Source organism: Streptomyces sp. NPDC006134 (genome assembly GCF_040628835.1).
Lineage (GTDB): Bacteria > Actinomycetota > Actinomycetes > Streptomycetales > Streptomycetaceae > Streptomyces.
The window spans coordinates 1-56791 of record NZ_JBEXTV010000007.1 but is presented as its reverse complement, the minus strand read 5'-3'; the positions used below and the strand labels follow the sequence as shown (position 1 = coordinate 56791).

General features: G+C 72.5%; 46 protein-coding genes and 1 pseudogene. 23 read left to right on the top strand and 24 right to left on the bottom strand.

Annotated elements, in window-relative coordinates:
• Nucleotides 1–69: 69 nt before the first annotated feature.
• The 3 genes from ABZ340_RS06455 to ABZ340_RS06445 are packed head-to-tail and all read right to left on the bottom strand — an operon-like array spanning nucleotide 70 to nucleotide 2697.
• On the bottom strand, nucleotides 70–861 hold the full coding sequence (locus tag ABZ340_RS06455) for an ABC transporter ATP-binding protein (protein ID WP_358780608.1): 792 nt from the start codon (nucleotides 859–861) through the stop codon (nucleotides 70–72).
• Complete coding sequence (cbiQ, locus tag ABZ340_RS06450) at nucleotides 861–1622, bottom strand: cobalt ECF transporter T component CbiQ (RefSeq protein ID WP_358780607.1); 762 nt, start codon at nucleotides 1620–1622, stop codon at nucleotides 861–863. The genes ABZ340_RS06455 and cbiQ overlap by 1 nt, the downstream gene beginning before the upstream one ends.
• 1 nt (nucleotide 1623) lies before the next feature.
• Nucleotides 1624–2697, bottom strand: a complete 1074-nt coding sequence (locus ABZ340_RS06445; RefSeq protein ID WP_358780606.1) for an energy-coupling factor ABC transporter permease — start codon at nucleotides 2695–2697, stop codon at nucleotides 1624–1626.
• Nucleotides 2698–2878: 181 nt separating this feature from the next.
• Between ABZ340_RS06445 and ABZ340_RS06440 the strand changes: the two genes are divergently transcribed.
• Nucleotides 2879–3256 carry an SsgA family sporulation/cell division regulator gene (locus ABZ340_RS06440; RefSeq protein ID WP_358780605.1) on the top strand — a complete coding sequence of 126 codons (378 nt, stop codon included), beginning with the start codon at nucleotides 2879–2881 and terminating at the stop codon, nucleotides 3254–3256.
• A gap of 20 nt (nucleotides 3257–3276) precedes the next feature.
• Here ABZ340_RS06440 and ABZ340_RS06435 read toward each other — a convergent pair whose 3' ends face one another.
• From ABZ340_RS06435 to ABZ340_RS06425, 3 genes are all read right to left on the bottom strand, one after another.
• Nucleotides 3277–4947 carry a penicillin-binding transpeptidase domain-containing protein gene (locus tag ABZ340_RS06435; protein ID WP_358780604.1) on the bottom strand — a complete coding sequence of 557 codons (1671 nt, stop codon included), beginning with the start codon at nucleotides 4945–4947 and terminating at the stop codon, nucleotides 3277–3279.
• A gap of 268 nt (nucleotides 4948–5215) precedes the next feature.
• Nucleotides 5216–6841, bottom strand: coding sequence for a penicillin-binding transpeptidase domain-containing protein (locus tag ABZ340_RS06430; RefSeq protein ID WP_358780603.1), 1626 nt, complete (start codon nucleotides 6839–6841; stop codon nucleotides 5216–5218).
• A gap of 173 nt (nucleotides 6842–7014) precedes the next feature.
• Complete coding sequence (locus ABZ340_RS06425; protein WP_358780602.1) at nucleotides 7015–8763, bottom strand: phospholipid carrier-dependent glycosyltransferase; 1749 nt, start codon at nucleotides 8761–8763, stop codon at nucleotides 7015–7017.
• A gap of 61 nt (nucleotides 8764–8824) precedes the next feature.
• Here ABZ340_RS06425 and rsmI point away from each other — a divergent pair, with 61 nt between their 5' ends.
• The 6 genes and pseudogenes from rsmI to ABZ340_RS06395 all read left to right on the top strand — a co-directional run bounded on the left by rsmI (nucleotide 8825) and on the right by ABZ340_RS06395 (nucleotide 14768).
• Nucleotides 8825–9682, top strand: a complete 858-nt coding sequence (gene rsmI / locus ABZ340_RS06420; protein WP_358780601.1) for a 16S rRNA (cytidine(1402)-2'-O)-methyltransferase — start codon at nucleotides 8825–8827, stop codon at nucleotides 9680–9682.
• Between the two features lie 207 nt (nucleotides 9683–9889).
• Nucleotides 9890–10360 (top strand): hypothetical protein, encoded by a 471-nt coding sequence (locus ABZ340_RS06415; RefSeq protein WP_358780600.1) that lies wholly within the window; start codon nucleotides 9890–9892, stop codon nucleotides 10358–10360.
• A 47-nt stretch (nucleotides 10361–10407) separates the two neighbouring features.
• A complete protein-coding gene (locus ABZ340_RS06410) occupies nucleotides 10408–11286 on the top strand; it encodes a TatD family hydrolase (RefSeq protein WP_358780599.1) in 879 nt (292 codons plus the stop codon).
• Between the two features lie 129 nt (nucleotides 11287–11415).
• A complete protein-coding gene (locus tag ABZ340_RS06405) occupies nucleotides 11416–12774 on the top strand; it encodes a ubiquitin-like domain-containing protein (RefSeq protein ID WP_358780598.1) in 1359 nt (452 codons plus the stop codon).
• Nucleotides 12775–12795: 21 nt separating this feature from the next.
• Nucleotides 12796–13656, top strand: a pseudogene (gene rsmA, locus ABZ340_RS06400) (16S rRNA (adenine(1518)-N(6)/adenine(1519)-N(6))-dimethyltransferase RsmA); the annotation flags it as partial.
• A 218-nt stretch (nucleotides 13657–13874) separates the two neighbouring features.
• Entirely contained in the window at nucleotides 13875–14768 is an 894-nt protein-coding gene (locus ABZ340_RS06395) for a 4-(cytidine 5'-diphospho)-2-C-methyl-D-erythritol kinase (protein WP_358780597.1), read from the top strand.
• A gap of 12 nt (nucleotides 14769–14780) precedes the next feature.
• Here ABZ340_RS06395 and ABZ340_RS06390 read toward each other — a convergent pair whose 3' ends face one another.
• Nucleotides 14781–15377, bottom strand: coding sequence for a Uma2 family endonuclease (locus ABZ340_RS06390; RefSeq protein WP_358780596.1), 597 nt, complete (start codon nucleotides 15375–15377; stop codon nucleotides 14781–14783).
• 157 nt (nucleotides 15378–15534) lie between these two features.
• Here ABZ340_RS06390 and ABZ340_RS06385 point away from each other — a divergent pair, with 157 nt between their 5' ends.
• Entirely contained in the window at nucleotides 15535–17361 is a 1827-nt protein-coding gene (locus tag ABZ340_RS06385; RefSeq protein ID WP_358780595.1) for an ABC-F family ATP-binding cassette domain-containing protein, read from the top strand.
• Nucleotides 17362–17650: 289 nt separating this feature from the next.
• Nucleotides 17651–18322 carry a response regulator transcription factor gene (locus ABZ340_RS06380; RefSeq protein ID WP_358780594.1) on the top strand — a complete coding sequence of 224 codons (672 nt, stop codon included), beginning with the start codon at nucleotides 17651–17653 and terminating at the stop codon, nucleotides 18320–18322.
• A 363-nt stretch (nucleotides 18323–18685) separates the two neighbouring features.
• Here the strand turns inward: ABZ340_RS06380 and ABZ340_RS06375 are convergent, their stop codons facing one another.
• Together ABZ340_RS06375 and ABZ340_RS06370 are read right to left on the bottom strand one after the other, a co-directional pair.
• Nucleotides 18686–19000 (bottom strand): hypothetical protein, encoded by a 315-nt coding sequence (locus ABZ340_RS06375; protein ID WP_358780593.1) that lies wholly within the window; start codon nucleotides 18998–19000, stop codon nucleotides 18686–18688.
• Between the two features lie 21 nt (nucleotides 19001–19021).
• Entirely contained in the window at nucleotides 19022–20701 is a 1680-nt protein-coding gene (locus tag ABZ340_RS06370) for a sodium:solute symporter family protein (protein ID WP_358780592.1), read from the bottom strand.
• A 180-nt stretch (nucleotides 20702–20881) separates the two neighbouring features.
• On the opposite strand from ABZ340_RS06370, the gene galT reads away from it, so the two are divergent.
• Genes galT through galK form a run of 3 tightly spaced genes read left to right on the top strand, consistent with a single transcriptional unit; the run spans nucleotide 20882 to nucleotide 24102 of the window.
• A complete protein-coding gene (gene galT / locus ABZ340_RS06365; protein ID WP_358780591.1) occupies nucleotides 20882–21940 on the top strand; it encodes a galactose-1-phosphate uridylyltransferase in 1059 nt (352 codons plus the stop codon).
• Nucleotides 21940–22902, top strand: coding sequence for a UDP-glucose 4-epimerase GalE (galE, locus tag ABZ340_RS06360; protein ID WP_358780590.1), 963 nt, complete (start codon nucleotides 21940–21942; stop codon nucleotides 22900–22902). Before galT ends, galE begins: the two co-directional genes overlap by 1 nt.
• A gap of 27 nt (nucleotides 22903–22929) precedes the next feature.
• Nucleotides 22930–24102 (top strand): galactokinase, encoded by a 1173-nt coding sequence (gene galK, locus ABZ340_RS06355; RefSeq protein ID WP_358780589.1) that lies wholly within the window; start codon nucleotides 22930–22932, stop codon nucleotides 24100–24102.
• Between the two features lie 15 nt (nucleotides 24103–24117).
• Here the strand turns inward: galK and ABZ340_RS06350 are convergent, their stop codons facing one another.
• Nucleotides 24118–24573, bottom strand: coding sequence for an N-acetyltransferase (locus tag ABZ340_RS06350; RefSeq protein ID WP_358780711.1), 456 nt, complete (start codon nucleotides 24571–24573; stop codon nucleotides 24118–24120).
• A gap of 295 nt (nucleotides 24574–24868) precedes the next feature.
• On the opposite strand from ABZ340_RS06350, the gene ABZ340_RS06345 reads away from it, so the two are divergent.
• Nucleotides 24869–25636, top strand: coding sequence for a response regulator transcription factor (locus ABZ340_RS06345; protein ID WP_358780588.1), 768 nt, complete (start codon nucleotides 24869–24871; stop codon nucleotides 25634–25636).
• Here ABZ340_RS06345 and tamR read toward each other — a convergent pair.
• Complete coding sequence (gene tamR / locus ABZ340_RS06340) at nucleotides 25595–26092, bottom strand: MarR family transcriptional regulator TamR (protein ID WP_029381540.1); 498 nt, start codon at nucleotides 26090–26092, stop codon at nucleotides 25595–25597. The genes ABZ340_RS06345 and tamR overlap by 42 nt on opposite strands.
• A 71-nt stretch (nucleotides 26093–26163) precedes the next feature.
• On the opposite strand from tamR, the gene ABZ340_RS06335 reads away from it, so the two are divergent.
• Together ABZ340_RS06335 and ABZ340_RS06330 are read left to right on the top strand one after the other, a co-directional pair.
• Nucleotides 26164–26979 (top strand): trans-aconitate 2-methyltransferase, encoded by an 816-nt coding sequence (locus ABZ340_RS06335; protein WP_358780587.1) that lies wholly within the window; start codon nucleotides 26164–26166, stop codon nucleotides 26977–26979.
• Nucleotides 26980–26992: 13 nt separating this feature from the next.
• On the top strand, nucleotides 26993–27361 hold the full coding sequence (locus ABZ340_RS06330) for a VOC family protein (protein ID WP_358780586.1): 369 nt from the start codon (nucleotides 26993–26995) through the stop codon (nucleotides 27359–27361).
• An 8-nt stretch (nucleotides 27362–27369) separates the two neighbouring features.
• Here ABZ340_RS06330 and ABZ340_RS06325 read toward each other — a convergent pair whose 3' ends face one another.
• Nucleotides 27370–28044, bottom strand: a complete 675-nt coding sequence (locus ABZ340_RS06325; protein WP_358780585.1) for a TetR/AcrR family transcriptional regulator — start codon at nucleotides 28042–28044, stop codon at nucleotides 27370–27372.
• Entirely contained in the window at nucleotides 28041–29051 is a 1011-nt protein-coding gene (locus ABZ340_RS06320; RefSeq protein WP_358780584.1) for an acyl-CoA desaturase, read from the bottom strand. Before ABZ340_RS06320 ends, ABZ340_RS06325 begins: the two co-directional genes overlap by 4 nt.
• 291 nt (nucleotides 29052–29342) lie before the next feature.
• Here ABZ340_RS06320 and ppc point away from each other — a divergent pair, with 291 nt between their 5' ends.
• A complete protein-coding gene (ppc, locus tag ABZ340_RS06315) occupies nucleotides 29343–32084 on the top strand; it encodes a phosphoenolpyruvate carboxylase (protein WP_358780583.1) in 2742 nt (913 codons plus the stop codon).
• Nucleotides 32085–32169: 85 nt separating this feature from the next.
• Here the strand turns inward: ppc and ABZ340_RS06310 are convergent, their stop codons facing one another.
• From ABZ340_RS06310 to ABZ340_RS06280, 7 genes are all read right to left on the bottom strand, one after another.
• On the bottom strand, nucleotides 32170–32937 hold the full coding sequence (locus ABZ340_RS06310) for an LPXTG cell wall anchor domain-containing protein (protein WP_358780582.1): 768 nt from the start codon (nucleotides 32935–32937) through the stop codon (nucleotides 32170–32172).
• Nucleotides 32938–33073: 136 nt separating this feature from the next.
• A complete protein-coding gene (locus ABZ340_RS06305; RefSeq protein ID WP_358780581.1) occupies nucleotides 33074–33535 on the bottom strand; it encodes a hypothetical protein in 462 nt (153 codons plus the stop codon).
• 54 nt (nucleotides 33536–33589) lie between these two features.
• Entirely contained in the window at nucleotides 33590–34192 is a 603-nt protein-coding gene (gene pth, locus ABZ340_RS06300; protein ID WP_358780580.1) for an aminoacyl-tRNA hydrolase, read from the bottom strand.
• A gap of 94 nt (nucleotides 34193–34286) precedes the next feature.
• A complete protein-coding gene (locus ABZ340_RS06295; protein WP_358780579.1) occupies nucleotides 34287–34874 on the bottom strand; it encodes a 50S ribosomal protein L25/general stress protein Ctc in 588 nt (195 codons plus the stop codon).
• A gap of 368 nt (nucleotides 34875–35242) precedes the next feature.
• Entirely contained in the window at nucleotides 35243–36217 is a 975-nt protein-coding gene (locus ABZ340_RS06290) for a ribose-phosphate diphosphokinase (RefSeq protein ID WP_188181593.1), read from the bottom strand.
• A gap of 144 nt (nucleotides 36218–36361) precedes the next feature.
• Nucleotides 36362–37810, bottom strand: a complete 1449-nt coding sequence (gene glmU / locus ABZ340_RS06285; protein WP_358780578.1) for a bifunctional UDP-N-acetylglucosamine diphosphorylase/glucosamine-1-phosphate N-acetyltransferase GlmU — start codon at nucleotides 37808–37810, stop codon at nucleotides 36362–36364.
• Between the two features lie 212 nt (nucleotides 37811–38022).
• Nucleotides 38023–38880, bottom strand: a complete 858-nt coding sequence (locus tag ABZ340_RS06280) for a hypothetical protein (RefSeq protein WP_358780577.1) — start codon at nucleotides 38878–38880, stop codon at nucleotides 38023–38025.
• 166 nt (nucleotides 38881–39046) lie between these two features.
• Between ABZ340_RS06280 and ABZ340_RS06275 the strand changes: the two genes are divergently transcribed.
• Nucleotides 39047–40357, top strand: coding sequence for a histidine kinase (locus ABZ340_RS06275; protein WP_358780576.1), 1311 nt, complete (start codon nucleotides 39047–39049; stop codon nucleotides 40355–40357).
• Between the two features lie 39 nt (nucleotides 40358–40396).
• On the opposite strand, the gene ABZ340_RS06270 is transcribed toward ABZ340_RS06275, so the two are convergent.
• Both ABZ340_RS06270 and ABZ340_RS06265 read right to left on the bottom strand, forming a co-directional pair.
• A complete protein-coding gene (locus ABZ340_RS06270) occupies nucleotides 40397–40891 on the bottom strand; it encodes an SUKH-3 domain-containing protein (RefSeq protein ID WP_358780575.1) in 495 nt (164 codons plus the stop codon).
• Between the two features lie 104 nt (nucleotides 40892–40995).
• Nucleotides 40996–41520 (bottom strand): YwqJ-related putative deaminase, encoded by a 525-nt coding sequence (locus ABZ340_RS06265; RefSeq protein ID WP_358780574.1) that lies wholly within the window; start codon nucleotides 41518–41520, stop codon nucleotides 40996–40998.
• 358 nt (nucleotides 41521–41878) lie between these two features.
• On the opposite strand from ABZ340_RS06265, the gene ABZ340_RS06260 reads away from it, so the two are divergent.
• From ABZ340_RS06260 to ABZ340_RS06250, 3 genes are all read left to right on the top strand, one after another.
• Nucleotides 41879–43033 carry an SMI1/KNR4 family protein gene (locus ABZ340_RS06260; RefSeq protein ID WP_358780573.1) on the top strand — a complete coding sequence of 385 codons (1155 nt, stop codon included), beginning with the start codon at nucleotides 41879–41881 and terminating at the stop codon, nucleotides 43031–43033.
• Nucleotides 43034–43041: 8 nt separating this feature from the next.
• On the top strand, nucleotides 43042–45678 hold the full coding sequence (locus ABZ340_RS06255; RefSeq protein WP_358780572.1) for an SUKH-4 family immunity protein: 2637 nt from the start codon (nucleotides 43042–43044) through the stop codon (nucleotides 45676–45678).
• 208 nt (nucleotides 45679–45886) lie between these two features.
• Nucleotides 45887–46771: a cellulose-binding protein gene (locus tag ABZ340_RS06250; protein ID WP_358780571.1), complete on the top strand. Its 885-nt coding sequence runs from the start codon at nucleotides 45887–45889 to the stop codon at nucleotides 46769–46771.
• On the opposite strand, the gene ABZ340_RS06245 is transcribed toward ABZ340_RS06250, so the two are convergent.
• Nucleotides 46740–47306: a GNAT family N-acetyltransferase gene (locus tag ABZ340_RS06245; RefSeq protein WP_358780570.1), complete on the bottom strand. Its 567-nt coding sequence runs from the start codon at nucleotides 47304–47306 to the stop codon at nucleotides 46740–46742. The two genes, ABZ340_RS06250 and ABZ340_RS06245, sit on opposite strands and share 32 nt — an antisense overlap.
• Nucleotides 47307–47326: 20 nt before the next feature.
• Nucleotides 47327–48835, bottom strand: a complete 1509-nt coding sequence (locus ABZ340_RS06240; RefSeq protein WP_358780569.1) for an MFS transporter — start codon at nucleotides 48833–48835, stop codon at nucleotides 47327–47329.
• 519 nt (nucleotides 48836–49354) lie between these two features.
• Between ABZ340_RS06240 and ABZ340_RS06235 the strand changes: the two genes are divergently transcribed.
• From ABZ340_RS06235 to mfd, 3 genes are all read left to right on the top strand, one after another.
• On the top strand, nucleotides 49355–50143 hold the full coding sequence (locus tag ABZ340_RS06235) for an ABC transporter ATP-binding protein (protein ID WP_358780568.1): 789 nt from the start codon (nucleotides 49355–49357) through the stop codon (nucleotides 50141–50143).
• Nucleotides 50140–52704 carry an FtsX-like permease family protein gene (locus ABZ340_RS06230; RefSeq protein ID WP_358780567.1) on the top strand — a complete coding sequence of 855 codons (2565 nt, stop codon included), beginning with the start codon at nucleotides 50140–50142 and terminating at the stop codon, nucleotides 52702–52704. The genes ABZ340_RS06235 and ABZ340_RS06230 overlap by 4 nt, the downstream gene beginning before the upstream one ends.
• Before the next feature lie 337 nt (nucleotides 52705–53041).
• Nucleotides 53042–56575, top strand: coding sequence for a transcription-repair coupling factor (gene mfd, locus ABZ340_RS06225; protein WP_358780566.1), 3534 nt, complete (start codon nucleotides 53042–53044; stop codon nucleotides 56573–56575).
• The last annotated feature ends 216 nt before the right edge of the window (nucleotides 56576–56791 follow it).

Genomic DNA, 56791 nt, shown 5'->3' with positions numbered 1-56791 from the left:
TGCATCGCGCACAAGGTACTGGCCGGTAGGGACGTGCTGGTTACCGGGGGGTAGGAATTGGGGGCCGCGTCACGGGCGGCCCGGGGCGGCCGGGCGGACGCCGCCCACGGCCGCCCTCGGGTCGAAGCCGAAGGGCAGCTCCAGCCGGTGGGCCCGCATCAGCTCCTCGTCGGACAGCAGCCCGGCGGTCGGGCCGTCGGCCGCGATCACGCCCTCGCTGAGGACCAGGGAGCGCGGGCACAGCTCCAGGGCGTAGGGCAGGTCGTGCGTGACCATCAGCACGGTCACGTCCAGCGCGCGCAGGATGTCGGCGAGCTCCCGGCGGGAGGCCGGGTCGAGGTTGGAGGACGGCTCGTCCAGGACGAGGATCTCCGGCTCCATCGCCAGCACGGTCGCCACCGCCACCCGGCGGCGCTGCCCGAAGGAGAGGTGGTGCGGCGGGCGGTCCCGGAACCCCCGCATGCCGACCAGGTCCAGCGCCCGGTCCACGCGCTCCTCCAGCTCCGCGCCCTTCAGCCCGGCCGCCGCCGGCCCGAACGCCACGTCCTCCCGCACGGTCGGCATGAAGAGCTGGTCGTCGGGGTCCTGGAAGACGATCCCGACCCGGCGCCGGATCTCGGCCATGTGCTTCCTGCCCACCGGCAGCCCGGCGACCGTCACCGTGCCCGCGCCGCCGGCCAGGATGCCGTTGAGGTGCAGCACGAGGGTCGTCTTCCCGGCGCCGTTGGGGCCGAGCAGGGCGACCCGCTCGCCGCGCGCGATCGAGAAGTCCACGCCGAAGAGGGCCTGGTGCCCGTCGGGGTAGGCGAAGGCGAGGCCCGAGACCTCCAGGGAGGCGGGAACAGCAGGCGTACCGGTCATCACAGGGTCCATCCCAGCAGACAGATCAGGAGCGCGGCCGACGGGAGGGCCAGGGCGTACGACCACTGCGCCCGGGAGGCGGTCACCTCGTCGACGACCGGCATGGCACCGGCGTACCCGCGGCTGACCATCGCCAGGTGCACGCGCTCGCCGCGCTCGTAGGAGCGGATGAACAGGGCGCCCGCGGACTTCGCCAGCACCCCCCAGTGCCGTACGCCCCGCGCCTCGAAGCCGCGCGACTCCCGGGCGATCCGCATGCGCCGCATCTCGTCCGTGATCACGTCCCCGTAGCGGATCATGAAGGAGGCGATCTGCACCAGCAGCGGCGGCAGCTTCAGGCGCTGGAGGCCGAGGAGGAGTTCCCGCAGCTCGGTGGTGGCGGCCAGCAGCACGGAGGCGGCGACGCCGAGCGTGCCCTTGGCCAGCACGTTCCAGGCGCCCCACAGCCCGTTCACGCTCAGGGACAGCCCCAGGACCTCGACGTGCTCGCCCTCGGCCACGAACGGCATCAGCACCGCGAAGGCCACGAACGGCACCTCGATCAGCAGCCGCCCGAGCAGGAAGCCGGCCGGGACGCGGGCCGCGTACGCCACCGCCGCCAGCAGCACGGCGTACCCGCCGAACGCCCACATCGCCTCCCGCGGCGTGGACACCACGACGACCACGAAGGCGAAGACGGCGGCGAGCTTGGTGTGCGGCGGCAGCGCGTGCACGGGCGAGTGCCCCTGCCGGTAGAGCCGGTGCGCGTGACCCGCGCCCATGTCAGGCGCTCGTGTCCGGGTCGGTGCCCGTGCCGATGTGCGTGGGCGACACGTCGTGCGTACGCCGCCTGCGCACCGCCCAGAACACCGCGCTGCCCGCGACGACGGTCACGCCGACGCCGATCACGCCCGCGAGGCCGCCGGAGAGGCGGGCGTCGTCGACGTCCTTCACGCCGTAGTCGGCGAGCGGGGAGCCGGCGGCGGCGTGCTCCTCGGCCTTCTTGTCGATGCCCTGGTCGGCGGCGACCTTCTCCAGGCCGTCGGGGCTGGCGGAGGCATAGAAGCTGACGAACCCGGCCAGGACGAGCGAGGCGACCAGGCCGGTGATCCACAGCTTGCGGTGGGAGCGCGTGGCGGCCGGGACGGTGACCGGCTGCACGGCCGGGGCGTCCACCAGCTCGCCGCCGACCCGCAGCTTCAGCTTCCGCGCCAGGCCGCGGGCGCCGTACACCAGGTCGGGGCGTACGGCGATGACGGCGCCGACGGTGAGCGCGGTGATCGCGGCCTCGCCGACGCCGATGAGGACGTGCACGCCGATCATCGCGGTGGCGACCTTGCCGATCGCGACGTCGGTGGTGCCGCCGATCCAGTACAGCAGCGTGAAGGCGAGGGCGGCGGCCGGGACGGAGACGAGGGCGGCGGCGAAGGAGGCGGCGGTCACCGACCGGCGGGAGCGCGGCAGGACCTTCACCAGTCCCCGGAAGACGGCGTAGGCGACGACGGTCGTCACGAGCGCCATGTCGGTGATGTTCACGCCGAGCGCGGTCAGGCCGCCGTCGGCGAAGAGGACGCCCTGCATGAGCAGGACGACGGAGACGCACAGGACCCCGGTGAAGGGGCCCACGAGTATCGCGGCCAGCGCGCCGCCGAGCAGATGGCCGCTGGTCCCCGCCGCGACGGGGAAGTTCAGCATCTGCACCGCGAAGATGAACGCCGCCACCAGCCCCGCCAGCGGAGCCGTCCGCTCGTCGAGCTCGCGGCGCGCGCCGCGCAGGCTGACCGCGAGGGCGCCGGCGGCGACGACCCCGGTCACGGCGGAGGTCGGGGCGTCGATGAATCCGTCAGGTACGTGCACCGTTCGATGATAGGACGCTGTTGCGAACGGCTTGCAAGAGCGAGCCGTTGCCGTATCTCACATGTGATATGCCAAGGCGCCCAAAGGTGCGCCAAAAGACGCATTTCGGAAAATATGCGACATTGGGGTGGGGGTGAACGCACAGCTTCCACACTGGTGACGCAGCGTAAGGGGCCGTCCGATGACCGTAGTCGAGCAGTACGCACGAGCCCACGTCCTCACCGACGCCGACCTGCCGGACGAGGAGGACGGCGGGGCCGTACCGGTCGTGCTGCGGTACGACCCCGAGGACGATCCCCGGTCGGTGCGCGTCAAGCTGCCCGGACGCGGCCCCCGTGAGTGGACCTTCTCGCGGGCCCTGCTCGAACAGGGCCTGCGGATGCCGGCCGGGACCGGCGAGGTGCGGGTGTGGCCGTGCGGCCGGGTGCAGGCCGTGGTGGAGTTCCACTCCGCGCAGGGCTGCTCGGTGGTCCAGTTCGAGACGAAGACGCTGCTGCGCTTCCTGAACCGGACCTACCAGGCGACGGCGACGGCGGCGGTGGAGCCGGTGGCGCGCTGAGGCCCCGGCGAGGGCCTGCCTCAGCCGCCCTGCCGCAGCAGCTCCGCCACGATCGGCCCGGCCGTGTCACCGCCGTGGCCGCCCGCCTGGACGACGCCCGCCGCGGCCAGGTCGCCCCGGTACGCGGTGAACCAGCCGTTCGGCTTCTCCTGTCCGTCCACCTCCGCCGAGCCGGTCTTCGCGCCGGCGTCCCCGCCCAGCCCGGACATCGCCTGGGCCGCCGTGCCGGAGGCGGCCGTGTACGACATCAGCTCGCGCAGCTGCGCCAGCGTGGCGGCGGACATCGTGCGCGAGGCGGTGGCGAGCCTGCGCCCGTCGACCGAGGGGGAGACCAGGTACGGCTGGTGGAAGGTGCCGGTCTTCACCGTCGCCGCCACCGACGCCATGTTCAGCGGGTTCATCCGCACCCCGCCCTGCCCGATGAGGGAGGCGGCCATCGGGGCGGCGCTCTGCACCGGCACCGAGCCGTCGAAGGTGGGCACCCCGACCGACCAGTTGTTCATCGACAGGCCGAAGACCTGCTGGGCCTGCTTGGTCAGGTCGTCGTTCTTCAGCTTCGGGGCCTGGCTGATGAAGGCGGTGTTGCAGGAGCGCGCGAAACTCGCCCGGAACGTGCCGCCCTTGATCTCGAACTCGTCGTCGTTCTGGAACTTCCAGCCGCCGTAGGAGAAGTACTTCGGGCACGGGTGCTTCTTGTCCACCGACGCCAGGCCCTTCTCGATCAGCAGCGAGGAGGTGACGACCTTCATCGTCGAGCCGGGGGCCAGCGAGCCCTGGAAGGCGGTGTTGAAGCCGTGGCCGCTGTTGGCGACCGCGAGGATCTCGCCGGTCGAGGCGCGCAGCGCGACCACCGAGGCCCGCGCCCGCTTCGCCACCTGTTCCTCGGCGGCTGCCTGCAGGGCCGGGTCGAGCGTGGTCCGCACCGTGCCCGGCGTGCCCTCCCTCAGCTCCAGCAGCGTCTTGTCGGAGAGCTTCTTCTCCTTGGACTCCTTGCCGCGCACCACGCGCAGCTCGACGCCCGCCGTGCCGCCGGCCGTCTTGCCGTACTTCTCGCGCAGCCCGTCCAGGACCGTGCCCAGCGAGGGGTACTTCGCGGCCGTGATCTCCCCGCCGTCGCGGTCCAGGGCCTTCACCGGCGGCGTCCCGGCCTCTCCGGTGACCAGCCGGTCGCCGTCGGCGAGGGCGGGGTGGACGACGGAGGCGTGCCAGTCGACGCGCGGCTCGCCGTCGCCGGCGCGGCGGACCACGGTCAGGGCGCTGTCGTACGCCAGCGGCTTGCCGGTGTCCTCGTACGCCACCGTCGCCTTGACGGAGAAGGGGACCTTGTTCCCGGCCGGGGTGCCCGGGACGAGGGTGAGGTCCTCGATGCGGGCGTCCTTGACGACGCCGGTGAGCAGGGCCTCGGCGGCCTTCGCGTCGTCGGTCGCGGCGGCGGCGTCGGCGACGCGGCCCTGCTGCCAGGCGGTGAGGAAGGCGCGGGCGGCCGTGGAGACCTCGGCGGCCGTCAGCGGACCGGTCTTGGCCTTCTTCTCGGCCGCCGCCGCCCGCGTGGCGTCCCCGGCGGGCGTCCCGCCGTCGTACAGCGCGTAGACGGCCGCCCCGCCGGCGCCGGCGAGGACCGCGGCGATCACTCCGCCGAGCACGGCGGGTCTCGTCTTCCGTCGTTCGGCGACGCGCTTCCTGTTGCCCACTGCTCTTCCGTTTCCTCCGTCGAACCCCAGGGGATCCCCACGGGGTGAACAGCCTTCGGTGTGCCGGACCCGCCCGGCGTCCTGGCACCCGGGCGCGCCTGACGGCTCCGTCGAGCCTCACGCTCGTGGCGGCCCTCACGGTTCCAACGACGGCTCCACCCTAGAGTCCCGTCGGCCCTCCGGCCGGGTCCGGCCGTCCGTCCGGGTCCGGCCCTCCGGCCGGGTCCGGCCGTCCGTCCGGGTTCAGAGCCCCTTCTGTGCGGGGCTCTCAGCCGCCCGCCCGCAGCACGTCCGCCACGATCGGGCCGGCCGCGTCGCCGCCGTGGCCGCCCTCCTCGGTCATGGCCGCCGCCGCGACGTCGTTCCGGAAGCCGGTGAACCAGCTGTTGGACGTGGCCTGCCGGTCCACCTCCGCCGACCCGGTCTTCGCGCCGATGTCCCCGCCGAGTCCCGCCATGGCCTGCTGTGCGGTGCCCTGCGTGGCGGTCAGCCGCATCATCTGCTTGAGCTGGGCGGCGGTGCCCGCCGGCAGGCCCTTGGCAGTGGCGAGCTGCCGCCCGTCGAGGTCGGGGGAGACCAGGTAGGGCTGGCGGAAGGTGCCCGTGATCGCGGTGGCCGTCACCGAGGCCATGTTCAGCGGGTTCATCTGCACCTGTCCCTGGCCGATGGCGTTGGCCGCGCGGTCCGGGCCGCCGGAGGCGGGCACCCGGCCGTCGAAGGAGGCGATGCCGGTCTTCCAGTCGTCGCGGCCCAGCCCGAACCGCTCCTGGGCCTCGGCCGTCAGGGAGGCGTCCGTCAGCGGCTCCTCGTCGACGAGCTTGATGAAGGCGGTGTTGCACGAGCGCAGGAAGCTGCTCGCGAGGGTGGCGTTCTCGTCCGGCGGCATGTTCGTCAGGTTGTGGAAGGTCTGGCTCTGCCAGGTCGCGGTGTCCGGGCAGGGCGCCGGGCCGTTCATCGAGGTCACGCCGTTGTCGATGAGCATGGCCGCCGTGATGATCTTCATGGTGGAGCCGGGGGCGACCTGGCCCTGGAAGGCCGCGTTGAAGCCGTCCGCGCGGTTGTTCGCCACGGCCAGCACCTCGCCGGTGCTCGGCTTCACCGCCACCACCGACGACTCGTCGTACCGCCGCACCGCCCGTTCGGCCGCCTCCTGCACGCGCGCGCTGAGCGTGGTGCGCAGCTTGCCGGGCTCGCCCTCGGCCAGGGTCAGCAGGGGGGTGTCGGCGGCCTCCCGGGCCGTGTGCCGGATCACCAGCTCGACACCGGGCGTGCCGCCCGCCTTGTCGCCGTACTTGGCGCGCAGCGTGTCCAGCACCGGCCCGAGCGAGGGGTACTTCTCCTTCGTCAGCACGCTGCCGTCCCGGCCGACGGCCTCGATCGGCGGGCTCGCCGACTCGCCGGTGACCAGGGTGTCGCCGTCCTGCAGCTCCGGATGGACGACCGACGGCTTCCAGTCGACCAGGGCCCGCCCGGTGGTTTCCCCCCGCACCACGGTCAGGGCGCTCTTGTACGTCAGCGGCTTGGACTTCCCGCCGTACGACACCGTCGCCTTCACGGTGAACGGCACGCTCACACCGCTCGCCGTGCCGGGCGTGATCTTCACGTTGGTGATGTGGGCGTCCTCGCCGTAGGCGGTCAGGAGCTGCCCGGCCGCCACGTCGTTGTTCGTGTGTGACGCCGCCGTGATCGCCTCGCCCCTCTCCCAGGCCGCGAAGAACTTCGCCGCCGTCTCCTTCACCTCGTCCGCGTCCGGCGGGCCGGTCCTGACCTTCGCCGGTTCGTTCGAGGAGATGTCGGTCATCGCCGACACCAGGTTGAAGGCGCCGTACCCGGCCCCGCCCACCATCACGGCCAGCACGCCGCCGACGACGGCGACCTTGACCCCCTTGCCCATCAGGCTGTCCCCTCCCCCTGAGCCTCCCACGTTTTCTGAACGTGTTCAGAAAGCCCGGTAGTCCGAGCACTGTAGGCACAAAGGAGTGACGGGCGGTACGGAAGTTTCCGTTTGTTGGCCGAACGGAGACCAGCGGGCTGAACCGGACCCGGGTCAGACCGGGGCGTACCGGCTCAGACCCAGGTGTCCAGCCACATGCGTGAACGCCAGTCGTCGATCGGGAGAGCGGTGCCGGTGTAGATCGGCCAGAAGTAGATGAAGTTCCAGGCGATCAGCAGCACCAGCACGCCCGTGCCCACGGCCCCCGCCACGCGCCGGGTGTCGCCCGAACCGGGCCGGCCGGCGATCGCACCCAGCAGCATCGCCACCGCCAGGCACAGGAACGGCACGAAGACCACGGCGTAGAAGAGGAAGATCGTGCGCTCCTGGTACAGGAACCACGGCACGTACCCGGCCGCCACCCCGCAGGCGATCGCGCCCGCCCGCCAGTCCCGGCGGAAGGCCCAGCGCCACAGCACGTACAGGAGGGCGAAGCAGGCCACCCACCACAGCAGCGGCGTGCCCAGCGCCAGCACCTCGCGGGCGCACTTCCCGCCCGCGTCGGCCGGGCAGCCGTCCGTACCGGGCGCCGGCGACTCGTAGAAGTAGGAGACCGGACGGCCCAGGACGATCCAGCTCCACGGGTTGGACTGGTAGGGGTGCGGCGACGTGAGGCTGGTGTGGAAGTCGTACACCTGCGTCTCGTAGTGCCACAGGCTCCGCCACCACTCCGGGAACAGCCAGGACCACGAACTGTCCTTGCCCTGGGTGGCCGCCCAGTCGCGGTAGTAGCCGCCGGAGCCGTCGTCGGCGGAGAAGATCCAGCCGGCCCAGGTCCAGATGTAGGTGACGACCGCCACCGGGACCGTGGACAGGAAGGCCCAGCCCACATCGCGCCTGAGAACCGTCAGATACGGCCGGCGGGCCCCCGCCACCCGGCGCGCGCCGACGTCCCACAACACGCTCATCACGCAGAAGGCCGCCATGATGTACAGGCCGTTCCACTTGGTGCCGATGGCCAGGCCCAGCATCAGCCCCGCCGCCCAGCGCCACGGCCGCCACCCGATCCGGGTGGTCTCCGCCACGTGCGCGTCCGGCCGGACCCGGCCGTCGGCGTCCACCGGCAGGGCGGCGGCCAGCTTCTCCCGCGCCTTGTCCCGGTCCACCACCAGGCAGCCGAACGCGGCCAGCACGAAGAACATCAGCACGCTGTCCAGCAGCGCGGTGCGGCTCATCACGAAGTGCAGCCCGTCCACCGCCAGCAGCGCGCCCGCCAGGCAGCCCAGGAAGGTGGAGCGGAACAGGCGGCGGCCGATCCGGCACAGCAGCAGCACCGACACCGTGCCGAGCAGCGCGGGCATGAACCGCCAGCCGAACGGATCGAACCCGAAGACCAGCTCGCCGAGGCCGATGACGTACTTGCCGACCGGCGGGTGCACGACGTACGCCGCGTCCGCCGGGATCGGCACGTCCCCGCCGGAGCCGAGGATCAGGTCGTTGGCGTTCTTGTCCCAGTTGACCTCGAACCCGCGGTGGATCAGCGCCCACGCGTCCTTGGCGTAGTACGTCTCGTCGAATATCACCGCCTTCGGGCTGCCCAGGTTCCAGAACCGGACCACCCCCGCCAGCAGCGTCACCAGCAGCGGCCCGCCCCAGGCCGACCAGCGCGCGAACCGGTCGCCCGCCGGTGCCGGAACGCCGAAGAACGCCCACAGCCGCGCACCGGGCCGCGCGTACGGCGGCACCAGCCGCTCGCGGGCGTCGGCGACCGGCCCCGCCGTGTATCCGAAGCGGCGCAGCCGCTGCTGCCACGAGGACGGCTGCCGGCCGTGCGGCGTCTGGTGGTCCTTCCGGGTGTCCGTGGAGGACGCGGTACTGGTCACCGCGCCATCGTAGGGAACCCGTCTGTGCGAGTCCCGTCCTTGCCCCTGCGAGGATGGAAACGTGACAGTCGCACCCGGAACCCTGGTCCTCGCCGGCACCCCCATCGGGGACATCGCCGACGCCCCGCCCCGGCTCGCCGAGGAGCTGGCCGGCGCCGACGTCGTCGCCGCGGAGGACACCCGGCGGCTGCGCCGCCTCACCCAGGCGCTCGGCGTCGCCCCCAAGGGGCGCGTGGTGTCGTACTTCGAGGGCAACGAGTCCGCCCGCACGCCCGAGCTGGTCGAGGAACTGGTGAACGGCGCGCGCGTGCTGCTGGTGACCGACGCCGGGATGCCCTCCGTGTCCGACCCCGGCTACCGGCTGGTCGCGGCGGCCGTCGAACGCGACGTCCGCGTCACCGCCGTCCCCGGACCGTCCGCCGTGCTCACCGCGCTCGCCCTGTCCGGGCTGCCCGTCGACCGGTTCTGCTTCGAGGGCTTCCTGCCGCGCAAGGCGGGCGAGCGGCTGGCCCGGCTGCGGGAGGTCGCCGGCGAGCGGCGCACCCTCGTCTACTTCGAGGCCCCGCACCGGCTCGACGACACCCTCGCCGCGATGGCCGAGGTGTTCGGCGAGGGCCGCCGTGCGGCCGTGTGCCGGGAGCTGACCAAGACGTACGAGGAGGTCCGGCGGGGACCGCTGGGCGAGCTCGCCGCGTGGGCGGCCCAGGGCGTGCGCGGGGAGATCACCGTCGTCGTCGAGGGGGCGCCGGAGCGGGGGCCCGAGGAGATCGGCGCCGAGGAACTGGTGCGCCGGGTGCGGGTGCGCGAGGAGGCGGGCGAGCGGCGCAAGGAGGCCATCGCCGCGGTGGCCGCCGAGGCCGGCCTGCCCAAGCGGGAGGTGTTCGACGCGGTGGTGGCGGCCAAGCACGCGCAGGGGTGAGCCGTCCCGGCCGGGGCCGGCGGCGCGCGTCCCATGGGAGGGCAAAGGGGCCCGCCATGGGCGGGCAAAGGCGCCGGGGCGCTTGGGCAAGGAACGCCCAAAACGGCACCAATTCTCGGCAGGGCGAGTGCGTTCATGCAGGTGGAGGCGTCCACTGGGGGAAGCGGGGAAGCAAGGCAACCGTCCCCTCCTGGAGCAGGAGCCGGCATGAGCGAGTTCACAGGATCCACCGGTCCGGGCCGCGCGGCCGCCCGCGTCGCGCACGAGGCGTACTCCTTCGCCTGCATGCGCTGCGGGCACGGCTGGGAGCAGTCGTTCGCCATAGAGCACCACACCGACGCCGAGGGCAAGGAATTCGTGCGGTACGTGGCGGACGGCCGCGTCGTGCCCTCCCCGCTGAGCCGGCCCACCTGCGGTCGGTGCGGCAACCACCTCGTGCGCATCATGCGGCCCGGCCGGGTCTCCTCCGCGCGTGAGGCGGCCCACCCGCACCAGGTGCCGGCCGACGGGCCCGTGACGGCCGTCCCCCGGCCGAGGGCCGCCGGGGAGACCGGGCGGCCCGGGGAGACCGGGCGGCCCGGGGAGGCCGGGCGGCCCGGGGAGGCCGGTGAGAAGCACCACCACTGGCACCTCTCCGATCTCCTGAACGCCCTCCACCTGCACCGCAAGGCGGGCTGACCGCTCCGGCACGACCCTCCGGCAGGCCCCTTCCGTAGGATCGGACCATGCCTGCGAACGCCGACAAGACCGAGGCCCCGCCGCTCCCGGAACCCCTCCGGGTGCCGGTCGCCGACTCGCACACCCACCTCGACATGCAGTCCGGCACGGTCGAGGAGGGCCTGGCCAAGGCCGCGTCCGTCGGCGTCACGACGGTCGTCCAGGTCGGCTGCGACGTACGGGGATCACGCTGGGCGGCCGAGACGGCGGCCGCGTACGACACCGTCCACGCGGCCGTCGCCCTCCACCCCAACGAGGCTCCGCGCATCGTGCACGGAGATCCCGACGGCTGGTCCCGGCAGGGCGCCCGCGAGCCCGGCGGGGACGCCGCCCTGGACGAGGCGCTCGCCGAGATCGACCGCCTGGCCGCGCTCCCGCACGTCAAGGCCGTCGGCGAGACGGGCCTGGACTACTTCCGCACCGGCGAGGAGGGCAAGGCGGCCCAGGAGCGGTCCTTCCGCGCCCACATCGAGATCGCCAAGCGGCACGGCAAGGCCCTGGTCATCCACGACCGCGACGCCCACGCCGACGTCCTGCGCATCCTCAAGGAGGAGGGCGCTCCCGAGCGCACCGTCTTCCACTGCTACTCCGGCGACGCGGAGATGGCCGGGATCTGCGCCCGCGCCGGGTACTACATGTCCTTCGCCGGCAACGTCACCTTCAAGAACGCCGGGAACCTGCGCGACGCCCTCGCCGTGGCCCCGCTGGAGCTGGTCCTGGTCGAGACCGACGCGCCGTTCCTGACGCCGGTGCCCTACCGCGGCCGGCCCAACGCCCCGTACCTGATCCCGGTCACCGTGCGGGCCATGGCCGCCGTACGCGGCATCGACGAGGACGCGATGGCGACGGCCCTCGGGGCGAACACGGCCCGCGCCTTCGACTACTGAGCGTTACGGAAAGTAAAAAACAGCAACCGTCCGTAGTAGCGTCGCTTGGGGAAGCGACAGCCGCTCCGCTAGGTTCTGGGGGCCCGATCCGGGCCCTCTGGACCCCTCCGGCCCCTGGAGCGTGTCGGCGTGAGCAACTCTCGGTACGAGACGTACGAGACGTACGAGATCTACGAACCGTACGAGCCGTATGAGATGTACGAGCTGCATGAGACGCATGAGACGCATGAGACGCATGAGTCACACGAGCCGTACGAGGCATGCGAGACGGACGAGTCCTGTGAGACGGGCGAGGCGGCGGTGCCGGTGCCTGTCCCGCGCGCCCGGGCGGGGCGGCGGGCGGCGCACCGGCGCAGGCCGCGCTACCGCAGGCCGCGGTACGCCGAGCGCGCCGACGCCGCCTCTCTGCGCCGCCTGCTGCCGCGGGCGCTGGTCGTGGCGTTCCTCGCCGGCGGCACCACCGCGTTCGTCGCCGAGGACAAGGCGGTCGAGCTGAGCGTCGACGGCGGGCGGCGCACCCTGCACACCTTCGCCGACGACGTGACCGAGCTGCTCGTGGAGGAGGGCGTGCGGGTCGGGGCCCACGACCAGGTCACGCCCGCCCCCGGCACCGTGCTCGGCGACGGCGACGAGATCGCCGTACGGCGCGGGCGCCCCGTCCTGCTCACCCTCGACGGCCACCGGAGCCGGGTGTGGACGACGGCCGACACGGTGGAGGGGGCGCTGCGCAGGCTCGGGGTGCGCGCCGAGGGCGCGTACCTGTCGACCTCGCGCTCCCGGCGCATCGGACGCGAGGGCCTCACGCTGGACGTCCGCACCGAACGCACCGTGACGGTCATGGCGGACGGCCGTGCCCACACCCTGCGCACCAACGCGGCGACCGTCCGCGAGGCCGTCGAGCAGGCCGGTGTCACCCTGCGCGGCCAGGACACCACCTCCGTCCCGGCCGGCAGCTTCCCGCGCGACGGGCAGACCGTCAGCGTGCTGCGGATCACCGAGGGTGAGGAGGTCCACGAGGAGCCGATCCCGTTCCGGGTGCGGCGCACCGAGGACCCGGCCCTCTTCCGCGGCACCGAGGTCGTCGAGCAGGCCGGGCAGCCGGGGCTGCGCCGCACCACGTACGCCGTGCGCACGGTCAACGGGGTCCGGCTCAAGCCGCGCCGGCTGCGCACCGAGGTGGTGCGCGAACCCCGCGCCCGGGTGATCCGCGTCGGCACCCGCCCGCGTCCCGCGTCCGTGCGCGGCGCCGGCCACCTCGACTGGCAGGCGCTGGCCGCCTGCGAGTCCGGCGGCCGGCCCGACGCCGTGGACCCGTCGGGCACGTACGGCGGCCTGTACCAGTTCGACACCCACACCTGGCAGGAGCTCGGCGGACGAGGCCGCCCCCAGGACGCCCCGGCGGCGGAACAGACGTACCGGGCCAAGAAGCTGTACGCGCGGCAGGGGACGAGCCCCTGGCCGCACTGCGGGGCGCGGCTGCGGGGGTGACCCACGGCTACCCTTGAGCCCGTGAGCAGCCCCACCCCGCCCGACGCCCTCCTGGGCCCCGCCGACGTCCGCGAACTCGCGACGGCCCTCGGCGTGCGCCCCACCAAGCAGCGCGGCCAGAACTTCGTGATCGACGCCAACACGGTCCGCCGGATCGTCCGCACCGCCGGCGTGCGCCCCGACGACGTGGTGGTCGAGGTGGGCCCGGGACTCGGCTCGCTCACCCTGGCGCTGCTGGAGGCCGCCGACCGGGTCACCGCCGTCGAGATCGACGACGTCCTCGCCGCGGCCCTGCCCGCCACCATCGCCGCCCGCATGCCCGGACGGGCCGACCGGTTCGCGCTCGTCCACTCCGACGCGATGCAGGTGACCGAGTTGCCGGGGCCCGCCCCGACCGCGCTCGTCGCCAACCTCCCCTACAACGTGGCCGTGCCCGTCCTCCTCCACATGCTCGACACCTTCCCGAGCATCGAGCGCACCCTCGTCATGGTCCAGTCCGAGGTCGCCGACCGCCTCGCGGCCGGCCCCGGCTCCAAGGTGTACGGCGTGCCCAGCGTGAAGGCCAACTGGTACGCCGAGGTCAAGCGCGCCGGGGCCATCGGCCGCAACGTGTTCTGGCCCGCGCCGAACGTCGACAGCGGCCTGGTCTCCCTGGTCCGCCGCACCGAGCCCATCGGGACCACCGCCTCCAAGGCCGAGGTCTTCGCCGTCGTCGACGCCGCGTTCGCGCAGCGCCGCAAGACGCTGCGGGCGGCGCTCGCCGGGTGGGCCGGGTCGGCCGCCGCGGCGGAGGCGGCCCTCGTCGCCGCCGGGGTGTCCCCGCAGGCCCGCGGCGAGTCCCTGACCGTCGAGGAGTTCGCGCGGATCGCCGAGCACAAGTCCGCAGAGAGCGAGTCCACCGAGCACAAGTCCGCAGAGAGCGAGTCCACCGAGAGCGAGTCCACCGAGCACAAGTCCGCAGAGAGCGAGTCCACCGAGAGCGAGTCCACCGAGCACAAGTCCGCAGAGAGCGAGACCGCCGAGAGCGAGTCCACCGAGAGCGAGTCCGCCGAGAGCGAGACCGCGGAGCACAAGGCCGCCGAGCACGAGGAGGCAGGCGCGTGAGCGTCACCGTCCGGGTTCCCGCCAAGGTCAACGTCCAGCTCGCGGTCGGTGCCGCCCGCGCGGACGGCTTCCACGACCTGGCCAACGTCTTCCTCGCCGTCGGCCTGTACGACGAGGTCACCGCGACCCCGGCCGACGGGCTGCGCGTCACCTGCGCCGGGCCGGACGCCGGCCAGGTCCCCCTGGACCGCACCAACCTCGCGGCCCGCGCGGCGGTGCTGCTCGCCGAGCGGTACGGCCGCGAACCCGATGTGCACCTCCACATCGCCAAGGACATCCCCGTCGCCGGCGGCATGGCGGGCGGCAGCGCGGACGGCGCCGCCGCGCTGGTCGCCTGCGACACGCTGTGGGGCACGGGCGCGACCCGCGACGAACTCCTCGGCATCTGCGCCGAACTCGGCAGCGACGTGCCGTTCAGCCTGGTCGGCGGCGCGGCGCTGGGCACCGGGCGCGGCGAGAAGCTGACGGAGCTGGAGGTGGGCGGCACGTTCCACTGGGTGTTCGCCATGGCGCGGGGCGGGCTGTCCACACCGGCCGTCTTCCGTGAGTTCGACCGGCTCGCCGAGGGTCGGGACGTGCCGGAACCGGTGGCCTCCCAGGCCGTCCTCGACGCGCTCGCCGAGGGCGACCCCGGCGCGCTCGCCGTCGCCGTCTCCAACGACCTCCAGCCCGCCGCGCTCTCCCTCTTCCCGGAGCTGGCGGACACCCTGGCCGCGGGCCGCGCCGCGGGCGCCCTGGCCGCGCTGGTCTCGGGCTCCGGACCGACCACGGCGTTCCTCGCCTCCGACGCGGTCTCGGCGGCCGAGGTGGCGTCGGTGCTGCGGGCGTCGGGGACGTGCCGGGAGGTGCGGACGGCGGAGGGGCCGGTGGCGGGGGCGACGGTGGTCTGAGGGGAGCGCTGCTCAGAGCTCGTCGATGGTGGTCAGGTCGATGTCGATGTCGTAGGGCACGCCGACCTTGACGCGGTCGTGGTGGATGCCGGTCAGGGCGTACGTGCCGGTGACCTCGCCGCGTTCGTGGACCTGGACGACGGGGTGGTCGTCCTCGCCCGCCATCTCGACCAGCCAGAAGTGCGGGATGCCCGCGGCGGCGTACTTGTGGGGCTTGGTGTCGCGGTCGCGGGCCTCGGAGTCGGGGGAGACGACCTCGACGGCGAGGAGGACGTCCTTCGCCTCGTAGCGCGTCTGGGCGCGTCCGGTGATCGCGTCGGAGCGGATGACGCTCACATCCGGTTCGGGGCCGTTGCGCTGATCGAGGACGACGGTCATTTCCCGCCGCACCCTCAACCCGGCCGGCGCGGTCCGGCGCAGGCCACTGACCAGCAGGTCGATGACAATGCTGTGGAAATCCCGTTGCGGACTCACGAAAACCAGGCTCCCGTCGATCAGCTCGGTGTGCGGCGGGAGATCCGGCAGTGTGAACAGGTCGTCCACGGTGTAGCCGCCCGGCGGTGGCACCGGCCAGCGCTGGTGGCGGTGCTCTACGGACTCGGCGGTCATGGTTCCTCCCATGGACGGGAATCCTGCGGCCTGCCCCCCACGGTAACGGGGCTTCCGGCACGAGGTCACCGCAAAGAGTGACGGCCCCCGTCCGTGCCGCCCCGCCCCCCGGAGGGCCTACGCTTGAAGGCTGATCGATCCCCCAGGCAGGAGTGAAATGGCCGTCAACCTGGTCAATGTCGAGAACGTCAGCAAGGTGTACGGCACCCGTACCCTCCTCGACGGCATCTCCCTCGGCGTCTCCGAAGGGGACCGCATCGGTGTCGTCGGCCGCAACGGCGACGGCAAGACGACGCTGATCCGGATGCTGGCCAAGCTGGAGGACGCCGACACCGGCCGCGTCACCCACTCCGGCGGGCTGCGCATGGGCGTCCTCACCCAGCACGACTCCCTCGACCCCGCCGCCACCGTCCGCCACGAGGTCATCGGCGACCTGGCCGACCACGAGTGGGCGGGCAACGCCAAGATCCGCGACGTACTGACCGGGCTGTTCGGCGGGCTGGACCTGCCCGGGTTCCCCCAGGGCCTGGACACCGTCATCGGCCCGCTGTCGGGTGGCGAGCGGCGCCGTATCGCGCTCGCCAAGCTGCTCATCGCCGAGCAGGACCTGATCGTCCTGGACGAGCCCACCAACCACCTCGACGTCGAGGGCATCGCCTGGCTCGCCCGGCACCTGCGCGAGCGCCGCTCGGCGCTGGTCTGCGTCACCCACGACCGCTGGTTCCTCGACCAGGTCTGCACCCGCATGTGGGACGTGCAGCGCGGCGTCGTCCACGAGTACGAGGGCGGCTACTCCGACTACGTCTTCGCCCGCGCCGAGCGCGAGCGCATCGCCGCCACCGAGGAGGTCAAGCGGCAGAACCTCGTCCGCAAGGAGCTGGCGTGGCTGCGGCGCGGGGCGCCCGCGCGCACCTCCAAGCCGCGGTTCCGCGTCGAGGCCGCCAACGAGCTGATCAAGGACGTGCCGCCGCCGCGGGACAGCAGCGAGCTGATGAAGTTCGCGTCGTCGCGGCTCGGCAAGACGGTGTTCGACCTGGAGGACGTGACCGTCCAGGCCGGGCCCAAGGTGCTGCTCAAGCACCTGACCTGGCAGCTCGGCCCCGGCGACCGCATCGGCCTGGTCGGCGTCAACGGCGCCGGCAAGACCTCGCTGCTGCGGGCGCTCGCCGAGGCCGCGTACAGCGAGGGGGAGCGGCAGCCCGCGGGCGGGCACATCCGCGTCGGCAAGACGGTGAAGCTGGCGTACCTGTCGCAGGAGGTCGCCGAGCTCGACCCCACCTGGCGGGTGCTGGAGGCCGTGCAGCGGGTGCGCGAGCGCGTCGACCTCGGCAAGGGGCGGGAGATGACCGCCGGGCAGCTGTGCGAGACGTTCGGCTTCACCAAGGAGAAGCAGTGGACGCCGGTCGGCGACCTCTCCGGTGGTGAGCGGCGGCGGCTCCAGCTGCTGCGGCTGCTGATGGACGAGCCCAACGTCCTCTTCCTCGACGAGCCGACCAACGACCTCGACATCGAGACCCTGACCCAGCTGGAGGACCTCCTCGACGGCTGGCCCGGCTCGATGATCGTCATCTCCCACGACCGGTTCTTCATCGAGCGGACGACGGACCGCGTGTTCGCGCTGCTCGGTGACGGCACGCTGCGGATGCTGCCGCGCGGCATCGACGAGTACCTGGAGCGGCGCCGGCGGATGGAGGAGGCGGCCGCCGCCTCCGCCCCGGCCCCGGCTCAGGCCCCGGCCTCGGCCGCCGACAAGGCCGCGCCCGAGAGGAGCGCCGCCGATCTGCGGGCCACGAAGAAGGAGCTCCAGAAGATCGAACGGCAGCTGGACAAGATCTCCGAGAAAGAGTCCACCCTGCACGCGCGGATCGCGGAGAACGCCACGGACTTCGCGAAGGTGGCCGAACTCGACGCCGAGCTGCGGGAGTTGGCCGGGCAGCGTGAGGAACTGGAGCTGCGCTGGCTGGAATTGGCGGAGGACGCCTGACCCGTCGGCCACTGTGGGCCGTATTGCGAGGGATTTCGGCGATCCGGGGCATTCCTTACCCGTAGGGGGAGCGCAACGTCGAACAAGCGTGTAGCTTCCGGGAGATGAGGAGGCGGGGCGGGATCGCGCCGGGAGCCGGGGGGCTTCTGCCCGTGGGGTGTGCGGGCATCCATGGTGGCGGGTGCGCATCCCTAGGGGGGCGTCCGTAGTTGGGCATCCGTGGGGGTGCCGTGTGGTGCCTCGCCGGAGCCATTGGCCGGGAGCCATGGGGGGACTGGGGGGTTGCTCGATGGGAGTGCGGCTCATGGTGGTCGACGACCACCGATTGCACGCCGAGGCGCTGGCCTCGGCGCTGAAGCTGCGGGGGCACCGGGTGCTCGCCGCGGCGGCGCCCGCCGCGGGGGCGGCGGAACTGGTGATCAGCCGGGCGCCGGAAGTGTGCCTGCTGGGGACGGCGACGCCGGCCGAGCCCGGGGTGTTCGACCCGGTGGTGAAGGTCAAGCGGGAGCGTCCGCAGGTGGCGGTGGTCGTCCTGGGGCCGGTGCCGAACCCGCGGGGGATCGCGGCGGCCTTCGCGGCCGGGGCCTCGGGATACGTGCGGCATGACGAGCGCATCGAGGGGGTGGAGCGGGCGATCATGAAGGCGCGGACCGGGGAGGCGGCGGTGGCGCCGCAACTGCTCCAAGGGGCGTTCAGCGAGCTGCTGAACCCGGTGGCGCAGCCGGACGACGAGGGGCAGCGGCTGATGGAGATGCTGACGCCGCGGGAGGTCGAGGTGCTGGTGCGGGTCGCCGACGGCGAGGACACGCGGCTCATCGCGGCCGGCATGGGCATCGCGCCGTCCACGGCCCGGACCCATGTCCAGCGGGTCCTGATGAAGCTGGGCGTCGGCTCCCGCCTGGAGGCCGCGGCGCTGGCGGCGCGCACGGGGCTGCTGGAGCGGGCGGCGTCCGGTCGGTGACGGGTGCCTCCGGCGGTGGGGGCCGGGGGTGCCTGCGGCGCATGTGCGGCTTCGGTGGGGGTGCGTGTAGCGCCTTCCCGGTGGGGGAGGGCCGGGCCGCGGGCGACCGCGGCTCCGTCCCAACGGGGGTGGTGGGTGCGGCCATGCCGCCCAGCCATGGGCGTCCGGTGTCGCCCGGCCGCGGGCAGTCGTGCCTCCCCCAGTGCCTGAACGGCCTGGGAGGTGCCCCCAGGGCGGCACGGGTGGGCGCTGGGGGTACCCCCTGCTCGAAGAGCTTGGGGGAGGCAACCCGGTAGCGCCGGGCCGCGCGACCCACCCCCGACGGTCACCCCGGTGCCGGCGCCAGGTGAACGCCGGATCAGGTCACTCCTGCGACTTCTCCGACGGCACCGCATCCGGCGGCGGCGGAGCCGTCGGGCGGAGTTTCAGCCAGGCCAGGAAGAACACCCCCAGCAGCAGCATCCCCACCCCGGTCCACAGGTTGATGTTCACGCCCTCGGCCTTGTCGATGTCGGCGTCGGACGCCGTGATGCCGGCGATCGTGACGATGACGCCGTAGACGACGAACAGGCCCCCGATGATGCGCCGGATGTCGAACAGCCGCGCGGCGGTCGCCGACTTGGTCTCCAGTTCGGAGACCTCCCGCTGGACGTCCTTCTCGGAGTAGAACTCGGACATGGTCTCTCCATCCTCCCGCGGTCAGAACGAGAACGGGATGTAGCAGGCGGCGGCCAGGACCACCGCGCCCCACCCCAGCAGGGCCGGCTTGCGGTACCAGGCGTCGTCGCCCTGGGCGGGCGGTTCGGACATGCCGGGGGACGTGGTGCCGTAGACCAGGCCCTGGAGCTCGGAGGCCGGCTTCGGCTCGGTGAACAGGGAGACGGCCACCATGACCACCGCGCCGGCGACGAAACCGGCGATCGCGGAGACGAAGTTGGCGCCCTGGTCGGAGGGGATGTCGATGAGGCCCTGCTTGTAGATGACGAAGTAGTTCACCATCGCCGCGGTGGTGCCCGCGACCAGCCCCCAGAAGCCGGACTTCATCGACGCCCGCTTCCAGAACATGCCGATGATGAAGACGACGAACATCGGGACGTTGAAGAAGGAGAACAGCGTCTGGAGGTAGGCCATGATGTTCGAGAAGGACTTCGCCAGGAACGCCGTGCCGATGGAGGCGAGGACGCCGATCGCCGTGATCAGGCGGCCGAACTTCACGTAGTACTCGTCCGGGCGGTTCCGGACCACGTACTTCGCCCAGATGTCGGCGGTGAAGACGGTGTTGAAGGACGACACGTTCGCCGCCATGCCCGCCATGAACGCGGCCATCAGGCCGGTCACCGCGATGCCGAGCACGCCGTTGGGCAGCAGCGCCTCCATCAGGTACGGGATGGCGTCGTTGTACTGGAGGCCGGAGCCGGGCTTGCCGATGTCCGGGACCAGCGCGGCGGCGACCAGGCCCGGGATCATCACCACGAAGACGATGAAGATCTTCGGGAACGCGGCGATCAGCGGGGTGCGCTGCGCGGCGGAGAGGTTCTTCGCGGACAGGGCGCGCTGCACCTCGGCGAAGTTCGTCGTCCAGTAGCCGAAGGAGAGGACGAAGCCGAGGCCCAGGACGATGGTCAGCCAGTTGGCGCCGAGCGGGTTGTCGCTGCCGATGCCGGTGCCGCCCCAGGAGGTCATGAAGTCCCCGCCGTGCCGCGCGGTGAGGGTGTCGGACAGGCCGTCCCAGCCGCCGGCCTTCTTCAGGCCGAGCACGGTGATCGGGATGAGGGCCGCCAGGATCACGAAGAACTGCAGGACCTCGTTGTAGATGGCCGAGGACAGGCCGCCGAGGGTGATGTAGCCGAGGACGAACGCGCCGGCGACGACGATGGCCACCCAGTCCGGCCAGCCCAGCAGCGCCTCGACGACGATCGAGAGGGCGTACAGGTTGACGCCCGCGATGAGGATGGCGGCGAAGGCGAACAGGGCGGAGCTGAGCAGGTGCGCCGCCTTGTCGAAGCGGAGCAGGAGGAACTCGGGGACCGAGCGGACCTTGGAGCCGTAGTAGAACGGCATCATCACCAGGCCCAGGAAGACCATGGCCGGGATGGCGCCGATCCAGTACCAGTGCGTGGTGTAGACGCCGTACTGCGCGCTGTTGGCGGCCATGCCCAGGATCTCGGTGGCGCCCAGGTTGGCGGCGACGAAGGCGAGACCGGTGACCCACGCCGGCAGGGAACGGCCGGACAGGAAGAAGTCGAGGCTGGTCTTGACCGAGCGGCGGGCGGCGAAGCCGATGCCCAGGACGACGACGAAGTAGATCCCGAGGATCGAGTAGTCGAGCCAGTTGGTGGGGAGCCGTAGCTCCGCGGCCAGGTAGGGGGAGGTTTGCATAAGCACTCGCTTCGTTGCGCGAACTTGATCCGGACGGAACCTATGCCTCCGCGTTCAATAAGTGAACACTTTCGATGGTGTTCTTTGTTTGATCGTGATGAGAGCGAAGGGGTGATGAGTTGTGGTGTGTTATGTTTGATTCTGTTGGGTGATTGGGTGTGGGTGCAGAGGAGTCCGGCAGTGAAGAAGACTTCGACCCGGCTGGCCGACGGCCGCGAGCTCATCTACTACGACCTGCGCGACGACACCGTGCGGGACGCGGTGGACCGACGCCCCCTGGAGCGGACCGTCACCACGTCCGAGATCCGGCGGGACGTGCTGCTCGGTGACTCCGTGGCCATCGCCTCGCACCGGCAGGGGCGCACGTACCACCCGCCGGCCGACGAGTGCCCCCTGTGCCCCTCGCAGGGCGAGCGGCTGAGCGAGATCCCGGACTCGTCGTACGACGTGGTGGTCTTCGAGAACCGGTTCCCCTCGCTGGCCGGGGACTCCGGGCGGTGTGAGGTCGTGTGCTTCACCTCCGACCACCAGGCATCCTTCGCCGACCTGAGCGAGGAGCAGGCGCGCCTGGTCCTGGACGCCTGGACGGACCGGACGTCGGAGCTGTCCCATCTGCCCTCCGTTGAACAGGTGTTCTGCTTCGAGAACCGGGGCGCCGAGATCGGCGTGACGCTGGGCCACCCGCACGGGCAGATCTACGCCTACCCCTTCACCACCCCGCGCACCGCGCTGATGCTCCGTTCACTCGCCGCCCACCAGGAGGCGACGGGCGGGGAGAACCTGTTCGACGCCGTCGTGGAGGGGGAACGGGCAGGTGAGAGAGTCGTCCTGGAGGGTGAACACTGGGTCGCCTTCGTGCCGTACGCCGCGCACTGGCCGTACGAGGTGCACCTGTACCCCAAGCGCCGCGTCCCCGACCTGCTGGGGCTGGACGAGGCGGCGCGCGCGGAGTTTCCCCGGGTGTATCTGGAACTGCTGAGGCGCTTCGACCGGATCTTCGGCGAGGGCGAGCCCCCGACGCCGTACATCGCGGCCTGGCACCAGGCCCCGTTCGGGCAGCTGGAGGAGTTCGACGGGGTGAGCCGCGACGACTTCGCGCTCCACCTGGAAATTTTCACCATCCGCCGGACGTCGGGCAAGCTGAAGTTCCTCGCGGGCTCCGAGTCCGGCATGGGCGTGTTCATCAACGACGTGCCGCCGGAGCGCGCGGCCGAGCGACTGCGAGAGGTAGCGAGTTGATGAGTGAGAAGTACCTGGTGACGGGCGGCGCGGGCTATGTCGGCAGCGTCGTCGCCCAGCACCTGCTGGAGGCGGGGCACGAGGTCGTCGTGCTCGACAACCTCTCCACGGGCTTCCGTCAGGGGGTGCCGGCCGGGGCTTCCTTCATCGAAGGCGACATCCGCGACGCCGCCAAGTGGCTGGACGCCTCCTTCGACGGCGTGCTGCACTTCGCCGCGTTCTCGCAGGTCGGCGAGTCGGTGGTGAAGCCGGAGAAGTACTGGGACAACAACGTCGGCGGCACCATGGCCCTGCTGGCGGCCATGCGGACGGCGGGCGTGCGCAAGCTCGTCTTCTCCTCGACCGCGGCGACGTACGGCGAGCCCGAGCAGGTCCCGATCACCGAGTCCGCCCCGACCCGGCCCACCAGCCCCTACGGCGCCTCCAAGCTCGCCGTCGACCACATGATCACCGGCGAGGCGGCGGCGCACGGGCTGGGCGCGGTGTCGCTGCGCTACTTCAACGTGGCCGGCGCCTACGGGGAGTACGGCGAGCGCCACGACCCCGAGTCGCACCTGATCCCGCTCGTCCTCCAGGTCGCCCAGGGCCGGCGCGAGGCCGTCTCGGTCTACGGCGACGACTACCCGACGCCGGACGGCACCTGCGTGCGCGACTACATCCACGTCGCCGACCTGGCCGAGGCCCACCTGCTGGCCCTGAAGGCCGCCACCCCCGGCGAGCACCTGATCTGCAACCTCGGCAACGGCAACGGCTTCTCGGTCCGCGAGGTGATCGAGACCGTCCGCCGGGTCACCGGCCACCCCGTCCCCGAGGTCGCCGCGCCCCGCCGCGGCGGCGATCCGGCGGTCCTGGTGGCGTCGGCCGCGACCGCCCGCGAGAAGCTGGGCTGGAATCCGTCCCGCGCGGACCTCGCGGGGATCGTCGCGGACGCGTGGGAGTTCGCGCAGAAGCGCGCGCAGTAGAACGTCACGAAGGGTCAGGGGTCAGGGATGAGCGAGGCTGTCGCACAGGCTGTCGCCGAGCGGTTCACGGAGCTGTACGGGGCCGGTCCGGAGGGGGTGTGGGCGGCGCCGGGCCGGGTCAACCTCATCGGCGAGCACACCGACTACAACGACGGCTTCGTCATGCCGTTCGCCCTGCCGCACACCGCGGTCGCCGCCGTCTCCCGCCGCGACGACGGCGTCCTGCGCCTGCACTCGGCGGACATCGACGGCGGCGCGGGCGGTGTGACGGAGCTGCGCGTGGCCGACCTCGCGCCCGGGACCGACCGGGGCTGGACGGCGTACCCGGCGGGTGTGGTGTGGGCGCTGCGCGAGGCCGGGCACGAGGTGACCGGCGCCGACATCCACCTGGCCTCCACGGTCCCGGCGGGCGCGGGCCTGTCCTCGTCGGCGGCGCTGGAGGTCGTGGTGGCCCTCGCCCTGAACGACCTGTACGGCCTCGGCCTGCGCGGCTGGCAGCTGGCCCGGCTGTGCCAGCGCGCGGAGAACGTCTACGTCGGCGCCCCCGTCGGCATCATGGACCAGACCGCCGCGGCCTGCTGCGAGGCCGGCCACGCCCTGTTCCTCGACACCCGCGACCTGTCCCAGCGGCAGATCCCCTTCGACCTGGCCGCCGAGGGCATGCGCCTGCTGGTCGTCGACACCCAGGTCAAGCACGCCCACAGCGAGGGCGAGTACGGCAAGCGCCGCGCCGGCTGCGAGAAGGGCGCCGCCCTGCTCGGCGTGGACGCCCTGCGCGACGTGCCCTACGACGGCCTGGACGCGGCGCTGGAGCGGCTGGGCGACGACGAGGAGGTGCGCCGCCTGGTGCGGCACGTCGTCACCGAGGACGAGCGGGTGGAGCGGGTGGTGTCCCTGCTGGAGGCGGGCGACACCGCGGCCATCGGGCCGGTCCTGACCGAGGGGCACGTCTCGCTGCGGGACGACTTCCGCATCTCCTGCCGCGAACTGGACCTGGTCGTCGACACCGCCCTGGCGGCGGGCGCGCTCGGCGCCCGGATGACCGGCGGCGGCTTCGGCGGCTCGGCGATCGTCCTGGCGCGGACCGCCGACGTGGACACCCTCACCAAGGCGGTCCAGGAGGCGTTCGCACAGGCCGGTCTCACCGCGCCGCGCGTGTTCGAGGCGGTGCCGTCGGCGGGGGCGCGGCGGCTGGCCTGAGGCGCCGGACCGCCCTCAGACGAGTGTTTTCGTCAGCGTGTACTCGGTGATCCCCGGCGGGTAGTCGGGGATCACGCCCACCACCTCGTACCCCTGCTTGCGGTAGAAGCCGGGGGCCTGGAAGTCCCAGGTCTCCAGGCGGGCCGCGCGGCAGCCGCGGTCGCTGCGGGCGACGCGTTCCGCCTCGGCGAGCAGGCGAGAGCCGAGGCCCGCACCCCGGTGGGGGGCGTCGACCCACAGGTAGGTCACGTGCAGCCAGCCGGCCCAGGTGTGGCCGACGAGGCCGCCGGCCAGGCCGCCGGTCCCGTCCGACGCCCAGACGTGCAGGGGGGACTCCCGGGCGGCGGGGGTGCCGCGCAGGGCCCGCAGGACGGGGGAGGCCGCGGTGTTCGTCTCCCTCAGGCGGGACCGCAGCAGATCGCGCCGCGCCGTGTCGACTTCTGTCTCAAGACGAAACATGCGGCACACCATAAACGCGCCGGACCGCCAGTTCTGCAAAGAGCCTTCCGCTCCCCGCCCCCGCCCGTACTCTGAGGAACAGCACCGGTGGGGGCCGGTGCCGTTGTCAGGGGGCGAGACGGCCGGGTACGGCGCCCGGGGCGGGGGTAGCGGTGTTACGGACGGCGGCGGCCGTGCGGCCGCGGCGGCCCGTCCCCGGTGCGAACGGTGTTCGGACAGGGGTTCCGGGCGCCGCACCCGCGCCGGTGCCGTCCTGTGACGATCGGGTGGATCCCCCGCTCCCCGGGAGCGTGGGGAAGGGGGTTTCGTGGTGCGCATCCGTGTGCTGGTCGTCGACGACCACCGCATCTTCGCCGAGTCGCTCGCCGCGGCTCTGGCCGCCGAGCCCGACGTCGACGTCTCCGCGGCCGGCAGCGGCCCGGCCGCGCTGCGCTGCCTGGAGCGGGCGGCGGGCGAGGGTCGGCGGTACGACGTGCTGCTCGTCGACGCCGACCTGGGCGCCGGCGCGCCGGGCCCGCGGCCGGCGGTGCCGGTGCGGGGCGGCGGTGAGGACGGGACCGTCGACGGGATCTCCCTCGTCGCCGGGGTGCGCTCCGCGCAGCCCGGGGCGCGGGTCGTCGTGCTCGCCGAGAAGGACGACCCCCGGCGGGCGGCCCTCGCCCTGCAGGCCGGGGCCTCCGGGTGGGTGGCCAAGGACTGTTCCCTGTCCCGGCTGCTCACCGTCATCCGGGGCGTGCTGCGCGAGGAGACGCACCTGCCGCCCGCCCTGCTGACGGGCGTCCTGCGGGAGCTGACCGCCGCCCGCAAGCACCGCACCGAGAGCGAGCGGCTGGTGGAGTCCCTCACCCCCCGGGAGCGGGAGGTGCTGCGGTGCATGGTCGCCGGGCTCGGGCGCAAGGCCGTCGCCGAGCGGCTGTACCTCTCCCCGCACACGGTCCGCACCCACATGCAGAACGTGCTGGGCAAGCTGGGCGTGCACTCCACCCTCGCCGCGGTCGCGCTGGCCCGGCGGGCCGGGGTCGGCCCGGCCGACCTAACCGGGGATGTTGTCGAACGGGGCGGTCAGCTGGCGTAGCAGCCCGGCCAGTTCCATCCGCTGGGCGCGGGAGAGCTCCGCGAGGATCGCGCGCTCCTGGTCCAGCAGACCCGCCAGGGCCTGGTCGGCACGGTCCCGGCCCTCGTCCGTCAGCCGCACCAGGACGCCCCGGCGGTCGCTGGGGTCGGGCAGGCGCTCCACCAGGCCCTTCTTGGCCAGGCGGTCGATGCGGTTGGTCATCGTGCCGGAGGTGACCAGGGTCTGGGTCAGCAACTGCCCGGGCGAGAGCTGGTACGGGGTGCCCGCACGGCGCAGCGCCGTGAGGACGTCGAACTCCCAGGGCTCCAGCTGGTGCTCGGAGAAGGCCAGCCGGCGCGCGCGGTCCAGGTGCCGGGCCAGCCTGCTCACCCGGCTGAGCACCTCGAGCGGTTCCACGTCGAGGTCCGGGCGCTCCCGGCGCCACGCTGCGACCAGCCGATCGACCTCGTCCTCCATACGATCAGTGTAGTGGTTGTGTCGACATGAAGTCTCTTGACGTCAAGATAGATGGCTGGGAAGCTGACGGCATGGCCGATCCTGTGTGGGACCCCGCCCAGTACCTCCGCCACGCCGACCACCGCGCCCGCCCCTTCGCCGACCTCCTGGCCCGCGTCCCGGACCTCCCCGCGCGGGCGCCCCGCATCGCCGACCTCGGCTGCGGCCCCGGCAACGTCACCGCCCTGCTCGCCGCCCGCTGGCCCACCGCCCGCATCACCGGCTACGACAACTCCCCCGAGATGCTCGCCCGGGCCGCCGCGTACGCCGGCCCCACCCCGGGCGGCGGCCGGCTGGACTTCGTCCACGCCGACGTGGGCACCTGGACGCCCGCCGAGCCGTACGACCTGATCGTCTCCAACGCCACCCTCCAGTGGGTGCCGGGCCACGCCGGGCTGTTCCCCGCCTGGATCGACGCCCTCACCCCCGGCGGCACCCTCGCCTTCCAGATGCCCGGCAACTTCGACGCCCCCAGCCACCGCCTGATGCGGGACCTCGCCCACGCCCCGCGCCGGCGCGCCCGCCTCGCCGGCGTCCTGCGCCACGGCGACGCCGTCCTCACCCCGGCCGCCTACCTGGACCACCTCACCGCCCTCGGCTGCACCGCCGACGTGTGGGAGACCACCTACGTCCACCTGCTGACGGGCGAGGACCCCGTACTGGACTGGGTGAAGGGGACCGGACTGCGGCCCGTGCTGACGGCACTGGCCGGCGACCCGGAGGAACGGGACGCCTTCCTCGCCGAGTACCGGGCCGCGCTGCGGGCCGCCTACCCGGCCGGACCGCACGGCACGCCGTTCCCGTTCCGGAGGATCTTCGCCGTCGCGCACAGGGAAGCGTCCCACTGACCGAGGAGACCCGATGATCACCGCCGTCGACCACGTCCAGCTCGCCGCGCCCCCCGGCTCCGAGGACCGGCTGCGCGCCTACTACACCGATGTCCTCGGCATGACGGAGATCTCCAAGCCGCCCGCGCTCGCCGCCCGCGGCGGCTGCTGGTTCCGGGCCGGTGCCGTCCAGCTCCACCTGGGCGTCGAGCACGAGGGATTCCGGCCCGCGAAGAAGGCCCACCCGGGGCTGCGGGTCACCGGCATCGAGGAGTACGCCGGGCGCCTGAGCACCCACGGCGCGCCGGTGACCTGGGACGACACCCTGCCGGGCCACCGGCGCTTCTACTCCGAGGATCCGGTCGGCAACCGGCTGGAGTTCCTGGAGCCCCTCGGGGAGTGAGACCCCGGTCAGGACTTGCGGTGCCCTATCAGCCGCGGCCGGGGCTCCAGCCCGTCCAGCCCGTGCCACGCCAGGTTCACCAGATGGGCCGCCACCTCCGCCTTCTTCGGCTTGCGCACGTCCAGCCACCACTGGCCGGTCAGCGCCACCATCCCCACCAGCGCCTGCGCGTACAGCGGGGCCAGCTTCGGGTCGAAGCCGCGGCTCTTGAACTCCTTGCCGAGGATGTCCTCCACCTGGGTGGCGATGTCCGAGATGAGCGAGGCGAAGGACCCCGTCGACTGGGGGATGGGGGAGTCGCGGACCAGGATGCGGAACCCGTCCGTGTACTCCTCGATGTAGTCCAGCAGCGCGAACGCCGCCTGCTCCAGCAGCTCACGGGGGTGGCCCGCGGTGAGCGAGCCGGTCACCATGTCCAGCAGGCACCGCATCTCGCGGTCCACCACCACCGCGTACAGGCCCTCCTTGCCGCCGAAGTGCTCGTAGACCACCGGCTTGGAGACCCCGGCCTTCGCCGCGATCTCCTCCACCGAGGTGCCCTCGAAACCTTTCGCCGCAAAGAGGGTGCGACCGATCTCCAGCAGCTGCTGGCGGCGCTCGGCACCGGTCATCCGGGTGCGGCGCGTACGCCGCGGCTTGTCGTTGCTGGGGGTGCTGGAGTCGGTCGCCACAGCGACCATCATGCCGCCTTGACGGTTTCCTTCCCGCGCCGGGAGCCGCCTTCCTCGTCGGTGCGGCGGGCGTCGATGCGCGAACGCGACGGCCAGCGCACGTCGTACGCCCAGCCCAGCTGCTCGAACCAGCGGATCAGACGGGCGGAGGAGTCCAGCTGGCCGCGCTCCACACCGTGCCGCGCGGAGGTCGGGTCGGCGTGGTGCAGGTTGTGCCAGGACTCGCCGCACGACAGGATCGCCAGCCACCACACGTTGCCCGAACGGTCACGCGACTTGAACGGCCGCTTGCCGACCGCGTGGCAGATCGAGTTGATCGACCACGTCACGTGGTGCAGCAACGCCACCCGGACGAGCGACCCCCAGAAGAACGCGGTGAACGCCCCCCACCACGACATGGTGACCAGACCGCCGATCAGCGGGGGCAGCAGCAGGGACACCGCCGTCCACAGGGCGAACTGGCGGGAGATCCGCCGCAGCGTCCGGTCCTTGATCAGGTCCGGCGCGTACTTGTCCTGCGGGGTCTGCTCCTCGTCGAACATCCAGCCGATGTGGGCCCACCACAGGCCCTTCATCAGGGCCGGGACCGTCTCGCCGTACCGCCACGGCGAGTGCGGGTCACCCTCGTGGTCGGAGAACTTGTGATGCTTGCGGTGATCGGCGACCCAGCGCACCAGCGGCCCCTCGACCGCCATCGACCCCATGATCGCCAGCGCGATCTTCAGAGGGCGCTTCGCCTTGAAGGAGCCGTGGGTGAAGTGGCGGTGGAAACCGATGGTGATGCCGTGGCAGCCCAGGAAGTAGAAGAACACCAGCAGCCCGAGGTCCAGCCAGCTCACCCCCCACCCCCACGCCAGCGGCACCGCCGCCAGCAGCGCGAGGAACGGGACGGTGATGAACAGCAGCAGCGTGACCTGCTCGATCGTCCGCTTCTGTTCACCGCCCAGCGTGGCGGAGGGCGTGGAGGTGTCGTCGGGCGCTTTCGGCGCCTCTTCGATCACTTCGGAGCTTGTGGTCATACGCGTCCCCTGTGGGGTCGAGGTTGTGGAAGTGCCGCGCGGGGAAACCGTGCCCGTTTCCTACGGTCCCGTAACCTACGGCGTCGTAAGTATGTCAGCGCGACGCCCGGCGGCAAGAGCCCACGAGCCTGCGCGCCCCACTCGACACCTAGACTTGGAACCGGTCGGACAGCGCGGTCCGCTCTGAAGTTTTCTTCCCGGACGTCCGGCCCGTAAGCGGCGCCCGCCGTGCGAGACGTCCGTCCGGGTACCCCTCCCAGACGAGCTTCAACACTGCAAGGAGCCGCACCTGTGAGCAGTGCCGACGACCTGACAACGCGGTCCACGACGACCAGCAGCGAGCTGCGCGCCGACATCCGCCGCCTGGGCGACCTCCTCGGAGAGACCCTCGTACGGCAGGAGGGCCCCGAGCTGCTGGAACTCGTCGAGAAGGTACGCCGCCTCACCCGCGAGGACGGAGAAGCCGCCGCCGAACTGCTGCGCGGCACCGAACTGGAGACCGCGGCCAAGCTGGTCCGCGCCTTCTCCACCTACTTCCACCTCGCCAACGTCACCGAACAGGTCCACCGCGGACGCGAACTGCGCGCCCGGCGCGCCGCCGAGGGCGGCCTGATCGCCCGCACCGCCGACCGGCTCAAGGACGCCGACCCCGAGCACCTGCGCGCCACGGTCGCCAACCTCAACGTCCGCCCCGTCTTCACCGCCCACCCCACCGAGGCCGCCCGCCGCTCCGTCCTCAACAAGCTGCGCCGCATCGCCGCCCTCCTGGACACCCCCGTCCTGGAGTCCGACCGGCGCCGCCTCGACACCCGGCTGGCCGAGAACATCGACCTCATCTGGCAGACCGACGAACTGCGCGTCGTCCGCCCCGAGCCGGCCGACGAGGCCCGCAACGCCATCTACTACCTCGACGAACTCCACGCCGGCGCCGTCGGCGACGTCCTGGAGGACCTCACCGCCGAACTGGAGCGCGTCGGCGTCAAGCTCCCCGACGACACCCGCCCCCTCAGCTTCGGCACCTGGATCGGCGGCGACCGCGACGGCAACCCCAACGTCACCCCCCAGGTCACCTGGGACGTCCTGATCCTCCAGCACGAGCACGGCATCAACGACGCGCTGGAGACCATCGACGAGCTGCGCGGCCTGCTGTCCAACTCCATCCGCTACACCGGCGCCACCGAGGAACTGCTCACCTCCCTCCAGGCCGACCTGGAGCGGCTGCCCGAGATCAGCCCCCGCTACAAGCGCCTCAACGCAGAGGAGCCCTACCGGCTCAAGGCCACCTGCATCCGGCAGAAGCTGGAGAACACCAAGCAGCGCCTGGCCAAGGGCACCCCGCACGAGCCGGGCCGCGACTACCTCGGCACCGCCGAGCTCCTCGCCGACCTGCGCATCATCCAGACCTCCCTGCGCGAGCACCGCGGCGGCCTCTTCGCCGACGGACGCCTCGCCCGCACCATCCGCACCCTGGCCGCCTTCGGCCTCCAGCTCGCCACCATGGACGTCCGCGAACACGCCGACGCCCACCACCACGCCCTCGGCCAGCTCTTCGACCGCCTCGGCGAGGAGTCCTGGCGCTACGCCGACATGCCCCGCGAGTACCGCGCCAAGCTCCTCGCCAAGGAACTGCGCTCCCGCAGGCCCCTGGCGCCGAGCCCGGCACCGGTGGACGCCGCCGGCGAGAAGACCCTCGGCGTCTTCCATACCGTCAAGCGGGCCCTGGAGGTCTTCGGCCCCGAGGTCGTCGAGTCGTACATCATCTCCATGTGCCAGGGCGCCGACGACGTCTTCGCCGCCGCCGTCCTCGCCCGCGAGGCCGGCCTCATCGACCTCCACGCCGGCTGGGCCAAGATCGGCATCGTGCCGCTGCTGGAGACCACCGACGAGCTCAAGGCCGCCGACACCATCCTGGAGGACATGCTCTCCGACCCGTCGTACCGCAGGCTCGTGGCCCTGCGCGGCGACGTCCAGGAGGTCATGCTCGGCTACTCCGACTCCTCCAAGTTCGGCGGCATCACCACCAGCCAGTGGGAGATCCACCGCGCCCAGCGCCGCCTGCGCGACGTCGCCCACCGCTACGGGGTGCGCCTGCGCCTCTTCCACGGCCGCGGCGGCACCGTCGGCCGCGGCGGCGGCCCCACCCACGACGCGATCCTCGCCCAGCCCTGGGGCACCCTGGAGGGCGAGATCAAGGTCACCGAGCAGGGCGAGGTCATCTCCGACAAGTACCTCATCCCCTCCCTCGCCCGGGAGAACCTGGAACTGACGGTCGCCGCCACCCTCCAGGCGTCCGCCCTGCACACCGCGCCCCGCCAGTCCACCGAGGCCCTCGCCCGCTGGGACGCCGCCATGGACGTCGTCTCCGACGCCGCCCACGCCGCCTACCGCCGCCTGGTCGAGGACCCGGACCTGCCGACGTACTTCCTCGCCTCGACGCCCGTGGACCAGCTCGCCGACCTGCACCTGGGCTCGCGGCCCTCCCGCCGCCCCGGCTCCGGCGTCTCGCTCGACGGCCTGCGCGCCATCCCGTGGGTGTTCGGCTGGACCCAGTCCCGGCAGATCGTGCCCGGCTGGTTCGGCGTCGGCTCCGGTCTCAAGGCGCTGCGCGAGGCGGGCCTGGACACCGTGCTGGAGGAGATGTACGGGCAGTGGCACTTCTTCCGCAACTTCATCTCCAACGTCGAGATGACGCTGGCCAAGACCGACCTGCGGATCGCCGCCCACTACGTGGAGACCCTGGTGCCCGAGGAGCTGCGGCACGTCTTCGACACCATCCGCGCCGAACACGAGCTGACCGTGCGCGAGGTCCTCGGCGTCACCGGTGAGGAGGAACTGCTCGACGCCCAGCCCGTGCTCAAGCAGACCTTCGCCATCCGCGACGCCTACCTCGACCCGATCTCCTACCTCCAGGTCGCCCTGCTCAAGCGCCAGCGCGACGCCGCCGCCGCGGGCGAGCAGCCCGACCCGCTGCTCGCGCGGGCCCTGCTGCTCACCGTCAACGGCGTCGCCGCCGGCCTGCGCAACACCGGCTGACCGCGCCCGCGCGCGAAAGGGGGGTGCCCCCGGGCTCCGTACGGGCCCGGGGCACCCCCTTCTCGTGCGCTCGCGCCGTGCGGGGTCAGCCGCGGGCGGCCTTGCGGCGCCGGAACACCAGGTAACCGCCCGCCGCGACCAGCGCCGCCGCCGCGGCCGACAGCAGGCCCACCGGGGCGCCGCTGCCGGTCTCGGCCAGGTCGCCCTCGAGGCCGCCCTGCGGGGACGCGGACGCGGATGCGGACGGTACCGAGGCGGCGGCCGGGGCCGAGGAACCGGAGGAGGACGGGGTGCCGGAGGAGGCCGGGGCGTCGGACGGCACCGGGGTGCCGGACGGGGCAGAGGAATCGGACGGGGCCGGGGACGCCGGCGGTGCGTCCGCGGTGGCCGGCGGGGACGACGGCGGTGCCTCCGGGGTGCCGGGCGCCTCACCGGCCCCCTCCGGCTCCGCGCAGTCCGTCCAGAACACCTTGTGCTTGGCGGAGCCCTTCTCCCCGTCGAAGTTCCAGAACAGCTTGTAGTGCCCGTCGGGCAGCGACAGGTCGTCCGTCCGGCCGTGACCCTCGGCGTCCAGGGTCAGGGAACCGGCCTTGACCGTCTCGCCCTTGACGGCGGCCGTCGGGGCCCAGGCCTCGATGTGCCAGTCGACCCGCTGGCCGCCGTCGAAGCCGAAGGCATCCAGGTAGAACGTGCAGACGTGCGGCTCGTTGCGCCGCAGCTCCTCGCCGGTGGCGGCATCGTGGATCTTGACCGTCCCGTTGTCGCCCGGCGCGGTGGCGTGGGCGGCGGGCGCGAGCAGCAGCGCGGCCGAGGACGCGCAGACGAGAACGCCGGCGCGAGTGAGAATTCGCATGAAGCAGAAATCCATCTTCGAGAAGTGAACGGAAGATGTGGAGGGGGCGGTTCAGCTTCCGGCCCGGACCGGCCACTCGTCAATCACGAACAGGCAACACACAAAACCCTCGCAAACGGCGAGCGCCCCGAACCCCTCACACGGCCGCGAAAGCCGCCGTGACCAGCGCGAAAGCCGACCCCGCCAACACCCACGCCGCCCGGGTCCGCCGCAGACCGCCCGCCACCACGACCGCCGCCAGCAGCAGGGCACCACCCAGCGGCACCCACGCGTACAGCACCCCGGCGGGACCGGACCGCACGGCCTCGTCCCCGCCCGGCTTCAGCACCACCGCGTACCTCTCCCCCTCCGCGACGGCCACCGAATCCTCCAGCACGACCCGCTCCCGCGGCTGCGACCCCACCGACACCGGCGTATAGGGACCCTCACACGTCCCGCCGCCGCACCGCGCCACCTCGACCGCGCCCTGCTCGCGCCCCTTGGTCAGCATCACGTGCTGCGCCGAGCCCCAGGACGCCCACACACCGGCGATCAGGATCAGCACGGTCACCGTGCCCATCGCCGCGACCCGCCCGAAAGAGACCACCGCAGAAGGCATGGCCGCGATCCTTGGCCATACCTGCACACCCGGTCAACCTCGCTGGGGGAAACGTCAGGAGTTGTACGCGCTCTGCGCCCGCTCCAGGCCCTCCGTCACCAGACACTCCACCGCGTCCGCCGCCCGGTCCACGAACCAGTCCAGCTCCTTGCGCTCCGCCGACGAGAAGTCCTTCAGCACGAAATCCGCCACCGGCATCCGCCCCGGCGGACGCCCGATCCCGACCCGCACCCGGTGGTACTCCGCCCCCAGCGCCTTCGTGATCGACTTCAGCCCGTTGTGCCCGTTGTCCCCGCCGCCCAGCTTCAGCCGCAGCACCCCGTAGTCGATGTCCAGCTCGTCGTGCACGGCCACCACATGCGCCGGCGGCACCTTGTAGAAGTCCCGCAGCGCGTTCACCGGACCACCCGACAGGTTCATGTACGACATCGGCTTCGCCAGCACCACCCGCCGACCGGCCGGCCCCGGCGGACCGATCCGGCCCTCGACCACCTGCGCCTGAGCCTTGCCGTGCCGCTTGAACCGCCCCCCCATCCGCTCCGCCAGCAGATCCACCACCATGAAACCGACGTTGTGCCGGTTGGCGGCGTACTCCGGACCGGGATTGCCGAGACCCGCGATCAGCCAGGGAGCACCCGCGTCGGTCGTCACGTCCATGTCTCCTTCATACGCGTCGGCCGCTGTCCCCCACGGGAACAGCGGCCGGCGAAACGATGCCTGCGAGCCTCGGCGGCCCTCAGCGAGCAGCGGCTCAGGCCTCGGCGGCCTCTTCGCCCTCGCCCTCGGCCGGGGCCTCGACCTGACCGGTCACGACCTGGAGAACGGCGGTCTCGCCGTCCACCGCGAGCTTCGTGCCGTTCGGCAGCTTGATGTCCTTGGCGTGGACCGTGTCACCCGCGGTCAGACCCTCGACGGAGACGGTCACCGACTCCGGGATGTGCGTGGCCTCGGCCTCGACCGTCACGGTGTCCAGCAGGTGCTCCAGCAGGTTGCCGCCCGGGGCCAGCTCGCCCTCGGTGTGCACCGGAACCTCGACCGTGACCGTCTCGCCGCGCTGCACCAGCTGCAGGTCGACGTGCTCCAGGAAGCCCTTCAGCGGGTCGCGCTGCACGGCCTTCGGGATCGCCAGCTCGTTCGTCTTGCCGTCGATGTCCAGCGCGATCAGCACGTTCGGCGTACGCAGCGCCAGCAGCAGCTCGTGGCCCGGGAACGTCAGGTGCAGCGGGTCCGAACCGTGCCCGTACAGCACACCCGGAACCTTGTTGTCACGGCGGATACGACGCGCGGCACCCTTGCCGAACTCGGTGCGCGTCTCGGCGGCGATCTTCACCTCGGACATGATCACTCCTCGCAGAAATCAGAAACGGACGTGGTCACCCGGCCACGAACGGCCTGCTACGAAGAGCGCGTCGATTACGGACCGCCGTACGAGCCTCTTCCGAAGCAGTACGGCCTCCCTCGCCGAGCAACTGCAGCAGTCTACTCGGAGAGGAAGGCCGTACCCAAAACGATCAACCGGGCCCCGGAACCCCCAGGGCCCCGGAACCCCCTGGGCCCAGAAACCCCCAGGGCCCCGGAACCCCCAGGGCCCCGGAACCCCCTGGGCCCAGAAACCCCCAGGGCCCCGGAACCCCCAGGGCCCCGGAACCCCCAGGGCCCCGGAACCCCCAGGGCCCCGGAACCCCCGGGGCCCGTCGGGAAGAACCCTTACTGCTCGTCGAACAGGCTCGTCACCGAACCGTCCTCGAACACCTCACGCACCGCACGCGCGATCGTCGGCGCGATCGACAGCACCGTGATCTTGTCCAGCTCCAGCTCGTTCGGCGTCGGCAGCGTGTTCGTGAACACGAACTCGCTCACCTTCGAGTTCTTCAGCCGGTCCGCCGCCGGACCCGACAGCACACCGTGCGTCGCCGTCACGATGACGTCCTCCGCACCATGCGCGAACAGCGCGTCCGCCGCGGCGCAGATCGTGCCACCCGTGTCGATCATGTCGTCGACCAGCACACAGATCCGGCCCTTCACATCACCGACGACCTCGTGCACCGTCACCTGGTTCGCCACGTCCTTGTCACGGCGCTTGTGCACGATCGCCAGCGGCGCGCCCAGCCGGTCGCACCAGCGGTCCGCGACCCGCACCCGGCCCGCGTCCGGAGACACCACCGTCAGCTTCTCCCGGTCCACCTTCGCACCCACGTAGTCCGCCAGCAGCGGCAGCGCGAACAGGTGGTCCACCGGACCGTCGAAGAAGCCCTGGATCTGGTCCGTGTGCAGATCCACCGCCAGGATCCGGTCCGCACCGGCCGTCTTCATCAGGTCCGCGATCAGACGCGCCGAGATCGGTTCACGCCCCCGGTGCTTCTTGTCCTGCCGCGCGTAACCGTAGAACGGCACGATGACGGTGATGGAGCGGGCCGACGCGCGCTTCAACGCGTCGATCATGATCAACTGCTCCATGATCCACTTGTTGATCGGAGCCGTGTGGCTCTGGATCAGGAAGCAGTCCGCACCACGGGCCGACTCCTGATACCGCACATAGATCTCGCCGTTGGCGAAGTCGAAGGCCTTCGTCGGGACGACCCCGACACCCAGCTCGTGGGCGACCTCCTCGGCAAGCTCGGGGTGGGCGCGGCCGGAGAAGAACATCATCTTCTTCTCGCCGGTCGTCTTGATCCCGGTCACAGACTTTCTCCTCAGAGGTGTCGCAGCTGGATCGAGCCAAGCCGTCCCCGCAGCACGCGGGAGGCCGTCTCAGCTGGTGGGGTGCGGGTGTGCACGCGATGTGCACTTATCACGGTACGCCCAGATCGACGCACCGGTTTCCGGTCAGCCTTCGCCGCCCGGCTCCCGGGACGCCGCCTCGGCCGCCTTCGCGGCCGCGCTCCCAGGACGCTTACGAGCCACCCAGCCCTCGATATTCCGCTGCTGACCGCGGGCCACGGCCAGCGAACCGGGCGGCACGTCCTTCGTGATCACCGAGCCGGCGGCGGTGTACGCGCCGTCCCCGATCGTGACAGGAGCCACAAACATGTTGTCCGAACCCGTACGGCAGTGAGAACCGACCGTCGTGTGATGTTTGTCCTGTCCGTCATAGTTCACGAACACACTCGCCGCCCCGATGTTCGTGTACTCACCGATCGTCGCGTCACCGACATACGACAGATGCGGCACCTTCGTGCCCTCACCGATCGTCGCGTTCTTCGTCTCGACGTACGTACCGATCTTGCCCTTGACCCCCAGCCGCGTCCCCGGCCGCAGATACGCGTACGGACCCACCGTCGCCTCCGCGCCGACCTCCGCCCCCAGAGCCACCGTGTTGTCCACCCGCGCCCCGGCACCCACCCGCGTGTCCGTCAGCCGCGCGTTCGGACCCACCTCGCAACCCGCCGCCAGATGCGTCGCACCGTGCAACTGCGTACCGGGATGGACCAGCACGTCCTGCTCGAAGGTCACGGTCACGTCCACCCACGTGGTCGCCGGATCCACCACCGTGACCCCGGACAGCATCGCCCGCTCCAGCAACCGGTCGTTCAGAATCCGCCGCGCCTCCGCGAGCTGCACCCGGTTGTTGATCCCCGCGATCTCACGGTAATCACCCGCCACACAGGCACCCACCCGGTGACCGGCCTCCCGCAGAATCCCCAGGACGTCCGTCAGATACTCCTCGCCCTGGCTGTTGTCCGTACGGACCTCCCCCAGCGCCCGGGCCAGCAGCCGCCCGTCGAACGCGAACACACCCGAGTTGATCTCCCGGATCGACCGCTGCGCGTCCGACGCGTCCTTGTGCTCCACGATCGCCGTCACCGCACCCGAGACCTCGTCCCGCACGATCCGGCCGTAACCGGTCGCGTCCGGCACCTCGGCCGTCAGCACGGTCACCGCGTTGCCGTCGGCGGAGTGCGTGGCGGCCAGCGACCGCAGCGTCTCACCCGTCAGCAGCGGGGTGTCACCGCAGACCACGACCACGGTCCCGTCGACCGACCCGCCGAGCTCCTCCAGCGCCATCCGCACGGCGTGCCCGGTGCCGTTCTGCTGCGCCTGCACGGCGGTACGGACGCCGGGGGCGACCTCGGCGAGGTGCGCGGTGACCTGCTCGCGGGCGTGACCCACGACCACGACCAGGTTCTCCGGCTCCAGCTCGCCGGCGGCGGCGAGGACGTGGCCCACCAGGGAACGGCCACAGATGTCGTGCAGGACCTTCGGCGTGGCCGACTTCATACGGGTGCCCTCACCCGCTGCGAGAACGACGACGGCTGCCGGGCGGTTGGCGCTCACGGGATGCCCTTCGGCTTATGGGGTGGGGTTGGACATCCGCAGGATACCGGGGGGTTTTGTGGGGGGTATGGGTGCGGGCCCCGACGTGACGGTCAGGGCCCGGACATGGCAGCTCCCCCATCAGGATTCGAACCTGAACTTAAGGGACCAAAACCCTCAGTGCTGCCTGATTACACCATGGGGGATGAAACTCGACCAAACCGGACATTCGGTCAGGTCGCCGAGTCGGCACCCAACACTATGCCGTACCAAGAGCCTTCGATGCGACGGTACAGCTCGGCACCCTTCAGGACTTTGATCACGAGGCACCCCCGGTAGGAGTCGCCGACGTTCTTGCGCACCGTCTTCGGGTTGTGCTTCTTGAGTGTGGTCTTGTTGAACGCGGAGCGGTCGGCACCGACGAGACCGGCCCAGTATCGTTCGGCGCCCGCCACGTCCGCAGACTCGTGGATCATGACGGTGAACCGGAGGCGCTCGCGCTCGACTCCCAGCAGGTCCAGCCAGGCCAGGAAGACCCTGATCATGCCGGGGTCGCTGTTGACGAAGGTGACGTTCTCGCGGCGGTCGTACGGCTTGTCCTTTCCGCCTTCCGCCCAGTACAGGCCGACGCCCAGCAAGAACAGTTCGCGGGATGACAATTTGCCGACAGCCTGCTTGGCGGCCTCCTTGGTGCGCTGACGTTCCTCCTCGCGGATCCGCAGCTTCGCTTCCCAGCCCCGCCGGGCGATCGTGGCCGCTTCCGCGGGGCTGCGCTTGCGCTCTGGCTTCGGCAGGTCCCGCACCCACAGCGAGACCGAGCTGCGGGAGCAGCCCAGCTCCGCCTCGATCCGGTCGTAGGTCCAGCCTTGGAGCCGGAGCTCCCGCGCCCTCTCCCGCAGGTCGTCCTTCGCGTTCGGGCGCTTCGTCCACGGGGGCGGCGGCTCGCCCTTGAGCAGCTTGTTGAGGAGGTCGTTGTTGAAGATCTTCAGTTCGTCGCGGATCTGGCGGAGGCTGTAGCCCGCCCGGCGCAGGGCCACCGCCCGTTCCCGCAGTCCCTCGAAGTCGGCGTATTTGCCGGTTGCACGTGCCATGGGCATACCGTCCGGGCGGAATGATGGGGTCCGGGGTCGAACGGTGTGCGGTTCAGCAGTTCGGGGGAAATCGGTTCGTTTCGCCTGCGGAGTTGTCACGGACTGTGGTGGTCCGGTGGGGGAAACTCGCCGGAAAAGCCGCACCCCGCGCCCGTAGGCTGGAGACATGACCACGACGGGGGAAGACCATGTGACGGCCCGGGGAGGGCCGTGGTGGTGGGCCAGGCGGCGGGGGGCCGTGCTCGATGCCGGGCTGGCCGTGGTGTCCGCGCTGGAGTGCGCGGCGGAGGGGGTTCCGTTCGCCCGGGACGCGGGGGTCCCGGTGGCGGCGGGGGTGGTGTTCGGGCTGCTGGCCGGTTCTGTGCTGCTGGTGCGGCGGCAGTGGCCGATCGCGGTGGTGCTGGTGGCGATCGCGGTCACGCCGGCCCAGATGGGTTTCCTGATGGGCATCGTCGGCCTGTACACGCTGGCGGCCTCCGAGCTGCCGCGCCGGATCATCGGCGCGCTGGCGGGGATGTCGCTGCTGGGCACGATGATCGTGATGTTCGTGCGGGTGCGGCAGGACATGGCGCGGGGGGAGCTGGACCTCGGGGACTGGTTCGTGCCGTTCGCGTCGGTCACCGCGTCGCTGGGGCTGACGGCGCCTCCGGTGCTGCTGGGGCTGTACGTGGGGGCGCGGCGGCGGCTGATGGAGAGCCTGCGGGAGCGGGCGGACAGCCTGGAGCGGGAGCTTCAGCTGCTGGCGGAGCGGGCCGAGGAGCGGGCCGAGTGGGCCAGGAGCGAGGAGCGGACGCGGATCGCGCGGGAGATGCACGACGTCGTCGCGCACCGGGTGAGTCTGATGGTGGTGCACGCGGCGGCGTTGCAGGCGGTGGCGCGGAAGGACCCGGAGAAGGCGGTGAAGAACGCCGCGCTGGTGGGGGACATGGGGCGGCAGGCGCTGACCGAGTTGCGGGAGATGCTCGGGGTGCTGCGCAGTGGTGGGGCGGAGCCCCGGGAGCGGGCGGTGTCGGCGCCGCCGCTGGCGGCGGTGGGGGCGGCGGCCGCCGCGGCGGCGTCGCGGGCGGCCGTGGAGGAGGGCGGTCCGTGTCTGGCCGAGCTGGAGGAGCTGGTCGGGCAGTCGGCGGCGGCGGGGATGGTCGTGGATCTGTCCGTGGAGGGTGAGGCGCGGTCGTGTGCGGCGGAGGTGGAGCAGACGGCGTTCCGGGTGGTGCAGGAGGCGCTGACGAACGTCCACAAGCACGCGGCGGGGGCGAAGACGCACGTGCGGCTGGCGTACCGGGCGTCGGAGATCGCGATGCAGGTGGAGAACGAGCCGCCGCCGGAGGGTTCGTCGGCGTCGTCGGCGCGGTTGCCGTCGGGTGGCAATGGTCTGGTGGGGATGAGGGAGCGGGTCGTCGCGCTGGGCGGGGTGTTCGTGTCGGGGCCGACGGAGGCGGGGGGCTTCCGGGTGTCGGCGGTGATTCCGGCGCCGTAGTGGTGGGGGCGTCGTGGGGGCCGGTGGGGGCGGTGGGGGTCAGCCCGCGGTGAGGCGTACGGGCTGGATGCCGGTGACGAGGGTGGTGAGGGCCTGGTCGAAGTCGGGGCCGAGGTACCAGTCGCCGGTGTGGTCGAGGGCGTAGACGCGGCCTTCGGCGTCGATGGCGAGCAGGGCCTGGGTGTCGGTCTCGGTGCCGAGGGGGCTGACCTGGGTGTCGAGGGCGCGGCCGAGGTCGCCGAGGGTGCGGGCGAGGTGGAGGCCGTGCAGGGGGTCGAGGTGGAGGGCCGCGGGGGCGATCTGGCGGCCGGGGCCGGTGGGGGTGATGGTGAGGCCGCCGAATTCGGCCCAGGCTTCCACGGCGGCGGGGAAGACGGTGTGGCGGTGTCCGGCGGGTGAGGTGTGGTCGCGCAGGGTGTCGGCCCAGATCTCGGCCTGTTTGATGTCCCAGCGTCCGGGTTGCCAGCCGGCGGCGCGCAGGGCGGCGTCGACGGGGACGGGGAAGCGCGTGGTCGAGGTGCGGTCGGTGTGCATCTGCCCTTCGTTCGTCGTGCGGTGATGTGGTGGTGCGGGTGGTTCCCGGGTGCGGGGCGCGGGTGTGGTGGTCAGGTGCCGGCCGCGGGGCGTGGGGGTGGTGGTCAGGTGCCGGCCGCGGGGTCGACGATGCGGACGCCGAAGTGGGCGCTGAGGGCGGTGCAGGCGCGGCAGGGGGCGGCGAAGCTGCCGTGGAGGGGGTCGCCGTCCTCGCGGATGCGGCGGGCGGTGAGTTTGGCGTGTTTGAGGGCTTTGCGGGCTTCGCCGTTGGTCATGGGCCTGCGGCTGGCGCGTTTGCTGCGGGCGGCGTCGGCGGCGGTGATGTGCCGGGAGATGAGGATGGTCTCGGCGCAGCGGCCGGTGAAGCGGTCGCGCTGGCCGCTGGTGAGGGTGTCGAGGAAGTCCTGGACGAGGGGGTGGAGTGCGGGGGGTGTGTCGCCGCGGGCGGCGGTGCCGGTGAGGGTGGTGCCGCGGACGGAGAGGGCGGCGGCGACGGTGGGGAGTATGCCGTCGCGGCGGTGGCGGAGGGTGGGGGCGTGGGGGGCGTCGGTGGCGCTCCAGCCGACGCGGGGGTCGCCGGTGCGGCCCGTGTGCGGTCCCGTGTGTGGTCTCGTGTGCGTCACGCTCATGATCGTCTTCCCCTCCTGAGCATCCCCCCGGAGGTCACAGGGTGCCAAATGGCGTGGCCGGTGCGGAAGCTGGGGCAGGGTGACGCGCTGGTGTTCGAGCAGGCTGTCACGGTCGGGTGACGGCCGGTCACGGTGGTGGTGGGGGCCGGTGGCCGTGCCGGTGACCGGTGTCGTCGCACCGCATAGGCTGTCGTCACCGCGGGCCGTGCGGTGATGCGCGGGGCCCGGGGGCGGTGGGACGCCGAGTGGGGTGGACCGCCTTCCAGTCAGCTACAGCTAGACGTGACAGTCGATACGGGCCGTGGTGCGCCAGAGGTGGTTCTGCGGGCCGTACTGAATGCCGCAGGGGGCAACCGTCATGACGACAGGTCGGCTCGGGCTGGGGGCACCTCCCGGCCCCCAGGCCGGTGGACGAGCCGTGCCGCCGAACGCGGCCTACGCCGGGCAGGTCGTGCATTTCCCGGACCCGGTCAGGGCGGCCCGTCATCCGCGGGGGGTGCGGGTGGACGAGCGCGGTCTTCCCGATTTCTCGCCGTACGCGCGGGCGGCGGTGGAGATCGCGGACCCGCCGGAGGGTTTCGGCGTCGACGAGTTGCGGCTGACGGACTACGTGTCGGCGAACGCGGCGCTGTCGGCGAGCGGGCACGCGCTGTGGGACACGGTGGCGGCGGTGGCGACGCCGCACGGCTGGACGTGGCACCACGTGGCGGGCACGCGGCGGCTGGAGCTGGTTCCGGTCGAGGTGAAGGCGTTGCTGCGGCACCACGGGGGGATCGCGACCGCCCACGTCGACCAGGGCAAGCGGGGGACGCGTCCGCTGCAGGAGACGCGCCCGGCGCACTTCGGGCTGCCGAAGTCGGGCGTGGCGGTGACGGAGCAGCAGGTGCAGGGGGTCGAGGAGGATCTCGGGTACCGGCTGCCGGGTGCGTACCGGTCGTTCCTGAAGGCGGCGGGCGGGTGTGCGCCGGTGGGGACGGCGCTCGACGCGGAGCTGGGGCTGCTGGTGGACCAGCCGTTCTTCACGGTGCGGGACGAGGCGGCCGTCAACGATCTGGTGTACGTCAACAAGTGTCTGCGGGACCACCTGACGAAGGATTACCTGGGAGTCGCCTTCGTCCAGGGCGGGTTGCTGGCCGTGAAGGTGAAGGGCGACCGGGCCGGGTCGGTGTGGTTCTGCGCGTACGACGACGCGCGGGACGTGGATCCGTCGTGGACGCCGGAGGAGCGGATGGAGCGGCTGCTGCTGCCGTGCGGGGAGGACTTCGACGCCTTCCTGTCGCGGCTGGCGGGTTCCCCGCCGGAACTGGAGACGGTGGCGAATCTGATGGTGGACGGGGGCTTCGCGCGCGTGGTGCCGGTGTCCGCCGATTCTTCCGGGTCCTCCGGGTCCTCCGGGTCCTCCGGGTCCTCCGGGTCCTCCGGGTCCTCCGGGTCCTCTGGGTCCTCTGGGTCCTCCGGGGCGTCCGGGTCCTCTGAGTCTTCCGCGGCTTCCGCGGCCTCGGTCGGGGAGTGAGCTGAGCGATGGTGACGTTCGCGCAGGCGCAGGAGCGCGCCGAGGAATGGATCAACGGTGACGTGCCGGCGTACCAGCACCGCGAGGTGCGGGTGCGGGAGTTCGAGCTCGGGTTCGTGGTGTGGCCGGAGGACCGGGCGGACGGGCCGCGTTCGGACGGGGGCGCGCAGCGGCTGGTGATCGCGCGGGACAGCGGCGAGGCGACGCTGTGGCCGGCGCTGCCGGTGGGTGAGGTGATCCGCCGGTACGAGGAGGAGTACGGCCGTCCGGACACGGGGGACGAGCCGGCGCCCGCGGCGCCCGCGGCGCGCGTGGACCTGAACCAGACGTCGTTCTTGCTGACGCCGCCGGAGTGGTTGCAGGAGGCGGCGGACCGGATGGGGGGTTCGGATCGCCGGGGTGGCGGTGCGGAGGAGGGCGGCTCTGAGGGCTCCGGTGCGGGAGATGCCGGTGCCGGTAGTGGCGGTGGCGGTGGGGGTGTGTCGGCGCCGGGTGCGCCGGTCGTGCCGCCGGGGGCGACGCCCTGGACCGGTACGGACACCAGTGCGTACGCCGAGGACGACCGTTCCGTTCCGCTGCCCGAGACCGTGTCCGCGTCGCCGTCGGGCGATGCCGACGACGAACCGCCGGCCGTGCCTGCGACGCCGGCCGTGCCGCCGCAGGGTATGTCCGGGCCGCCGACGCCTCCGCCGCCGGGTGTTCCGGGGACTCCGAGTGCCCCGGGTGCTCCGGTGGGTGGTTACGTACCGACGCAGGTGGTTTCGGTGACCGGGCCCGAGGGGCCGCAGGGGCCTGGTGGGGCGGGAGCTCCGCAGCCTTCCGGTCCTCCCGGTCCTCCCGTTCCTTCCGAGGCTCCTGTGGGTCCGGGTATGCCTGGCACTCCGGGTGCTCCGCAGCCGTCTGGGCCTCCTGGGCCTCCTGGGCCCTCTGTACCTCCTGGCGTTCCGGGTGCTTCCGGGGTTCCCGGTGCCCCGCAGCCTCCGGGGCCGCCTGGTGTGCCCGGCGTTCCGGGTGGGCCGGGCGGGCCGGGTGGCGCACCGGGCGGGCAGGGTTCCGTGCACCATGCGGACACCATGCTGGCCGCGCCCCCGGTGGGCGGACCCGGCACGCCGCCTCCGCCGCCGGTTCCCGGCACGCCTCCGCCGGCCCCCGGCGCTCCCGCCGGACATGGTGCGCCCCCGCCCATGCCGCCCGGCGCGGTGCCTCCGCCCGGTCAGCCGCAGTCCGGCGTGATGCCTCAGCCCGGTGCGATGCCTCCGCCGGGTCAGCCGCAGTCCGGCGCGGTGCCTCCGCCCGGTCAGCCGCAGTCCGGCGTGATGCCTCAGCCCGGTGCGATGCCTCCGCCTGGGCAACCTCAGCCTGGCGCGGTGCCTCAGCCCGGTCAGCCGCAGCCTGGCGTGATGCCTCAGCCCGGCGCGGTGCCTCCGCCGGGGCAGCCGCAGTCCGGCGCGGTGCCTCAGCCCGGTCAGCCGCAGCCTGGCGTGATGCCTCAGCCTGGCGCGGTGCCTCCGCCGGGGCAGCCTCAGCCTGGCGCGGTGCCTCAGCCCGGTCAGCCGCAGTCCGGCGTGGTGCCTCAGCCCGGTGCGATGCCTCCGCCGGGACAGCCGCAGCCCGGCGGGCCCGTGCCCGGTCAGTCTCCGGCGTACGGCTATCCGCAGCCGCCCGTCGGGCAGCCGACCGTCGGTCCGGGCTACCAGGCCGTGTTGCGCTACCGGGCGCAGGACGGGTCCGAGCAGCAGCTGATCCGGCGTTCGGCGCCGGGCATGCCGCACCCGGAGTGGCAGATCTTCCACGAGCTGCGTGCCATGAACGTGCCGCCGGGCCAGGTGCTGGAGCTGCACACGGAGCTGGAGTCGTGTGAGCTGCCGGGGGCGTACTGCGCGCGGATGATCCGGGAGCAGTGGCCGCAGGCGCGGATCACGTCGATCGCCCCGTACGGCACGGATCACGCGAGCCGGCAGCAGGGCATGCAGCAACTGCTGGCGCACCAGGGCGAGCTGCACCAGGTCGCCGACGGTCCGGCGCGTCCGGCTCCGGTGCGGGCGCCGCTGCCGCCGGTGCAGGCGCTGCCGCCGGTGCCGCCGGAGGCGGTCGCGCAGGAGCTGGCGGGGGCGTTCGGGCCGGGGATCTTCCGGTTCGAGCAGCAGGCCGTGTCCCGGCAGGGAGTGCCGCCGGTCGTGGCGCACACGCTGGTGGTGGCGGGCCTGCCGGTGGACATGGGCCCGTTCTTCTGGGCGCAGGCCCAGCCGGGCCGTCCGGTGCCGACGCTGGCGGAGCTGGCGGCCGAGCGGGGTGTGCAGCCGGCGCCGGACGCGGGCTCGTACCTGGTCGTGGGCAGCGACTTCGGCAAGGCGATCTGTGTGCAGTACGGCACGGCGCACATCGTCGCGGTGCCGGTGGAGGCGGGGCCGGGTGGTACGCCGGTGCCGCCGCAGTTCGTGAACACCGGGCTGCCGGAGTTCGCCCGCTGCCTGGCGCTGCTGGGGCGGATGTGGCGGCTGAGGTTCGGGCTGAACCAGGAGCAGGCGGGCCGCTGGACCGTCGACTTCCAGGCCCAGTTGGCCGCCCTGGACCCGGCGGCGCTCGGCTCGCCCGAGAGCTGGTGGTCGGTGCTGCTGGAGCAGATGTGGGACGGGTTGCTGTGACCCGCGGTCGCTGACGGAGTCCGGCGGACGCCGGGGGATGCCGACGGATGTCGAGGGGCCGGGGCCGGTCGGGCGTGACGCCGACCGGGCCCGGCCCCCCCGGCGTTCCCGGGGCCAGGACCGGGACCAGGGCTGAGGCCGACCGCGTTCGGATGATGTGCGGAGTGTCGGTTTATGGTACTTACGTCTGATCCTTCAGGATGTGCGCATGAGCAGCGCATCCGGGTCGCCCCACGGCTTCGTGGCCGTACGGGGGCGCGGCTACCGTCCCGAGCAGGTCGACGCCTGTGCCGACGCTCTCTTCGCGGAGCGGGACGCCGCCTGGGAGAGGGCGGCCCGGCTGACCGTGCTCGCCCGGGAGATGGAGGAGGAGGCGGCCCGGCTGCGGGAGGCGGTGTCGCGCCTCGCGCCGCAGACGTACGAGACGCTCGGGGAGCGCGCGCAGAGCGTGTTCCGGCTCGTGCAGGAGGAGGCCGCCGCGGTTTCGGAGGGCGCACGGCGCGCGGCGGAGCGCGTGAGGGAGGAAGCGCGGGCGTACGCGACAGGCGTACGCGAGGCCGCGCAGGCGTACGCCGATGCCGTACGCGCCGAGGCCGACGAACACGCTCGGCAACGGCTGCTCGCGGCGCGCGCGGAGGCCGACGAGGTACGGATCACGTCCCGGCGCGCGGTGAAGGCGAGCCGCCGCGAGGCGCTGGCCGTCCTGCGGGAGGCGCGGCGGCGCGCGGAGGACATGCTCGCCGTCCGGTCCCGGGAGGAGGCCGAGCGGTGGGCGCGCGAGGAGCGGGCCGAGGCGGAGCGGGCGGCGGCGCTGGAGGCGCACCACGCGGAGCTGCTGGCACGGGCCGAGGACGCGCTGGCCGAGGCGGAGCGGGAGCTGGCCGAGGCCCGGGAAGCGGCTCGGCGCCGGCCGGAGGAAGCACGGGCCCGGGCGGCGGAGGTGCTCGCCGAGGCACGGGTGCGCGAGGAACGGATCACGCGGGAGACGGAACGGGTCCTGCGTGAGCACGGCGAACGCTGGGACGTCGTCCGGGCCCAGATGGACCGGGCGCGCAGCCGGCTCAGCGCGTTGTCGGCGCGGGCGGGGGAGTAGCGCCGCCGCCCGCCCCCTCGCCCGGCGGCGGACCAGGGACCGGCGGACCGGGGATCCCGCGCACACAGCGGACGCCGGGGCGGCCGTCGACCTGGAGCTCCGCCACCCGCGTGAAACCGTTGCGGGCCAGGACGGTCAGGGAGGCGGGGTTGTCGAGGGTGGTGACCGCGGTGAGGGAGACGAGCCCGTAGTCGGCGGCGGCCAGCCGGCAGACCTCGGCGACGGCCGCCGTCGCCACGCCCCGGCCCGCGGCGCGTTCGCCGACGCGGTAGCCGAGCTCGGCGGAGCCGTCCGCCACGTCGACCAGGTTCACGCGGCCCACCAGGCGGCCGTCGTCGTCCAGGACGACGTGGAAGTGGCAGTCGCCCGCGTGCTGCTCCGCCAGGAGGGCCCGGTGGCGTGCGGCGAACCCGGCCGGGGTGAAGTAGGCGTCTCCGCGGTCGGGCACGGAGCGGGCGAAGTACGCGCGGTTCTCTCGTTCGAAGGCCCACAGCGCGTCCGCGTGGCCGGCGCGCAGCCGTTCCAGAGTCACCATGGCGTGAGCATAGGCGCGGGTCAGTCCTTGAGGACGGGGAATTTCCGCGGTGCCAGCAGGAGCAGGACGGCGAACGCCAGCGCCGCCGCGCCCGCCGCCCCCAGGTAGACGGCGTGGACGGCGTCGGCGATGGCGCGGCGGGTCGCCTCGGGGACGGTGCCCGCCTCGAGGGCGCGGGTGACCGAGTCGAGGTCGCCGGAGCCGCCGAGCCGGGCGGCCAGCACGCCGTTGGCGATCGCGCCGAAGACGGCCGCGCCGACGGTCTGCCCGGTCTGCCGGCAGAACAGGACGGACGCGGTCGCCGTCCCCCGCTCCGACCACCCCACCGTCGACTGCACGCCGACGATGAGCGGCAGCTGGAACAGGCCGAGCGCGGCGCCGAGCACCAGCATCAGCAGGGTCGGCTGCCAGGCGCGGCCGGGGTAGGGCAGGAGGGGGAAGGCGGCCAGGATCAGGGCGGCCGCGCCGATGCCGAGCATCGCGGTGTTGCGGAAGCCGATCCTGCGGTACACGTGCTGGCTCAGCGCCGCCGACGCCGGCCAGCTCAGCGTCCAGACGGACAGGACGAAACCGGCGGCGACGGGGGCCAGGCCCAGCACGGACTGGGCGTACGTCGGCAGGAACACCGTCGGCGCCACCATCAGCAGCCCCAGCGCGCCGAGCGCGAGGTTGACCGCGGCGATCGTGCGCCGCCGCCACACCCAGCCGGGGATGATCGGTTCCGCCGCCCGGCGTTCGATCACCACCACGGCGGCGAGCAGGACCAGGCCGGTGCCGAAGAGGGCGAGGGAGGGCGGCGACAGCCACGGCCAGGCCACCCCGCCCTGCACCAGCGCGGTGAGCAGGGCGCCGCCGCAGGCGAACACCGCCAGCGCGCCCGCCCAGTCGACGCGGGGGCGGGCCCCGGGCGCCCCCGGGGGCGTCTCCCGCTGCGGCTCGTGGAGGTGGCGGACGATCAGCCACAGCGCGACGGCCCCGATGGGCAGGTTGACCAGGAAGATCCACCGCCAGTCGGCGTACGCGGCGAGGACGCCGCCCAGTCCGGGGCCCGCCACCGCGGACACCGCCCACACCGTGGACAGCCGGGCCTGGATCTTCGGGCGTTCCTCCAGCGGGTAGAGGTCGGCGGCGAGGGTCTGCACCGTGCCCTGCAGGGCGCCGCCGCCCAGGCCCTGGACCACGCGGAAGGCGATGAGGGCGGCCATGTTCCAGGCCAGCGCGCACAGCAGGGAGCCGAGGAGGAAGAGCGCGGCGCCCGCGACCAGGACCGGTTTGCGGCCGAAGGTGTCGGAGAGCTTGCCGTAGACGGGCAGGGTGACGGTGACGGCCAGCAGGTAGCCGGAGAACAGCCAGGAGAAGACGGAGAACCCGCCGAGGTCGCCGACGATCTGGGGTACGGCGGTGGAGACGATGGTGGAGTCCAGGGCCGCCAGCGCCATCGCCAGCATCAAGGCGGCGACCACCGCGCCGCGCCGGTGTGTGACGGTGTGCCGTTCGCTGTCGCGTGCCGCCGGTCTGGTGCTGCCCACCCCGGGTTCCTCCCTGTGTCGTTTCCCCCTGCATCCATCTGCCGGGAGCAGCTTCCCATCCGAGCCTGGGGCGGGGGGAGGGCGGACGCCGGGTGCGTCGGGGGAGGAGGCGGCCCCCCAGGTGTGCTCCGCCGACGGGAGGACTGCCCCTAGGGGTACCTCCGTACTACGGCTCGGGGAGGGTTCGTACCGTCGGAGGACGAGACGGGACCGGTGCCGTCCTTAACCTGGCTTTACGCCGCTGGGGGGCGGCGCACCGGACTTGTGGGGGTGGGGTTTTCCCCAGCGGAAGAGTGCGCTGAACACCAGCGCGCCCGGCGCCCGGGTCGGCCAGACTCGTGGGCACGGGCAGTGCGGGCAGTACGGACAGTGCGAGCAGTACAACAGCACGGACAGAGCACGGGCAGTACAGCAGCACAACAGCGCGGACGGCAGGGGCTGACCCGTCGTCGACTCACCTCCGACCCATCCTCCGCCGGCACCGGCGGCTCACCTGATGACCGACATGGGAGACTTGACATGACATCGGCCGTGACCATTCCCAGGCATGGGAGCACTGGAGGGCGTACGGCCGTTGCCGCGCGGGCGCGGCAGGTCGTGAAGGCCTACGGGGCCGGGGAGACCCGGGTCGTCGCCCTCGACCACGTGGACGTGGACATCGCCCGCGGGCAGTTCACCGCGATCATGGGTCCCTCGGGGTCCGGCAAGTCCACGCTGATGCACTGCCTGGCCGGCCTCGACACCGTCACGTCCGGGCAGATCCACCTGGACGACACCGAGATCACCGGACTGAAGGACAAGAAGCTCACCCAGCTGCGCCGGGACCGGATCGGGTTCATCTTCCAGGCGTTCAACCTGCTGCCGACGCTGAACGCGATCGAGAACATCACGCTGCCCATGGACATAGCGGGCCGCAAGCCGGACAAGGAGTGGCTGGCGCGGGTCGTGGACACCGTGGGGCTGGCCGGGCGGCTCAAGCACCGGCCGACCCAGCTGTCCGGCGGCCAGCAGCAGCGTGTCGCGGTGGCGCGGGCGCTCGCCGCCCGGCCCGAGATCATCTTCGGTGACGAGCCGACCGGCAACCTCGACTCCCGCGCCGGCGCCGAGGTGCTGGGCTTCCTGCGGCGGTCGGTGGACGAACTGGGCCAGACCATCGTGATGGTGACGCACGACCCGGTGGCCGCCTCCTACGCGGACCGGGTGCTGTACCTCGCCGACGGCCGCATCGTCGACGAGATGCTCCAGCCCACCGCCGAGCAGGTCCTGGACCGCATGAAGGACTTCGACGCCCGGGGACGTACGTCATGACCGTGCTGAAGACCTCGCTGCGCAACTTCTTCGCGCACAAGGGCCGGATGGCGCTGTCGGCGGTGGCGGTGCTGCTGTCGGTGGCGTTCGTGTGCGGCACGCTGGTGTTCACGGACACCATGAACACGACGTTCGACAAGCTCTTCGCGGTCAGCTCCGCCGATGTGACGGTCGCCCCCAAGGACGCCGAGAGCGAGGAGGCTCCGCAGAGCGGCGTGCCGGAGTCCCTGCCCGCGTCCCTGCTGGAGCGGGCCCGTTCCGCCGAGGGCGTCGAGTCGGCCGAGGGCGCGGTCTCCTCGATGAACGTGACCGTCGTCGACGGCGACAACGACAACGTGGGCGCGACCAGCGGCGCCCCGACCCTCGCCGGCAACTGGACGAAGAACGACCTGAGGTCGATGGAGATCACCTCCGGGCACGCCCCGCGCGGCCCGACCGAGGTGATGGTCGACGCCGACACCGCCGGCAAGCACGGCCTGAAGCTCGGCGACGAGCTGCGCACCATCGCGCAGACCGGGGACATCAGGGCGCGGATCGTGGGCGTCGCCGCCTTCACGGTGACCAACCCCGGTGCCGCCGTCGTCTTCTTCGACACGGCCACCGCCCAGCGCGAACTGCTCGGCGCCACCGGCCGGTTCACGCAGCTCAACGTCACCGCGGCGGACGGCGTCTCCGACGCGGAGCTCAAACGGAACGTCGCGCGGGCCCTGGACGGCACGTACAAGATCCAGACGGCTCAGGAGGCCGCCGACGAGAACCGCAAGGACGTCGGCGAGTTCATGGACGTCATCAAGTACGCCATGCTCGGCTTCGCCGGGATCGCGTTCCTGGTCGGCATCTTCCTGATCATCAACACCTTCTCGATGCTGGTCGCCCAGCGCACCCGCGAGATCGGCCTGATGCGGGCGATCGGCTCCTCCCGCCGCCAGGTCAACCGCTCGGTGCTGACCGAGGCGCTGTTCCTCGGCGTCGTCGGGTCGGTCCTCGGCGTCGCGGCCGGGGTCGGTATCGCCGTCGGCCTGATGAAGGTGATGTCGGCGGTGGGCATGAACCTGTCCACCGACGATCTGACCGTCAAGGCGACCACCCCGGTGGCCGGCGTGGTCCTGGGCGTCGTGGTCACCGTCCTGGCCGCCTGGCTGCCGGCCCGCCGCGCCGGGAAGGTCTCCCCGATGGCCGCGCTGCGCGACGCCGGGACCCCGGCCGACGGCAGGGCCGGGTGGCTGCGCGCCGCGATCGGCCTGGTCCTCACCGCGGCGGGCGGTGCGGCCCTGTACGCGGCGGGCACGGCCGACAAGGCCGGTGACGGCGCGCTGCTGCTGGGCGCGGGCGTGGTGCTGTCCCTGATCGGCTTCGTCGTCGTCGGGCCGCTGCTGGCGGGCGGGGTCGTGCGGGCGATCGGCGCGGTGCTGCTGCGGGCCTTCGGGCCGGTGGGCCGCATGGCCGAGCGCAACGCCCTGCGCAACCCGCGCCGCACCGGCGCCACGGGCGCGGCCCTGATGATCGGCCTGGCGCTGGTGGCCTGCCTGTCGGTGGTCGGTTCCTCCATGGTCGCCTCGGCCACCGGTGAGCTGGACAAGTCGGTCGGCGCGGACTTCATCGTCCAGGGCAACCAGCGGATCGTGCCGCAGGCCGAGCGGGTGATGAAGAACACGCCCGGCCTGGAGCACGTCACCCGGTACAAGACGCTCGACGCCACGCTGACCTCCCCCGACGGGGCGAAGGACGACACCGGCGTCACGGCCGCCGACCCGACCTACGCCCAGGACCTGCGCCGCCCGACGACGGCCGGCACCCTGTCGGCCGCCTACGGCACGGACGCGATGTCGGTCGGGTCGGACTACGCGAAGAAGCACGGCGTGCGCGTCGGCGACACCATCACCGTCGCCTTCGAGGGCGGCAGGACGGCGAAGCTGAAGGTCGCCGCCATCACCGACGACGACACCGCCGTCGACCAGGGCGCCCGCTACATCAGCATCGCGACGATGCAGAAGTACCTCCCGGCCGACAAGGTCCCGCCGAACACGATCATGTTCGCCACGGCGAAGGACGGCCAGGAGGAGCAGGCGTACGCGGCGCTGAAGAAGGCGCTCGACCCGTACCCGCAGTACCAGGTCCGGGACCAGACCGACTACAAGCAGGAGCTGAAGGACCAGGTCGGCCAGTTGCTGAACATGGTCTACGGCCTGCTCGCCCTGGCGATCATCGTCGCGGTGCTCGGCGTGGTGAACACCCTGGCCCTGTCGGTGGTCGAGCGGACCCGGGAGATCGGCCTGATGCGGGCGATCGGCCTCTCCCGCCGCCAGCTGCGCCGCATGATCCGCCTGGAGTCCGTGGTCATCGCCCTCTTCGGTGCCCTGCTGGGCCTGGGGCTGGGCATGGGCTGGGGCGCCACCGCGCAGCGACTGCTCGCGCTGGAGGGCCTGAACGTGCTCGACATCCCCTGGCCGACGATCATCGGGGTGTTCGTCGGGTCGGCGTTCGTGGGCCTGTTCGCGGCTCTGGTCCCGGCGTTCCGGGCCGGCCGGATGAACGTGCTGAACGCGATCGCGACGGAATAGCCGCACGCGGCGACGCGGCGGCCGACGCGGCGGCCGACGCGGGCGGGGAGAGCCGGTGCCGAGAAGCCACGGGGGCTTCTCGGCGCCGGTTTGCCGTGTGCCGGAGGCCGGGTGCCGGGGAAGGGCGTCGAGGAAGGGCGCCGGGGAAGGTGCCGGAGGAGGCGCGGGGAAAGGTGCCGGTGAGGGTGCCGGGAAAGGTGCGAGGGAGGGCGCCGGAAGGGGCGTTGTCCACAGGCACCGGCGTCCGCCGGTGCGGAGTCGTAGGCTGGACACCCCCGGCCCGCGGCGCGCGTCGGGCCTGTCGTGTTGTCCACCCCCGGACGGAAAGCACCTCTCCATGAGCCTGCACGGTCTGCTCGACGCCGTCGTCAAGGACGCCGCCCTCGCGGAAGCGATCAAGGCGGCCGCCGACGGCAACCGCCCGCACGTCGACCTGGTCGGCCCCCCGGCGGCCCGCCCGTTCACGGTCGCCGCGCTCGCCCGCGAGACGGGCCGGCCCGTACTCGCCGTGACGGCGACGGGGCGGGAGGCGGAGGACCTCGCCGCCGCCCTGCGCTCCCTGCTGCCGCCCGAGGGCGTGGTGGAGTACCCGTCCTGGGAGACCCTCCCGCACGAGCGGCTCAGCCCCCGCAGCGACACCGTCGGCCGCCGCCTGGCCGTCCTGCGCCGCCTCGCCCACCCCCGCCCCGACGACCCCGAGACCGGCCCGGTCTCCGTCGTCGTCGCCCCCGTACGGTCCGTGCTCCAGCCGCAGGTCAAGGGGCTCGGCGACCTGGAGCCGGTGGCGCTGCGCACCGGGCAGAGCGCCGATCTGAACGATGTCGTCGAGGCCCTGGCCGCCGCCGCGTACGCGCGGGTGGAACTGGTGGAGAAGCGCGGCGAGTTCGCCGTGCGCGGCGGCATCCTGGACGTGTTCCCGCCCACCGAGGAACACCCCCTGCGCGTCGAGTTCTGGGGCGACGACGTCGAGGAGATCCGCTACTTCAAGGTCGCCGACCAGCGCTCCCTGGAGGTCGCCGAGCACGGGCTGTGGGCGCCGCCCTGCCGCGAGCTGCTGCTCACCGACGAGGTGCGGGAGCGGGCGCGGGCCCTGGCCGAGGACCACCCGGAGCTGGGCGAACTGCTCGGCAAGATCGCCGAGGGGATCGCGGTGGAGGGCATGGAGTCCCTCGCCCCGGTCCTGGTCGACGACATGGAGCTGCTGCTCGACGTGCTGCCCGAGGGCGCCATGGCCGTCGTCTGCGACCCGGAGCGGGTGCGCACGCGCTCCGCCGACCTCGTCGCCACCAGCCAGGAGTTCCTCCAGGCGTCCTGGGCCGCCACCGCGGGCGGCGGGGAGGCACCGATCGACGTCGGCGCCGCCTCGCTGTGGTCCCTCGCGGACGTGCGGGAGCGGGCCCGCGAGCTGGGCATGATGTGGTGGTCGGTGTCGCCGTTCGCCGCCGACGAGGAACTGGGCACCGACACCCTCACGCTGGGCATGCACGCCCCCGAGACCTACCGCGGCGACACCGCCAAGGCCCTCGCCGACACCAAGGGCTGGCTCGCCGACGGCTGGCGCACGGTGTTCGTCACCGAGGGCCACGGCCCGGCCGCCCGTACGGTCGAGGTGCTCGGCGGCGAGGGCATCGCGGCCCGCCTGGACGCCGACCTCGGGGAGATCGCCCCCTCCGTCGTGCACGTGGCGTGCGGCTGCATCGACCACGGCTTCGTCGACCCGGCGCTGAAGCTGGCCGTGCTGACCGAGACGGACCTGACCGGCCAGAAGGCCGCCGGCCGCGACGGCGCCCGCATGCCCGCCCGGCGCCGCAAGACCATCGACCCGCTCACCCTGGAGGCGGGCGACTACATCGTCCACGAGCAGCACGGCGTGGGCCGTTACATCGAGATGGTGCAGCGCACCGTGCAGGGCGCCACCCGCGAGTACCTGGTCGTGGAGTACGCCCCCGCCAAGCGCGGCCAGCCCGGCGACCGCCTCTACATCCCCACCGACCAGCTGGAGCAGATCACCAAGTACGTCGGTGGCGAGGCCCCCACCCTGCACCGCCTGGGCGGCGCCGACTGGACCAAGACCAAGGCGCGGGCGAAGAAGGCCGTCAAGGAGATCGCCGCCGACCTGATCAAGCTCTACAGCGCCCGCATGGCCGCCCCCGGCCACGCCTTCGCGCCCGACACGCCCTGGCAGCGCGAGCTGGAGGACGCCTTCCCCTACGCGGAGACGCCCGACCAGCTCACCACCATCGCCGAGGTCAAGGAGGACATGGAGAAGACGGTCCCGATGGACCGCCTGATCTGCGGCGACGTCGGCTACGGCAAGACCGAGATCGCGGTGCGGGCCGCCTTCAAGGCCGTCCAGGACGGCAAGCAGGTGGCCGTGCTGGTGCCCACCACGCTGCTGGTGCAGCAGCACTACGGGACGTTCTCCGAGCGCTACGCCCAGTTCCCGGTGAACGTGAAGGCGCTCTCCCGCTTCCAGACCGACACCGAGGCGAAGGCGGTCCTGGAGGGCCTGCGCGACGGCTCGGTGGACGTCGTCATCGGCACCCACCGGCTGTTCTCCTCCGAGACCAAGTTCAAGGACCTGGGCCTGGTCATCGTCGACGAGGAGCAGCGCTTCGGCGTCGAGCACAAGGAGCAGCTGAAGAAGCTGCGGGCCAACGTGGACGTGCTGACCATGTCCGCCACCCCGATCCCCCGCACCCTGGAGATGGCGGTCACCGGCATCCGCGAGATGTCGACGATCACCACCCCGCCGGAGGAGCGGCACCCGGTGCTGACCTTCGTCGGGCCGTACGAGGAGAAGCAGATCGGCGCGGCCATCCGCCGCGAGCTGCTGCGCGAGGGCCAGGTCTTCTACATCCACAACCGCGTCGAGTCGATCGACCGCGCGGCGGCCAGGCTGCGCGAGATCGTGCCCGAGGCGCGCATCGCCACCGCCCACGGCCAGATGTCGGAGCAGGCCCTGGAGCAGGTCGTGGTCGACTTCTGGGAGAAGAAGTTCGACGTGCTGGTCTCCACGACCATCGTCGAGTCCGGCATCGACATCTCCAACGCCAACACCCTGATCGTCGAGCGCGGCGACACCTTCGGCCTGTCCCAGCTGCACCAGCTGCGCGGCCGGGTCGGCCGGGGCCGCGAGCGCGGCTACGCCTACTTCCTCTACCCGCCGGAGAAGCCGCTGACCGAGACCGCCCACGAGCGGCTCGCCACCATCGCCCAGCACACCGAGATGGGCGCGGGCATGTACGTGGCGATGAAGGACCTGGAGATCCGCGGCGCGGGCAACCTGCTCGGCGGCGAGCAGTCCGGCCACATCGCCGGGGTCGGCTTCGACCTGTACGTGCGGATGGTCGGCGAGGCGGTCGCGGACTACCGGCGCCAGCTGGAGACGGGCGAGGCCGAGGAGGAGGCGCCGCTCGAGGTCAAGATCGAACTGCCCGTCGACGCGCACGTCCCGCACGACTACGCCCCCGGCGAGCGGCTGCGCCTCCAGGCGTACCGCTCCATCGCCTCCGCCACCACCGAGGAGGACATCAAGGCCGTACGGGAGGAACTCGTCGACCGCTACGGCAAGTTGCCGGAGCCGGTGGAGAACCTGCTGCTGGTGGCGGGCCTGCGCATGCTCGCACGCGCCTGCGGCGTCGGCGAGATCGTGCTTCAGGGCGCCAACATCCGCTTCGCCCCGGTGGAGTTGCGCGAGTCGCAGGAGCTGCGGCTCAAGCGGCTGTACCCGGGCAGCGTCCTCAAGCCGGCGGCGCACCAGGTCCTCGTACCGCGCCCGAAGACCGCGAAGGTGGGCGGCAGGCCGCTGGTCGGGCGGGAGCTGCTGGCGTGGGTCGGGGAGTTCCTGACCTCGGTGCTGGGTTCCTGAGAGGGGTTTCTGAGAGGGGTTTCTGAAGGGGGCCCTCGAAAGGGGTTTTGAAAGAGGCGTCCGGAAGGGCTTCCCCGAGGGGATTCCCTCAGGGTCCCCGAGGGTCCCTGAGGGCGCAGGACACGAAGCGGCCCGCACGGGAAAACCGGCGGGGCGCGTAGTGTGCGGGGTGGGTGTGGTGCCATAAGGGCGGTCGGGCCGGGGGGGCCGGGCGCG

Excerpts from the sequence above, each read along its gene's own strand:
- ABZ340_RS06455 (WP_358780608.1), bottom strand. The coding sequence starts at position 861 with ATGACCGGTACGCCTGCTGTTCCCGCCTCCCTGGAGGTCTCGGGCCTC.
- cbiQ (WP_358780607.1), bottom strand. The coding sequence starts at position 1,622 with ATGGGCGCGGGTCACGCGCACCGGCTCTACCGGCAGGGGCACTCGCCC.
- ABZ340_RS06440 (WP_358780605.1), top strand. The coding sequence starts at position 2,879 with ATGACCGTAGTCGAGCAGTACGCACGAGCCCACGTCCTCACCGACGCC.
- ABZ340_RS06430 (WP_358780603.1), bottom strand. The coding sequence starts at position 6,841 with ATGGGCAAGGGGGTCAAGGTCGCCGTCGTCGGCGGCGTGCTGGCCGTG.
- ABZ340_RS06415 (WP_358780600.1), top strand. The coding sequence starts at position 9,890 with ATGAGCGAGTTCACAGGATCCACCGGTCCGGGCCGCGCGGCCGCCCGC.
- ABZ340_RS06410 (WP_358780599.1), top strand. The coding sequence starts at position 10,408 with ATGCCTGCGAACGCCGACAAGACCGAGGCCCCGCCGCTCCCGGAACCC.
- ABZ340_RS06390 (WP_358780596.1), bottom strand. The coding sequence starts at position 15,377 with ATGACCGCCGAGTCCGTAGAGCACCGCCACCAGCGCTGGCCGGTGCCA.
- ABZ340_RS06385 (WP_358780595.1), top strand. The coding sequence starts at position 15,535 with ATGGCCGTCAACCTGGTCAATGTCGAGAACGTCAGCAAGGTGTACGGC.
- ABZ340_RS06380 (WP_358780594.1), top strand. The coding sequence starts at position 17,651 with ATGGGAGTGCGGCTCATGGTGGTCGACGACCACCGATTGCACGCCGAG.
- ABZ340_RS06375 (WP_358780593.1), bottom strand. The coding sequence starts at position 19,000 with ATGTCCGAGTTCTACTCCGAGAAGGACGTCCAGCGGGAGGTCTCCGAA.
- ABZ340_RS06370 (WP_358780592.1), bottom strand. The coding sequence starts at position 20,701 with ATGCAAACCTCCCCCTACCTGGCCGCGGAGCTACGGCTCCCCACCAAC.
- galE (WP_358780590.1), top strand. The coding sequence starts at position 21,940 with ATGAGTGAGAAGTACCTGGTGACGGGCGGCGCGGGCTATGTCGGCAGC.
- galK (WP_358780589.1), top strand. The coding sequence starts at position 22,930 with ATGAGCGAGGCTGTCGCACAGGCTGTCGCCGAGCGGTTCACGGAGCTG.
- ABZ340_RS06350 (WP_358780711.1), bottom strand. The coding sequence starts at position 24,573 with ATGGTGTGCCGCATGTTTCGTCTTGAGACAGAAGTCGACACGGCGCGG.
- tamR (WP_029381540.1), bottom strand. The coding sequence starts at position 26,092 with ATGGAGGACGAGGTCGATCGGCTGGTCGCAGCGTGGCGCCGGGAGCGC.
- ABZ340_RS06335 (WP_358780587.1), top strand. The coding sequence starts at position 26,164 with ATGGCCGATCCTGTGTGGGACCCCGCCCAGTACCTCCGCCACGCCGAC.
- ABZ340_RS06330 (WP_358780586.1), top strand. The coding sequence starts at position 26,993 with ATGATCACCGCCGTCGACCACGTCCAGCTCGCCGCGCCCCCCGGCTCC.
- ABZ340_RS06325 (WP_358780585.1), bottom strand. The coding sequence starts at position 28,044 with ATGATGGTCGCTGTGGCGACCGACTCCAGCACCCCCAGCAACGACAAG.
- ABZ340_RS06320 (WP_358780584.1), bottom strand. The coding sequence starts at position 29,051 with ATGACCACAAGCTCCGAAGTGATCGAAGAGGCGCCGAAAGCGCCCGAC.
- ABZ340_RS06310 (WP_358780582.1), bottom strand. The coding sequence starts at position 32,937 with ATGCGAATTCTCACTCGCGCCGGCGTTCTCGTCTGCGCGTCCTCGGCC.
- ABZ340_RS06305 (WP_358780581.1), bottom strand. The coding sequence starts at position 33,535 with ATGCCTTCTGCGGTGGTCTCTTTCGGGCGGGTCGCGGCGATGGGCACG.
- pth (WP_358780580.1), bottom strand. The coding sequence starts at position 34,192 with ATGGACGTGACGACCGACGCGGGTGCTCCCTGGCTGATCGCGGGTCTC.
- ABZ340_RS06295 (WP_358780579.1), bottom strand. The coding sequence starts at position 34,874 with ATGTCCGAGGTGAAGATCGCCGCCGAGACGCGCACCGAGTTCGGCAAG.
- ABZ340_RS06280 (WP_358780577.1), bottom strand. The coding sequence starts at position 38,880 with ATGGCACGTGCAACCGGCAAATACGCCGACTTCGAGGGACTGCGGGAA.
- ABZ340_RS06275 (WP_358780576.1), top strand. The coding sequence starts at position 39,047 with ATGACCACGACGGGGGAAGACCATGTGACGGCCCGGGGAGGGCCGTGG.
- ABZ340_RS06270 (WP_358780575.1), bottom strand. The coding sequence starts at position 40,891 with ATGCACACCGACCGCACCTCGACCACGCGCTTCCCCGTCCCCGTCGAC.
- ABZ340_RS06265 (WP_358780574.1), bottom strand. The coding sequence starts at position 41,520 with ATGAGCGTGACGCACACGAGACCACACACGGGACCGCACACGGGCCGC.
- ABZ340_RS06260 (WP_358780573.1), top strand. The coding sequence starts at position 41,879 with ATGACGACAGGTCGGCTCGGGCTGGGGGCACCTCCCGGCCCCCAGGCC.
- ABZ340_RS06255 (WP_358780572.1), top strand. The coding sequence starts at position 43,042 with ATGGTGACGTTCGCGCAGGCGCAGGAGCGCGCCGAGGAATGGATCAAC.
- ABZ340_RS06250 (WP_358780571.1), top strand. The coding sequence starts at position 45,887 with ATGAGCAGCGCATCCGGGTCGCCCCACGGCTTCGTGGCCGTACGGGGG.
- ABZ340_RS06245 (WP_358780570.1), bottom strand. The coding sequence starts at position 47,306 with ATGGTGACTCTGGAACGGCTGCGCGCCGGCCACGCGGACGCGCTGTGG.
- ABZ340_RS06235 (WP_358780568.1), top strand. The coding sequence starts at position 49,355 with ATGACATCGGCCGTGACCATTCCCAGGCATGGGAGCACTGGAGGGCGT.
- ABZ340_RS06230 (WP_358780567.1), top strand. The coding sequence starts at position 50,140 with ATGACCGTGCTGAAGACCTCGCTGCGCAACTTCTTCGCGCACAAGGGC.
- mfd (WP_358780566.1), top strand. The coding sequence starts at position 53,042 with ATGAGCCTGCACGGTCTGCTCGACGCCGTCGTCAAGGACGCCGCCCTC.